This is a genomic window from Acinetobacter sp. YH12241 (genome assembly GCF_013417535.1).
Classification (GTDB): domain Bacteria; phylum Pseudomonadota; class Gammaproteobacteria; order Pseudomonadales; family Moraxellaceae; genus Acinetobacter.
In genome coordinates, this window is record NZ_VPDQ01000010.1 from 57,672 (window position 1) to 115,342 (window position 57,671).

Here is a 57,671-nt window from a genome sequence, read left to right on the forward strand (position 1 = left end):
TAATTCACGCGCATGCTGAATAAAACTTAAAGTCTTGATGTCATCGTCACTATAGATACGATAACCCGAATCGCTACGTTTAGGATTGGGTAATAAACCGATATCTTCATAATAACGGATCATTTTGGCCGAGATCCCGGAGCGTTTCGCGGCCTGTCCAATATTCATTACACTGCCTCCTTCAACTGGATCGGCTGATAAGTCTTTAAACGAAGCGCATTGCTGACCACAAAAACTGAGGATAATGCCATCGCGCCTGCTGCAAACATCGGTGATAACAAAATACCGAAGAATGGATACAACAGACCGGCAGCAATCGGAATCAAGGCAATATTATAGACAAAGGCCCAGAACAGGTTCTGTTTGATATTGCGCATGGTCGCCTGACTCAGGCCAATACCGGTTGCCACATGCTGTAAATTTCCAGACATCAGCACCACGTCTGCTGCTTCGATTGCGACATCCGTACCAGTTCCTATTGCCATTCCAACATCGGCCTGAGCCAAGGCAGGTGCATCATTAATCCCGTCACCGACAAAAGTTACGATGCCATGTTGCTGTTGGAGTTGGCGTACCGCATCGACTTTTTCATTAGGCAGAACTTCAGCAATGACATGATCAATCTTCAACTGTCTGGCAATGGCCTGTGCAGTATGCTGGTTATCACCGGTGATCATGGCAATCTTTAAGCCTTGATCATGTAAGGCCTGAATCGCACTATAGGTTGTGGCTTTAATCGGATCAGCCACAGCAATAATGGCAGCCAACTGCTGATCTATCGCGACATATAAAGGCGTGCGTCCCTGCTCGCCTAACTGTTGTGCTTTCTCTTTAAAAATATCGGCACTTAAGCCCAATTGCTGCATCAGGCGTTCTGCGCCAATATGAATTTGCTGACCTGAAACTTGAGCTTTCACGCCTGCACCGGTGATTGAATCAAAATCACTGACTTCAGGTAGTTGCAACTGTTGTGCTTTCGCAGCTTCCACAATCGCATGAGCAATGGGATGTTCAGATTTGGCTTCCACTGCTGCGACCATTTGCAATACTATTTGCTGCTCAAAACCAGATGTCACTGCAAAATCGGTTAGGGCTGGTTTCCCTTCAGTTAAGGTTCCGGTTTTATCCACCGCCACAACTCTGGTTTGCTGCAAGAGTTGCAATGCTTCGCCTTTACGGAACAAGACACCCAGCTCTGCTGCCCGGCCGGTGCCGACCATAATAGATGTTGGCGTAGCCAGGCCCATTGCACAAGGACAGGCAATAATCAGTACTGCAACAGCATTGACCAGTGCATAAGTCAGATTCGGTTCAGGACCCAACAGGAACCAGACAATAAAAGTCAAAGTCGCGAGCAGCATCACAGCCGGTACAAACCATAAGGTCACTTTATCGACTGCCGCCTGAATGGGAAGCTTTGCGCCTTGTGCCTGTTCCACCATATGAATAATCTGAGCTAGAACTGAATCTTGTCCGACTGCTGTCGCCTTGATCTGCAAGGTGCCATTCTGATTTACCGTTCCGCCAATCACCCGATCTCCAGCCTGTTTAGCCACCGCTAAAGGTTCACCGCTGATCATGGCTTCATCGATATAACTTTGACCAGAAACGACTTCACCATCAACTGCGACTTTCTCACCCGGACGAATCTCGATCAGCATGCCCTGCTGTACATCAGCAATTTTCAGATCAACCCAGGTTCCATTTTGCTGTACTCGAGCAGTTTTTGGCTGCAAGCCAACCAGATATTGAATCGCTTCAGAGGTTTTACCTTTGGCTCGAGCTTCCAGATAACGTCCCAGTAAGATCAAGGCAACAATCACAGCCGCCGCTTCGAAATACACATGTACAGTGCTTTGCGGCAATAATTGCGGAAAGAAAGTGGAAATACAGGAAAATCCATAAGCGGCTATTGTTCCCACGGCAACCAGAGAATTCATATCGGGTGCCAGTCGCAACAATGCCGGAATCCCATGCTGATAAAACCGCCGTCCTGGTATCAGCAAAACCAGAGTCGTCAGTACAAACTGGATATACCAGCTGTTTTGGGTACCTAGCGTATGTGCAATCCAGTGATGAAAAGCCGGAATCAGATGTGAACCCATTTCCAGAATAAACACCGGAACAGCCAGAATTAGTGCTAACCATAAGTCACGTTTTAGCTGTTCAGTTTCAGCGGTTTTCTTTTCCTGAAAAATCGTTTGAGCATCAATAGTCTGCGCATCTAATTTTTCATGGGCGTTATACCCCGCTTTTTTGACGGCAGCAATTAAAGCTGGAAGCTGACTACGCGGCGCCTTGACCCAAGCTGTTTCAGTGGCGAGATTGACTTGTGCTTCACTTACCTGATCGACTTTTAATAAGGCCTTTTCTACACGTGCCACGCAGGAGGCGCAGGTCATTCCTTCAATAGCCAGTTCAATTCGGTCGCTTTGAATATCAAAGCCCGCTTTTTGTACAGCCTTGATCAATTGAGAAACAGCGAGAGGACGAATTGCAGTGACATGAGCTTTTTCGGTTGCCAGATTAACCTGCGCATCCAGTACCTGATCGACTTTTTTCAAGGCTTTTTCAACACGAGCTACACAAGACGCACAGGTCATGCCTTCAATATTTAAATCAAACTGCTGGATCACGGCTTCAAAACCGGTTTTATTGATAGCATTAACGAGTTGCGTTGCAGGAATGGGTTGTTCACTTTTTAAAAAAGCCTGTTCAGTGGAGAGATTGACGTTCGCTTCCACCACACCTTCAATTTTCTTTAAGGCTTTTTCCATACGTGCAACACAAGAGGCACAGGTCATTCCTGAAATCTGTACCTGCTGTTCGTACAACTGTGTGGTTGCTGGTGTATTCATTCTGCGCTCTCCATTCACCCATTCACTGCCTATGCTATAGCTTAAACATTACCATAATGGGAAGGTCAAGCTTCTGGTTTAAATTCTTGATCTTTCATTATATGAAGGCATAACGCCTAATAAAAAAGCCCGAAGATGACTTCAGGCTTTTTGAGATTTAAAGAAATTGCTTGGTTAATAGTTTAGTCAGCAGAAATATCTTCAAAAAGAATTGAAGATAAATAGCGCTCACCACCATCTGGCAGAATTACTACAATATTTTTTCCTGCATTTTCAGGACGTGCAGCCAGTTGCGCAGCTGCAGCCATTGCAGCACCACTTGAAATACCCACCAAGATGCCTTCTTGAGTCGCAGTTTTACGTGCCCATTCCACTGCATCGCTACTAGTAATGGCAATCACTTCATCTACCAGATCCAGATCCAGGTTCTTTGGAATAAAGTTCGCGCCAATACCCTGAATTTTATGTGGTCCTGGAGTGAGTGTCTCACCACGTTTTGCCTGACCAATAATGGCAGATTCAGCAGGCTCTACAGCAACTGAATAAATCGGCTTGTTTTTCACTTTTTCAAAAAAGCGTGAAATACCGGTAATCGTGCCGCCTGTCCCTACACCCGCTACCAGAATATCGACATTACCTGCAGTCGCTTCCCAGATTTCAGGACCGGTCGTCTCTTCATGGATTTTTGGGTTAGCTGGATTTTCAAACTGTTGTGGCAGGTAATACAGTTCAGGATTTTCATTCACCAGACGTTGTGCTTCTTCCACCGCGCCTTTCATTCCTTTGGCTGGATCTGTCAGTACCAGATTGGCACCTAGTGCTTTCACTACTTTACGGCGTTCAATACTCATGCTTGATGGCATGGTTAAGGTAATGTCATAGCCTTTAGCCGCTGCTACAAATGCCAGCGCAATACCGGTATTACCACTGGTTGGCTCAACAATGTGCATGCCCGGCTTCAATTTACCTGACTTTTCTGCATCAGCAATCAAGGCTGCGCCAATACGGCATTTCACCGAAAATGCCGGGTTACGGCTTTCAATTTTCGCAAGTACAGTCGCTCCGCCAGAAATGGCACGATTGATACGAACCAGAGGTGTATTACCAATTGCCTCAGCATTATTGCTATAAACCGCGATACCTAAATTGGCAGGTGTTGGAAAAGCTGAATCTGTAGTCATTAGAATATCCTTGATGTTATTCGCCAAGATGTATTTACATGATACAAGCATTTTCCGGCTTTGTAGATGCCTGAAACAAGATGGGATCACGATAGCAGTTTGAAATGAAACATCTTCTTCCTAAAAAACCGGAACACGATAAAATTATCTTATATTTTAATTAGTAAATTATAACTATTCTTGATAACACAATTCATTAAAAACCATAGTAATTCACGCTTTCTATCCATCAATTCACGCTGTTCGAGTCGTATAATTCGCGGGCTGTAATTGTATAAATGGACATAGTAAATGAAAACCGATCTTGAAATTGCCGCGATGCGGGATTCAGCTCAACAGGTTGTCGGTATTTTAAAGTTAATGGCCAATACGGACCGATTGCTCATTTTATGTCATCTCTCCCAAAATGAACTGAATGTCTCTCAAATTGAAGAGATTACCGAGATCAGACAGCCAACCCTGTCTCAGCAGCTCATGATTTTGCGTAAAAGCGATGCGGTAAATACCCGTCGAGACGGTAAACAGATCTATTATTCGATCAAAGACCAGAACCTGATAGAAATGTTAAACAAGCTTTATCAAATCTACTGTGTAAATCAAGCAGTCACTTAAAGCTGCTATTTGCCTCATTCGTCCTGTTTTATTTTAAAGCGATCTGCCTGATTTAAATTTTCTCTACTGAGAGTTTTAAGTCTTTTGCCTTGATCCTTTGTCCCCTCATTCATTTTTTAAAATGTGAATGATCACCTATTTATATCCTAAGACTTCTTAGCAGAATTTGTGCATAATATATCTATATTTGTGATTTAGACCTGTATATGCCAAATTTTAAGTCTAGACTGCTCCATAGACTCCCTGCCTGGTCATGGTTAAGTCAGTACAGTCCGGTGAAATTGAAATCGGATGTACTGGCTGCTCTGATTGTCGTTGCGATGCTGGTACCCCAAGGGATGGCCTATGCCATGCTGGCAGGTTTGCCACCGATTATGGGACTCTATGCCAGTATTCTACCAATGATCATTTATGCCTTATTGGGCGGCAGTAAGACTTTATCGATTGGACCGGTAGCCATCATTTCCATGATGACCTTTGCCACACTGAATCCATTATTTGAAGTGGGTTCTCCGGTCTATATTGAAGCGGCAACTTTATTGGCATTGATGGTCGGCATTATTTCCCTGCTTTTGGGTGTGTTTCGTTTCGGCTTTTTGATTCAACTGATCAGCCATCCAGTCATTCAGAGTTTTATTATTGCTTCGGCTCTATTGATTGCTTTTGGTCAATTCAAGTTTCTGGTAGATTTGCCTTTAAAAGCCAATAATATTCCCGAGCTGGTGAAAAGCCTGATTGAATATTTACCACTTTTGCATCTCCCGAGTCTGATCTTTGGCCTGCTTTCTATCGGTTTACTGGTTTATCTGCCGAAACTATTAAAATCTCAAGCAGTACAAAGCCGGATCGGTTCGACTGATTTTCTGGTTCGAGCAGTTCCACTGATTCTGGTTTTTCTCGGTATTGCAGCCGTTCTGTTTTTAGACTTAAAAGTTCAAGGCATTAAAACGGTCGGTGAAATTCCTTCAGGCTTTCCGCCCTTGTCTTTCCCACACTGGAACTGGGAGTTGGTGATGACCTTATTACCGGGTGCCAGCATGATTGCCATGATCAGTTTTGTGGAATCTCTCTCTATTGCTCAGGCAACGGCGCTACAGCAGCGTAGCAATTTGAACAGTAATCAGGAACTGATTGCGCTCGGTGTAGCCAATATCAGTGCCGGAATCAGTTCCGCCTTTCCTGTAACCGGTAGTCTGTCACGTACTGTGGTGAATGCTGACGCTGGCGCCAAAACACCTTTGGCTGGCGTATTGTCTTCTTTATTGATTGTCGTGGTTAGTCTGTTTTTTACCAGCTTCTTTGAGGATCTGCCGCTGACCATTCTGGCTGCAACCATTATTGTGTCTATCTGGAAACTGGTCAATTTCCAGCCTTTCGTCGATGCCTGGCGTTATTCCAAAGCTGACGGCATTGCCATGTGGATTACCTTTTTTGGTGTGGTATTACTGGATATCACCACTGGCTTGATTGTCGGGATTATTTCGACCTTTATTCTTATGCTATGGCGCATCAGCCGTCCTCATATTGCAGTCGTGGGTCTGGTCGAAGGCACCCAGCATTTCCGAAATATCCAGCGTCATCAGGTGATGACCTCTGATCGGGTTTTGTCTCTGCGTATAGATGAAAACCTAAGTTTTTTAAATGCACATACCTTAAAAGGTTATCTGATTAATCAGTTAAGTTTAAATGACAAGTTAGAGCATGTGATTTTGAACTGCTCCAGTATCAGTGCGATTGACTTGAGTGCCTTGGAAACACTGGAAGAGCTCAATGCGGAATTGTCCAAACTAAATATTCGCCTGCATTTTGCAGAAGTGAAAGGCCCGGTATTTGACCGCTTGCAGGCCTCCAAACTAATGACACATTTGAGTGGCCGGATTTATCTAACCCATTTTCAGGCAATTCAGGATCTGGCACCGGAAATCTTCGAAAAGCCTCAACATTATATGATTTAAGATTTTTCAATTGCTTGCATGGTAGACATGCTGTCATGCAAGCAGATTGAACTGAAATATAACTGGAAATGATTGATTTAAATTCCATATTCATCTAAGAAATAAAGATAAAAAACCAATCAGTAAATCTGGCTATTCCTAAGAATTTTGTATGGAAATAATACGATCAAGATAAAAAACCATCTTAATTATTTATTAATTTTCAGATACTTAAATATTATCTAAAAATATATTTTAAGCGATCCTTAATTTAAGTATAAAATAACGCAAATTTTTTTCGCATTTAGCCCTCGTAATTTTCACAAGGCAACCTTATGTTTTCTGCCCTATCGCGTCTGAGTTTAGTCTCCCGAATCATCATCGCCATTATTCTAGGCGTTGGTGTGGCTCTGTTATTTCCTGAAGCTGCACCTTCCTTAAGCCTGTTGGGTGATCTGTTTATTAAGGCACTAAAATCCGTCGCGCCAGTTCTGGTTTTTATTCTGGTTCTTGCATCAATTGCAAATTTCCAGGTTGGCCAGACCAATTCAACGATAAGACCTATTATGCTGATGTATGCTGTCGGCATGTTCCTGGCAGCATTAAGCGCTGTGATCGCCAGTATTTTATTTCCAAGCACATTGTTCCTGGATATTGCAGCGCAAGGTGATTTACAGCCGCCAGGCAGCCTAGGTGAAATTCTCAAAAATCTGGTGCTGAGCTTTGTAGCGAACCCGGTGGTTGCCATTGCTGAAGCGAATTTTATTGGAATTCTGGCATGGTCAATTGCGTTAGGAATTGCCTTCCGTCATGCATCACACACAACTAAAACCTGTTTAAATGACGCTGCCAATGCAATCAATTATGTAATTCGTCTGGTGATCAGCTTTGCGCCAGTGGGTATTTTTGGTCTGGTTGCCGTGACTTTTGCTGAAGCGGGCCTAGATACCTTGACCAGCTATGCGCATTTATTAGCTGTTCTGCTGGGTACCATGGTATTTGTAGCCTTGGTGATTAACCCGTTAATGGTCGGTTTCATTACCCGTCGTAATCCGTATCCACTGGTCTTTACCTGCTTACGTGAAAGTGGCATTACCGCGTTCTTTACCCGCAGTTCTGCTGCCAATATTCCGGTAAACCTGGACTTGGCAAAACGCTTAGGTGTGAAAGAGACTACTTCAAGCGTAGCGATTCCTTTAGGTGCAGCAATTAACATGGCTGGTGCATCAGTGACGATTACCGTGTTGTCTTTAGCTGCAGTAAATACTTTAGGTGTTAATGTTGACTTCACCACTATGCTAATTCTTTCTATCGTAGCAACTGTGTCTGCGTGTGGTGCTTCAGGCGTGGCTGGTGGTTCACTATTGCTGATTCCCGTGGCTTGTGGCCTGTTCGGGATTTCTTCAGATATCGCAATGCAAGTGGTGGCGATTGGTATGGTGATCAGTGTGTTGCAGGACTCTACCGAGACTGCACTCAACTCATCTACCGATGTTTTATTTACTACAGCAGTAGACCGCGCTACAGATTGATTTTATATTGAAGAATCAAGATGTTTTGCTAATGATATTGCCATGCCATTACAGCGTTTACCATCGTGGGTTCAATTGGGTGCATTCTTCCTTGCGGTAAATGCCGGAATGATTAATGTATTAGGACTGGTGACCGTGTTGCATCAGTCCGTTTCACATATGACCGGTAACGTCAGTATGCTGGCGATGGCGCTGCTGGACTGGCAACCACGCCAGATTTTGTATCTGATTCTGGTTACGCTCTGTTATGTGATTGGCTCGATGTATAGCGGGCTGATTTTAGGAAATAGTCACTTTCGCTTGGGACGCCTGTATGGTTATCCTTTAAGCCTAGTGGCTTTTTTTATATTCATTTGCTGGCTATTATTGCCCTATTTCCCGCGTTATGCCTTGTTATGGGCCTGTGTCGCGATGGGTGTACAAAATGCCATGGTCAGCCACTATAAAGGTGCGATTATCCGGACCACGCATCTGTCAGGTGTACTGACCGATTTAGGTCTGGCTATGGGCTATCGTCTGCGTGGTCTGGTCGTAGAATCCCGTAAAGTGATCCTGCATATGCTGATCCTGGTCGGCTTTTTGGTGGGTGGCATACTTGCCAGCTGGATTTATCCTTATTTAAAATTAAATGCATTCCTGGTCCCTACAGTGTTAAGCCTGCTGCTTAGCCTGATCTATTGGGTGATCTATTTACGTTATCGACATCAACACGACTAATTTCTGGAAACTCTCATGGTTAAAAATGCATTACAGGCACAATTGTTAAAGGCAGGCCTGGTCGATAATAAAAAAGCCAAAAAACTGTCTAAACAGGCTGTACATGAAAAGCGCACAGGCGACAGTAAAGAAGCCGAAATCAAGGCCAAGATTGAACAGGACAAACAGGAAAAGCTGGCTAAAGACCAAGCCATTGAACAGGCGAAAAAAGCCCAGTTGCAGGAAAAAGAACTCAAAGCTGCCATCATGCAGATGATTAATCAGCATAAAATCCGCGATACGGATGGCGAGATCAGTTATCAGTTTATTGATGACAGCAAGATCAAGAAAGTTTATATCAACCAGCAGATTTATAATGCACTGGTCGCTGGCAGTCTGGTGATTGCGCGTGAAAATGAGAGTTACGCTTTCCTGCCTAAAGCTCTGGCGGATCGCATCAACTCAAAAATGGAAGGCTTTATCATCGTGAATAATTCAGAGAAAAATGAAGAAACCACTGATGAAGAAGACCCATATGCAGCTTATGTGATTCCTGATGATTTAATGTGGTAAGCACATTTTCCTTAAAAGGAAAGCATAAATAAAAAACCGGCATATTTGCCGGTTTTTTTAATCTGTTTCATTAAGTCTATGTCAGCTTGTCTTTTGCATATTCTTGTTTTAATAGATAGCAAATTTCACTCAATTCAAATCCTATTTGGAAACTTAAGATTTCATATAACAGGCTTTAAATGAAAGCGCTAATAACTAAAATTTAGTCTGTAAATATTCAATAAATCCCTCAATTTTCTTAATCACGTATAAGCAGATATGCAAAGGACTCACGTTATTTTGCTGAGCTTTTTCTAACCTATACTTTGCTCTTTCTAAGAGTGCTATTACATAATGTATAGAGCTTTTAAGAATTTTTTTCGTATCTTTTTTTTGAATACAAGTAACAATCAATTTTTTCAAAAGATTCATCATTAACCACTATCTCTAATATAGTAGATCTCTTTCATAAATCAAAAAACGATCTTCTTTTTGGTTAATATTTGCACTCCAGATTTCTTGGCATTCATGCATAATCTGCGGATGAAATACATCGATTCAAACAAGCTTTCTGATCCTCAGTTCAAGCGATACACGGGCATCTCATGGTCAACCTTTGATTTAATGGTTGAGCAATTGAAGAAACATGTCCCTGCCAAAGGCAGACCGCCCAAGTTAAGCCTGGAAGACCAGATTCTGCTCTGTCTGAGCTATTGGCGGGAATACCGAACCTTATTTCACGTTGCGACGAGTTACGGGGTTTCAGAGCCCACAGGCTCAAGAATTGTCCGTCATGTTGAAGACTGCCTGATTCGGTCCAATCTGTTTAATTTACCCAAAGATTTACCCGAGGGCGGAGGCATCGACTGGAATGTTGTGATCGTAGATGCCACGGAAATTCCAATCCAAAGGCCTAAAAAAACAGAAGAAAAGCTATAGCGGCAAGAAAAAGACCCATACCTTTAAAGTACAGTCCATGATTCACTACAAAACTCAGCAAATTCTGAGTTTATGTACGAGTCGTGGTGCCGTACATGATTTCGAACTCTTCAAACGTAACTTGAATCAGATTCCTGCAGGTGCATTTATCCTTGCGGATAAGGGTTATCAGGGAATTTATACAGTGTATCCAAATAGCTTGTTGCCATTAAAAGCAAAGAAGCGCTGTAAACTGGATTCCGAACTAAAAATCTATAATCAGGAAATCAATAAAAGAAGAATTGGAATTGAGCATGTATTTGGCAGTTTGAAAACCTTCAAAATTCTTGCTGAGCGATATCGCAATCGAGGCAAAAGACTAGCATTAAGATTCAATCTAATTGCTGGAATTTATAACTTGGAGCTGAGTGAAAAATGACTTATGAAAGAAATCTAGTGTTATTAATTTCATGGCTTATTGATTGCTCAATATGTTCCAGTTCATAGGAATGTAGAGCTGGTGCTATAACTATTTGAAGATTTTTCATTTTTAATGATTAAGATTATATGATTTTAATCCTAGCACTATCGTAAGTATATAAAATGTAAAATAAACATTAAGTTATGTTGAACTAACATAATAAACGCTATACCAAATTCTTTAATTCACTCTGACCTTTTTTAATTTTTTAAAGTTTAAAAAGAAGCATAGGAATACCAAGTTAGGCTGTTCTATCGATTTTTCACATTTCCTAGCCATTAACCAATCAATTTTCATTGATCTATTTAATCTGAATTAACCTGAAGGAAAAAATAAATGCCTGAATAGTGATTAAGTTCGCCTCCTCTAAGAAAGATATGTTTTAAAAGGTTATCCAAGATTAAAAAATTGCGTTTAAACCTATAAACTCTAACAAATTTTTTGAGTTAAAGAGAAAGATCAGTTGGAACAGTTTAATTTTATTCAGAATATTCGAGATTGGGCCGATCAGTACCCATGGCTGGAAATGTTATCTTCACTGAGTATTGTGATTTTACTGGCCATCCTTGCCAATGTGTTTGCCAAACAGATTGTCGTACGCGGTATTCGTCAACTGATTTCCAAAATGCCCTTTGCCAATAATCAGATTTTTGCTGAACATAGTGTGATTCGCCGGATTTCCAATATTGTTCCGGCAATCGTGATCATGAACGGGATTACCACTGTCCCGCATTTATCCGATAAGGTGCAAACCTTTGTGCAAATGGGTGCTCAGGCGTTTATTTTCCTGACCATTGCTCTGGCACTCGGTGAGTTACTGAATATCTTTAACCTGATTTATCAGCGTAATCCCAAGTCACGCAACAAGCCGATTAAAGGTTATTTACAGCTGGTCAAGCTGATCATCTTCATTGTTTGTGGCTTGATGATTTTAGGCACTTTCTTGAAAAAAGATGTATTCACCTTGCTCGCTGGCTTTGGTGCGATGGCCGCTGTCCTGATGCTGGTCTTTCAAAATACGATTCTGTCACTGGTCGCTTCGGTTCAGATTTCATCTTATGACATGGTACGTATTGGTGACTGGATTGAAATGCCGACCCTAAATGCCGATGGTGATGTCATTGATATGTCATTACATACAGTGACTGTGCAGAACTTTGACAAGACTGTGACCACGATTCCGACCAATAAACTGGTGACTGATACCTTTAAAAACTGGCGCGGCATGCAGGAAGCGGGTGCCCGCCGGATCAAACGTTCAATTCATATTGATCAAACCAGCGTACATTTCATGACGGCTGAAGAACAGAACAAGCTGAAAAATTTTATCCTGCTGGATCAATATCTGAATACCAAATCAGAAGAACTAGAGAAGTTTAACCAGCAGCTCCAGCATCATTCACAATACAACCAGCGCCGTCTGACCAATTTAGGCACGTTCCGCGCTTATCTGGAATTTTATCTACAACAGCATCCCGGTATTGCCAAAAATTTCTCGTTAATGGTGCGTCAGTTACAACCGACCAGCGAAGGCTTACCACTGGAAATTTATGCTTTCACCAATACGACGGTTTGGGCAGAGTATGAAAATATCCAGTCAGATATCATGGACCATATTCTGGCGATTATTCCGGAATTTGGCTTGAAGGTGTATCAGGCGCCTTCTGGAAGTGATTTTAAGGAATCTTTTAACGCGAGTTCTTCATCTCCGATTATCACTTAAACTAACCTCTCAACTTAAGCCCGAAATAATCTCTTATTTCGGGCTTTTTATTCAGTATTTAAAATGAATTCAATCTCTTATTTTTGGTCTTCATATTATTTGGCATAAATCTGGCATGAGTTTTTGCTCTGCAACCTAAAGTTTGATTTAGTTAAACATTTGTGGCAATTTCACTCAAATTCAGACTTCAAAAAGCAGAATCCTTTATAATCCTCGCAAAGAAAATACATGATAAGAGTACGTTAATGTTTCGATGGCTTGAACGGCTGGTAGACCCCTATCCCACCAAAAACCTGAATCAACCTTTACCCACCAGGTTTTTCCCCTTTGTCTGGCAAGCAGCTTATGGGGTACGCCGTTATTTGCTGATTCTAGTATTGTGTACCGCAGGTGCAGCCAGTTTTGAGGCCTTACTGTATTCAAAAATTGGTGATCTGGTGAACTGGTTGAGTCAAAGTCAGCCAGAGACTTTTTTAGATCAACATGCCAGCAACCTGACCTTATTGAGTATTATCTTGCTGGCCAATATCCTGTTTGCCAGTGCCCAGTCCCTGATCAAGCATCAGATTTTATACAGTAATTTCCCGATGCGTCTGCGTTGGCGCTTCCATAATTTATTGCTCAAACAGAGTTTGGACTTCTTCCATAATGATTTTGCCGGACGTTTATCGGCCAAAGTCATGCAAACGGCGCTGGCGATCCGGGAATTCTGGGTCATTTTGGGCGATATGTTGGCTTATGTGCTGATTTATTTCGTCACAATTAATATTGTTTTGGGTGCCATTTCACCCTTACTTATCTTGCCGCTTATGGTCTGGCTATTCTTGTTTATTTGTGCCGCCTGCTATTTCATTCCAAGATTAAGCAAGATTTCATCCTTACAAGCGGATGCGCGTGCAGTCATGACCGGACGTGTGACTGATGCCTATACCAATATTCAGACCGTAAAATTGTTTGCGCATGCGGGTCGTGAAAGCCAGTATGCCAAATCCTCTATGCAGGAATTTATGGTTACGGTGTATAAGCAAATGCGTCTGGGCGCTCAATACGAAATCAGCATTCTGATGCTGAGTGTTGTGCTATATGCAGGTGTGCTGGGTACTGCAATCTGGCTCTGGATGCAAGGTCAAGCGCAGCTCGGGATTATTGCAGCCACTACAGCGATGGTATTAAAGCTGAATAGTATTGCTGAGTTTATGATGTGGCAGACCTCTGCCCTGTTTGAAAATGTCGGTACCATTCAGGACGGGATGAAAACTCTAGGTCGTCGGATCAATATTCAAGACAAAGAAGATGCGAAAGAACTGGAGCTAAAACACGGTGAGATTAAATTCGATAATGTCACTTTTGCCTATAATGAAAAACCGGTCATTGACCAGTTTAATCTGACCATTCGCCCAGGTGAAAAAATCGGGATCGTGGGGCGTTCTGGAGCTGGTAAATCGACCCTGATTCAATTGCTATTGCATTTCTATCATCTGAATCAGGGCCGTATTCTGATTGATGATCAGGATATTGCCGATGTCACTCAGGACAGTTTGCGTAAAAATATTGCGCTGGTCACTCAGGATACGTCTTTGCTGCATCGTACCGTAGCTGAAAATATCAAATACGGTCGTCCGGATGCAACTGATGAAGAGATGTTTGAAGCTGTACGCAAGGCCAAAGCAGAAGAATTTATTCCGAATCTGACTGATTTGCGTGGCCGTAGAGGCTATGACGCCTATGTAGGTGAACGTGGCGTGAAGCTTTCTGGTGGACAGCGCCAACGTATTGCCATTTCCCGGGTATTCTTGAAAGATGCGCCGATTCTGATTCTGGATGAAGCCACCAGTGCTCTGGATTCTGAGGTTGAAGCGGCTATTCAGAATAGTCTGGATGATTTGATGCAAGGTAAAACGGTTATTGCCATTGCGCATCGTCTTTCTACCATTGCGCAGATGGATCGTCTGATTGTGATGGATCAAGGTAAAATTGCCGAGCAAGGTACGCATGATGAACTGGTGGCCTTAAACGGAATCTATGCGCAGCTATGGCAGCGTCAAACCGGCGGGTTCTTGGTACAGCAACATACCAAAACTGATAACTTACACGAAGCATAATCGCTCTATTCAGTAGTAGCTAAGCTCTACAACAGAAACCGAAGCATTCTATTTGAGTCACTTGAATAGCCATGCTTCGGTTTGCTTTTATGGGAATATCAACTATTCCACAAGCATTTTTAAATTCCAGATTATTCAAAAAACAGCCCTATTCTGAATTAATAGAAATCTGTAGGCTTAAAATTAAATCCCTAAAATATCTCTGGTTTACATTGATTTCCAACTTTAAGTTGAGCTACTCTGCTTTAAGTTGATTAAAATCTTATTGTGGAAATTGCCACAGCTTTGTCCAACAATTTTTATCAAGAAAATGGCTTTTTCATGCCAATATGAAGTGAAAATAAAAAAATTTGAATGAGTGCAACGGATCGCGCATGAAAACAATAGCTCCACGCCAAGACCAAGGTATTCCAGGTGTATACGGTCTCTTGCTTCTCGATGTCATTTCCCGCTGGGGGTATAATAATGAGTCGCTTTTTAAGCCTTTTGGCCTGACCAGTGAACAGTTGGCAGATCCTGATTACCGTATTCCGACCCCTGTGGCCAATGAACTGGTCAAGCATGCCCTGAAGCTCACTGGTGAACCGACACTGGGTTATCACTTAGGTACCCAGATGCGGATTTCGATTCATGGCTTTATCGGTTATGCCATCATGACGGCGAATAATATTACCGAAGCCCTGGTGCTGGCGAACCGATTCATTCAGTTACGTTTACCCTTCTTGCAGTTATTTTTCTCGACCTTTGGCGCTAAGGCAACCGTACAGCTGCAAACTGATATCCAGCTTGAACCGCTTCGTACCGAAATTTCGATTGCCCTGATGATTGGCCTGATCAGTATGGCAAAAGCCATTACCGGGGTTAACGATGCAACCGGTGAAATCGACTTCGATTTCAAAAAGCCGGAAGGTTTTGAACGCTTCATGGCGAAATTTCCTACGCATCAATTCCGTTTTGAACAGCCGCATTTAATTTTAAGTTTTGATAAAAGCTACCTGATGAACAAGTTGGTACATGCTGATCCAATTGCCAGCCAGATTGCGATTAACCAGTGTGAAGCCGAATTATCTGCTTTAGGTGAACGGCACCGGATTGCCATGCGGGTACGGGATATCCTGACTCATTCCGAACAGCATTATCTGAGTATTGAAAGCGTAGCTGAACGCCTGCATATGTCAGATCGAACCTTAAAGCGTCAGTTGGCCGCTGAAGGTACTTCTTTCTCTACGCTGGTGGATGAAGTGCGCTACCGGCATGCTACTTCCTTATTATCCCGTACAGACTTTACTCTGGAGCAGATCGCTGATGAACTTGGCTATAGTGATGTGGCGAATTTTAGTCGGGCGTTTAAGCGCTGGAGTGGTCGTAGCCCGAGCAACTGGCGTAAAGATCCTTATTTATAAGCACGGATAAACCTTTTGTTTTGACCAAAAAGAATGTATAAAACATATCAAAAATGATCTTAAGATTTTTAGGGAGTTATCAATGAATCATCCTTCAGAACTAAAGTACGCAAGTACACATGAATGGGTACGCATTGAGGGTGATCTTGTTGTGACCGGTATTTCCGACCATGCACAGGATGCATTAGGTGATCTGGTTTATGTAGAAGCACCAGATCTTGACTCACATATTACTGCTGGCGAACAGGCTGGCGTGGTTGAATCAGTGAAAACCGCTTCTGATATTCATGCACCTGTCTCTGGTACAGTCGTTGAAATCAATGCTGCGCTTGAAGATGATCCCGACTTCATTAATGATGACCCGTATGTCAAAGGCTGGATCTATAAAATCAAACCGGACAATATGGCAGATGTAGAAAAGCTATTGTCTAATACAGAATATGAAGCTGGCCTATAAGCTACTTTGATTTAGTATGGAAAAATAAGAATCAGCCTGCGGGCTGATTTTTTTACGCATTGAAAACTTCATATTTAAAGCTCACCATCAAATACAATGTATTTATATCGGAATTTTATTGTATTTTTCACACATTTTTCTTAAAGTCTTTGCTGTACCTGCTATCACTCGCATCAGATAGCTCAGGCTGCTTTATAAAAATAATATTCATGCTCATCGCAGCATTTCCCTATAGATCAATTTAGGAAAATTATGAAATCCAATCTATTGCCTTTATGGACCAAGCCTTTTGTGCTGTGTCTGGCCAATAACCTGTTTTTATTTATTTTCTATTTTGCACAAACCACGATTTTACCGATTTATATCCTGAAAGAATTAGGTGGAAACTTAGCCCAAGCTGGTCTGGCCATGACCTTGTTCATGATTTCAGCGATTGCTGTACGACCATTTAGCGGCCTGATTATTGAGAAATTGGGTATCCGTAAAACCCTGATTGTTTCTGGAATCTTTTTCAGTCTATTTTCCCTAGCCTACCTGCTTGCCGATCAGTTGACGACCTTATTTATCATCCGTTTTTTGCATGGGATCTGGTTTAGTATTTTGACTACAGTCTGTGTCCCTGTAGTAAATCAGTTTATTCCAGAACAGCGTAAAGGCGAAGGCATGGGCTATTACGTCATGTCAGTCAATCTGGGTATTGTTCTAGGACCATTGATTGGCTTAAGTCTGATTGAATACTGGTCTTATTTTCAGATCACAACGCTGCTTATTGCATTAGTTTTTATCGGATTTGCTTTCTGCTTAATGATTCCGGTCAAAGAGCCTGAGCACATCATTCAAACTATTCCTGAGAAAAAAGGACTGGTGTTGTCTGATGTTGTAGAAAAGAAAGCATTGCCTGTTGCTGTTCTGGCAGCTCTGATTTCTTTCTCTTATGCCAGCATCATGTCTTTTATTGCACCTTTTGCTGCCAGTAAAAACCTGATGGCTTATGCCAGTTTATTCTTTGTCGTATTCGCCATTTCCATGATGAGTTTACGTCCGATTACCGGAAAAATTTACGATCGCAAAGGTCCACAATATGTGATTTATCCTGCGCTACTCATCTTTAGCTTAGGACTCTTTTTACTCAGTCAGATTCAGACGTTGGGGGGATTCCTGCTGGCTGCGGTATTGATTGGTATCGGTTTTGGCAGCGCACAACCTTGCATTCAAACACTGGCCATTCAACGTGCACCGAAACACCGGATTGGTTATGCTACTTCGACCTTTTATACCTTCTATGATGTAGGAATTGCGGTCGGTTCGCTACTGATTGGGGCGCTTATTGCGACTTATAGTTATCAGTTCGCCTTTATTCTCTGTAGTTTACTCACCTTATGCAGTATTGTTTACTTTAAACTGGTCGTTCAAGTTAAGACTGCCTAATACAAGTTAATATCTAAATATAATAAAAAAACAGGCAGATGAACTGCCTGTTTTAATTCTGACACGAAGATGTATTTATTCAGATGCTGAAGTATTTTCCTGTTCTTTTTCTTCAGCTTTCGGTTCTTGCATCATCGTGAATTGTGTTGCTTCTCCAGCAGCAGGATTATCCTGGCGGTTGCTTTTCAGCTTGATCTGTAAACGTAATTCATTAGTCGAATCAGCATTACGCAATGCTTCCTCATAAGAAATCGCACCCTCGTTATACAGGTCAAATAAGGCCTGATCGAAAGTCTGCATGCCCAGTTCACGAGATTTGCCCATAATGGCTTTCAGCTCATGAAACTCACCTTTTAGAATCAGATCAGAAATCAAAGGTGTATTTAACATGATTTCAATTGCAGCCCGACGCCCTTTTCCATCCTGAGTACGAATCAAACGCTGGGAAATAATCGCCTTCATATTCGAAGATAAATCCATTAATAACTGATTACGGCGTTCTTCCGGGAAGAAGTTAATAATCCGGTCCAAAGTCTGGTTAGCATTATTGGAATGCAGTGTACCCAGACATAAATGTCCGGTTTCAGCAAAGGCAATTGCGTGTTCCATGGTTTCGGTATCCCGAATCTCACCGATCAGAATTACATCGGGGGCCTGACGCAAGGTATTTTTCAGCGCATTGTGCCAGGAATGGCAATCGACTCCAACTTCACGGTGAGTAATCATGGATTTCTTGTGTTTATGTACATATTCCACCGGATCTTCCACGGTAATGATATGCCCCGCCGAATTTTCATTGCGGTAGTCAATCATCGCTGCCAGAGAGGTCGATTTACCTGAACCCGTTCCTCCTACAACCAGTACCAGACCGCGTTTTTCCATAATCACGTGTTTCAATGATTCTGGTAATTTCAGTTTCTGGAAATTTGGAATTTCTGCCGTAATGGTCCGGATTACCATCCCGACCTGAAGCTGTTGTACAAAAACATTTACCCGGAAGCGCGATACACCCGGTACAGTAATCGCGAAGTTACATTCTAGTTCAGCTTCAAACTCTTGACGCTGTTTATCATTCATCAAGCTATAAGCAAACAGTTTGGTTTTTTCAGCAGTAAGAATTTGTTGTCCAAAGGGCTTCATTAAGCCCTGATGTTTAATACTCGGTGGAAAATCTGCGGTAATAAATAAGTCTGAGCCCCCATATTCCACTACTTTGGTCAGCATGTGATGCATGAATTTTTTTGCTTCGTTCAACAGTTCTGCCGTGAACATTCTCTTCCCCTGGAAATACACAATTACATGAATTTAAATGCTTGATTCATGCCAATATCATTTGATTTTTATTGTGCAGCGTTTTTTTTAAAGCCTCAAATAGATTTAATTTATAAAGAAAATATTTTTTAAAATTTATGTGATGTAGTTCAATTAAATATCAATTAAGTAGACATATATTACCTTTTAAAACCTATTTCATTTTAAAAGAATATTACAATGAAAAAGATCATATTCAGGATAAATGCAAGACGGTGAAACTGAATTCACCAGGCAAGTAAGGATAAAATTAAAAAATTAGATAGGTGGCCTAAAACTGCCTTGCTTAAAAGCCACCATTAAAGAAGATTTATGACTCAGTTCTATTGAACTGAATAGTAGTCTGTTTATTAAAAAGCCAAGATTAATCAGGAGAAAGTGCACGCGATCTGGACTGTTCCAGAAGTGAAATCTGTGCATTTTCTGCCTGTAAAACAGGATTAATACGACTGCTCTTCAGCTTGATTTGCAAACGTAATTCATTGCTGGAGTCTGCATTACGCAAGGCTTCTTCATAAGAAATAATGCCTTGGTTATATAAATCAAATAATGCCTGATCAAAGGTTTGCATGCCCAGTTCCCGCGAACGAGCCATAATCGTTTTAAGTTCATGGAATTCACCTTTACGAATCAGGTCAGAAACTAAAGGAGTATTTTGCAGAATTTCTACCGCAGCCCGACGACCTTTACCATCTTCAGTGCGAATTAGCCGCTGAGAAATCACGGCTTTGATATTAGCTGATAAATCTAGCAGTAACTGATTACGGCGTTCTTCTGGAAAGAAGTTAATAATCCGGTCCAGTGCCTGATAGGCATTATTAGAATGGAGTGTTGCAAGACATAAATGGCCAGATTCAGCAAAGGCAATTGCATGCTCCATACTGTCTGTATCCCTGATTTCGCCAATCACGATAACGTCAGGTGCCTGCCGCATGGTATTAATCAGTGCATTGTGCCAGGAAACGCAATCTACACCAATTTCACGTTGGGTGATCATCGAGTTTTTATGCTGATAGACATATTCCACCGGGTCTTCGATCGTAATAATATGCCCTTCAGTATGCGTATTACGATAATCAATCATGGCTGCCAATGTAGTCGATTTCCCGACACCCGTTGCACCAACTACCAGCACCAAACCACGTTTCTGCATGATGACCTGTTGCAATGAAGCTGGTAAGCCTAACTGCTCAAAGCTTGGAATATCTGTCGTAATGATTCGAATCACCATGCCTACATTGTGCTGTTGCTGAAAGACATTAACCCGGAAGCGCGACACGCCCGGGATGCTAATACTAAAATTGCATTCCATCACCGATTCAAATTCCTGAATCTGTCGCTCATTCATCAAGGCATAAGCAAACAAACGGGTCTTATCGGCTGTGAGTTTCTGCTGACCAAATGGTTTCATCAACCCCTGCTGTTTGATACTGGGCGGGAAATCAGCTGTAATAAAAAGGTCGGAACTATCATATTCCACGACTTTGGTCAGCATATGGTGCATAAATTTACGTGCTTCATCGAGTAATTCAGTTGTATACATAGCAAGCTTCCCGGGATCATTACTCATCCGCTGTTTAAAAACAGTATCAGGCTGACCTATAATAAATTATTGTTATTGTTTATTTTTTTAAATTAATTATTTTTTATGAATTTTTTAAAATCGTTTTAATACTCATTGTTTTAATTTTCAAAATATCGAATTGTTGCTTTCAGCATTTAGAAAAATACTTCTGAACAACCATATCCGATCATAATATCTTTCCTCAACGAATTGAGGAAAGATAAGATCGTGAGTTTAAGCGCTACGCTTTAAACTTTCGCATCGCAGTGAATCAGCCATATTTAACAATAATTGCTCGGTTTTTGTCCAGCCCAGACATCCATCAGTCACTGACTGGCCGTAAACCATATCTTCAGAGATTTTCTGATTGCCATCGACCAGATGACTTTCGAGCATTACACCCCGCACATTGCTGTGCAAACGTTCAGCGACGATCTGCTCCAGCACTTCAGGTTGTAGCATTGGGTTTTTTGAACTATTGCCATGACTGCAATCAATAACCAGGGCCGGCAAATCGGTTGAGTGTTTCGCTTTAATTTTTTCAATTTCAGACAACTGGTAGTTCGGACCACTATTTGAACCACGCAGGATCAAATGTGCTTTTGGATTCCCTTTTGAGCTCAGGATACACGGCAGACCCGATTGGCTCATGCCCATGAACTGATGTGGATTGGAAGCTGACTGAATAGCATCAAGAGCAATTTGAATCGAACCATCTGTCCCATTTTTGAAACCGATGCTGTACGGCATATGGCTGGAAATTTCACGGTGAATTTGTGATTCACTGGTACGCGCGCCAATCGCACCCCATGCCAATAGATCATCGAAATACGCCGTTGCCATTGGACTTAAGATCTCTGAGGCAATCGGCAGGCCCATGCCAATCAGTTTTAGGTACAGTGCACGAGATTTTTCCAGACCCAATTGAATATTGGATGAGCCATCGAGTTCTGGGTCATACAGGAAGCCTTTCCAGCCTACAGTAGTACGTGGTTTTTCAATATAGGCCCGCATAACCAGGAAAATTTGATCAGAAACCTGTTCCTGAAGCTGTTTTAATTTTTCTGCATATTCCAGTGCGGAAGCTTCATCATGAATGGAACATGGTCCGGTAATCACCATTAAACGGTGATCTTTACCCTCTAAAATATTTTGAATAATTTGACGCTGTTCAGCGACTTGTACAGCCAATTGCGGAGACAGTGGCAATTGCTGCTTAAGTTGCTGTGGCAAAGCTAAAATGGTTTCTGTTTGATGTTGTTGTGATGTATTTGCAATATTCATGACTTTAAATCCTGGGACTGGCAATCAGTCCAAACTTTTATTTGAGCGTTATGGGTCTAATCGAAGATGTCGAAAGCGTCATTAGCTGGCTAAAGTAAGACCAATAAAAGTTGCTAAAGTATGAATAGTTAAAGTTTGTCATGGCTGTCTCCAAAAAATTGTTAAATCACATGCATAAAAAAACCTGATCAGGGTTGCCGATCAGGTATTAACTGGTGGGCAACCTTTTCATTGCCCAAACGCATTCAGGCAATTATCTAAACTGCCAGAAATAAAAATAAGCGTTTGAAATGATAGGTTGCTTTAACATGTTTATGTCTTTCATAAAAATGTGAATCTGAAATTAAAATACGCGCTCTATCCAGTTTTGACAAGTAGTAAATATAAAAAAATATTTATCAGTATTTATACTTTTACTTATCGCCCTAGAATTCTAACCTTTCAGATATTAATAATGGACAAAGTCGTGACGGTCAGCAGACTTTGCCCATTTCCTTAAAACCAAGAGCATATTAGATCTTGGTTTTGGCATTTGCAATTAACGGGTTACGCGATTCCATGCATCACGTACTGCAAATTTTGCCTGTTCCCAGTTCAGACGTGACTGGCCTTTTGCCTGTTCCCATTTTACTTTCAGATCGCTTTCTACATCTTCAAAACGGGTATTGGCATCATATGCTCCACGGTTTTCATAACCGACACGATAGGCCGCATCATAGTCACGATCGTAATCTAAATCGCTATACGTGGTACGGGCATCTGAATAATAAGGGGTTTCAACGGCATTATCTCGCCAGAATGCTGCTTCTTCAGTCGGGTTCACAGCTTCGCCTACGCCTTTACCTGCGAGACCACCGACCACTGCCCCCACAACACCGCCTACTGCTGCACCAACAGGACCGCCTGCTGCACCGACCGCTGCACCTGCAGCTGCGCCACCGGCAGCACCTACGCCTGTGCCAATAGGATGTGCACCTGGCTCGCCGCTAATTGGATCGGCATTTAAATCATCACGGACATCTTTAGGAGAATTTTTAATACGATCAAATCTATCATTCGACATAGAGCTTATCCTTATTCTTTAAAATGATTCTTAAACATGGTTTTAATCGCGTCTCTCAATACGCTTCTATTCACTATAAGCATCTGGCATGTAATGACCTTAGAAGCCTTGTGTTTTTTAGGTAAAGCTCTGTGGTGCTTTGATAGGCAAATGTATCTGATATATTTTAATTATTAAAATAAAAGGCCGGTGTTTACCGGCCTTTATGAAGTTTAAATCGCTAAATCATTTTAATCAAAATGAATCACGCTACGGATCGATTTGCCTTCATGCATCAGATCAAAGGCTTCATTGATCTGTTCTAATGGCATCTTATGTGTCACAAATGGTTCTAACTGAATTTCACCTTTCATGGCCTGTTCAACCATGCCCGGTAATTGAGAACGACCTTTAACACCACCAAATGCCGTACCCATCCATTTACGGCCTGTGACTAGCTGGAATGGACGAGTTGAGATTTCTTTACCTGCACCTGCTACGCCAATAATCACAGACTGACCCCAGCCACGGTGTGCACATTCTAGTGCTGAACGCATTACGTCGACATTACCAATACATTCAAAAGAGTGGTCTACGCCCCAACCGGTCATTTCCACAATCACTTGCTGAATTGGCTTGTCATAGTCTTTTGGATTCACAAAATCAGTAGCGCCAAACTGTTTAGCCAGTTCGAATTTATCTGGATTGGTATCCACGGCAATAATACGGCCGGCTTTGGCCTGGCGAGCACCTTGTACAACTGCAAGACCGATACCGCCTAAGCCAAATACAGCGACGCTATCGCCTTCCTGTACTTTAGCAGTGTTATGTACTGCACCAATACCTGTAGTCACGCCACAGCCTAATAAACACACTTGCTCATGGTTAGCTTCAGGGTTAATTTTCGCCAGAGAAACTTCTGCAACGACTGTATATTCAGAGAACGTTGAACAGCCCATATAATGATAAATCGGCAGGCCATTATAAGAAAAACGGGTAGTTCCATCTGGCATTACACCTTTACCCTGAGTTGCACGAACCGCTACACACAGGTTAGTTTTACCTGATTTACAGAACAAACATTCACCACATTCTGCTGTGTAAAGTGGAATCACATGATCACCCGGTTTCAGACTCGTCACGCCTTCACCAACCTCAACGACCACACCCGCACCTTCATGGCCTAAAATGGCTGGAAATACGCCTTCCGGATCATCACCAGACAAGGTAAATGCATCGGTATGACATACGCCAGTATGGCTAATTTTTACCAGTACCTCACCTGCTTTTGGTGGAGCAACATCTACTTCCACAATTTCTAATGGCTGACCTGGGCCAAATGCAACCGCTGCACGTGATTTCATGTAAAACGATCCTTTTATTACTGATTTACAGATGGTTAACAGTAACCTCTTTCTATTCGGAGATTCAACCATTAACATCACTAGTTGAGGAATAAAACCCCTATAACTAATGGAACATCAATGACTAAGCCCTCGTCAATTATATGTTTAAGTATTTTTGTTTTTAGCCTGACTATTTCTGGCTGTGAATTAGCTCCCAATACAGCAAAAGAAGAAGCTATTACTCCAGTACAATCGACCCACTGGATCAGAGAGGAACAACTGCCACAGATTCAGGAAGGGAAAACGGCTTATCTGCCTTTATATGACGGTTTTATGAGTATGGCGGCAAGGTTATATCTGATTAATCAAGCCAAATACCATCTCGACCTGCAATATTACATCTGGAAAGATGACTATATTGGCAACATGATCCTCTCCCAATTATTAAAAGCCGCAGACCGTGGCGTGAAGGTTCGGGTTCAGATTGATGACCAGAACGGGACTCAACTGGATGATAAGTTGCTGGCCTTAGCCCAGCATCCTAATTTCGAAGTCCGACTATTTAATCCTTATAAATTCCGTCAATTGCGTGCCCTGGATTACGGATTCCGTATGAAATATATTAATCCGCGTATGCATAACAAACTGATTATTGCGGATGGTACGGCAGCGGTCACAGGTGGTCGGAATATCAGTAGTGAATATTTTGATGCCAGTAAGGATTTTCAGTTTAGCGATGTTGATATTTTCTTTGCCGGAAAGCCAGCACACGATGCGAATCAAACCTTTATCAAATTCTGGAACGATGATCTAAGCTATGATATCCGACAAGTTCTAAATGATTCGGGTAATCCACAACTTTTAAAACGACTAAGAACTGAATTTAAAGAAGATGAAGTCGATAAAAATGAATTGAAACGCCGAGTCGGTATTGCGGAGCAGCAGATTGATGAACAACTGAGAAAGCGCCCGATCAAATGGGGAAATGCCTATTTTGTTGCCGATGCCCCTTCCAAGGTTCGTCGTAGCGCCCAGAATGGCGATTATATTTATACCCATATGCTGGAACTCATGGGTGAACCCAAAGACCACCTAGAATTCGTTTCTTCTTATTTCATTCCTACTCAGGAAGGTGCGGATTATTTAAGTAAACGTTCCCAACAGGGTGTCAAAATCAGAATTTTAACCAATTCTTTCCAAGCAAATGATGTTGCTTTGGTTCATGCCTATTATCAGCAATACCGTAAACAGCTGCTCAAGAATGGAATCAAGCTCTGGGAATTCAAACCTTATATTGAACGGCCAAAACGGACCTGGTATGAAATTATGACCGGTAATATTATTCCGGCCAAAAATAAGAACAGTTCCAGTTTACATGCCAAATTCTTTGATCTGGATGGCATGGTATTTATTGGTTCCTTTAACTTTGATCCACGCTCTGCCTATTTAAACACTGAAGTCGGTCTGGTGATTGAATCCGATCAACTTCAAGATGAAATTACTAAGTCCTTAAACCAGTATTTACCCAGAATGGCTTATCAACTGAAGTTAGATAAAGAGGGTGAGATCATTTGGCTGGAACACCAAAAAAATGGTTCAGTCATTCAGCATAATCATGACCCTGAAACGACACAGTTCCAGCGTTATATGATGAATCTGGCAACAAAATTCCCGGGAGAATGGTTAATGTAATGACAGATACATTGCAATCAAATTACATTTAATGTGATTTTTCCTTAATTGATAGTTGGCTTTGGATATTTTAAATCTTTATTGCTGATAAGCTGAACAATATAAAATTGACTAAATCTCTAAATCGGGTTTTTATACTTATATTTTTCAGCTTATTTCTTATATATTAATCAGATCAATACCTACAAAGGTTTTACCTATTCCGTTGATTGCTCTAAAATTACACTTTTCCAGTATTTTGCGAATTTTCGCTTTCCACTCCCATGCAATTTTTTGATTTAAGTCGTCAGTTTAAACTCGGTGATATTCTCACCCCTGTTAAGACCTTGCAGGATCTGTCTCAACAAGAATGGTTTTTAGCCAAAATACGGGTTGAACATGACTGCCTGTCTGATTCGGACTTGGTCGAAGGTCAGGTCGTACTTAAATCTAATCAGAATATCCAGGTCGAACTGGAATGGCTGATTCAGGATACCGGTTATGAATTACAGGTGCTATTCAAAGGTGTTGAAACCGAAGCTTCTGAAGAAACACTGGTGATGGTTAAAGGCGCGCAACTGGTCGATGAACAACAGCAACTGATTTCTGCACAAGCTTTAAGTTTATGGATTGACGGGACATTACTCCCGATGTTGCCGAATATCCGCAAAGAAATTAAAGCGCGCTTAAACCTGTGGGATTATGTGGAATATGATGGTTAATTCATTTTTCCATTTCTAAAATTTGAAAGAGCCATATCGGCTCTTTTTCGTTTACAGGGAATTTACCTAATATATTTAATTGGTTAAATTGCCCTTGCCTGAATATTTTTATGGCAATGCCTATTTTAGACATACAGATTAAGCTTGATTAAAATAATAAAGAGAAAACATCATGATTTCCCCTTCTGAATGGCAAAATATCCGTCAAGTTGTTGCAGATGCGCAGCGTGCAGCAATGCATTGTTCGATCGCAACCGTCAATCCCCGAGGCTTTCCTAGTATTACTCCGATCGGAACTGTCTTTCTGGATCAGCAGTCTAGTACAGGTTTGTTTTTTGATACTTACTCCACCACCTTCTCTGAAAATTTACAGCATCAGCCACTTGCCTGCATTCAGGCTGTGAATAGCAGCAAACTGTTCTGGTTAAGTTCCATGTTCAAGGGAAAATTTAAGCATTATCCCGGTGTACGTTTATATGCAGAGATTGGCTCTTTACGTCCTGCAACAGCGGAAGAGATTGAGAAAGTTGAATCTCGTATCTCTACATTAAAATGGAGTAAAGGTAGCAAACTGATCTGGTCCAGCTTTCATCATGTTCGGGATATTAAAGTTAAGGATTATCGCTGGGTCGAATATCCCAATATGCAGGTAGAAAATACTTAAAAACTTTCTAAAAGTAAGCTTATTTCATAAATATACTTAATATTTATATTTATTCATAACTCAAATTAGACCGACATGCTCGAACATCATCCGGTAACTATCTGCTTTCTTATCCAGAGCCAAAGGATAAGCCCGGGATGAAGATGGCATCCGGTATAGATACAGGTCACGGCCAAGAAAATGTGCCTGTGTTGGCTCACCTATACCGGGTTTCAACGTACCTTCAGGCATAGAGAGCATCAAAGTATCTGTGGCCTTGTCGCCTGTAGTCATGATGTGGTTGCAGTCCGGCATTTTCCCTAATAGATCCTGCAAATTGGTTGGCACTACAATTTCTAGAAATTTATCGGAAGCATTTCCCTTCAGGCGTCGGATCTGATAAGCACTGTCAAAAATCGCAATCCCCGTTTCAGTTAGAAACTCACGGATTAGATGTTCCTGAAATTTTTTATTAGGTAAGTCCAAAAAGTAATCTTTATTTTTAAAGAAAATTAACCCAAATATCCGCCACATATCATTTTGGTAATTCGGATAATAAAAATTCATTTTCCAGCGCGTTGCGGGTGGCGGAAAACTGCCCAACATCAATAATTTGGCATTGGGCGGTAAAAATGGCGGTAATGGATGGGTTTCAATATCCGACATAAACTGTTCCAGATTCAGGTATTTCAGTTATTTTAGAATGCCTGACGGATCTTGCTAGCGACTTCTTGTCCCCAAAGTGTATAAACTTCCTTACTTGGATGAAAACCATCTTTGGCCATTTGTAAATTCATGGCACGATATTTTTCAATATCGTATTCAATCCATTGCATGTTGATCTGCTTGTTCACAAATTTTTCCAGTTGTTGGTTCATGTGTTTGGCATATTGACCAAATAACCAGGCCAAAGGATTCGGTAAAGCTGGGAACATGTTCATTGGAGGGACACCGGCTGCAATGACCAGTTTTGGATTAAACTTTTGCTGGATTTTGCCATAAAACTGTTCCTGCTTCTTGATCCAGACATCGGCAGGCATGAGCTTAGTCACATCATTCACGCCGACTGAAGTCACGACCACATCATAGGATTTAGCTTCAATCTGGTCTAAAGTACGAATGACCTTTGAGGTGGTATCGCCCGTTTTTGCCTGTAACTTCCATTCAATTTCAAAGTCATTTTTTAGCTCATTCAGAATCGCGCCAAGTAAGGCATCATTCTGATGATCTACCCCGACCCCTGCTGCTGCTGAATCACCCACAATCAGTAATGAAAGTTTTTTGCCTGTTCCTGTTTGGCCTTCACGTGCACCCTCTGGTTCTGGAAGTTTTATCGTATTTTTTTTGACACGGTTACCCTGAATTACGAGCGCGGGAATTAAGGCGATAGTGGCAGCTTTGAGCAACATAATGGACTAATTTATATAAAGATATGATTAATTTTACTGCAATTTATGGATTACGAGTAATACCTCAGCAGTCATTTTTAATGAATATTCACGTAACTTTAACTAGCAAAATAAAAAAATCCCGGCGTTTAACGGGATTTTTTAATGTGGCTGATATATCAAACTTTATGATCATTCCAGCGGTTCATACGCTTGAAAGTCCCGATATCATTAAAGCGTACACCCACTTCCTTCATGACTTTATGCGCTGTTTTAGAGGTCAACTGGCGAATATAGAAAGGTTCTTTGACGACAAAATGATGGATCGCATGAGTTGAACCGAAATTACAGCAAAATAACTGGAATGGCACCATCCACCATGGATTCAGTACCTGAGTCTGCTTGATGACATCGCGTGGATCAATATCACCATAATAATGCATATTGGAGCTAACGAATTGCAGGCTAAAAGAACGGATAAAATTCGGAATGATCCAAATTACTGCCAAGAAATTCACGAGCGGCATAGCTTCGATGATACTTTCCGACCAAAGCATTTCATAACCAAAGATTGGTGCAACGGCATTGCCTACATGAAAGACTACAAATAAATAGCACAGACCATAATAAATCAAGCTTAATGGCAAGAAGCCTAATAGCTGAGAAATCATGGCAACTTTACGTTCTTTTTCAGGCTGTTTTTCCATAAAAAGATGAATCATTTTAAACATCTGAAAAGGACGCAAATACACTGACATCAACTGGTCACTGATCACTAGAATGCGGCGAATCCCCCATGGCATACCATTACTGATGCCACGTTCTTCAAGATCATATTCAGTGCCTGAATATTTATGATGATGCAAATGCATGCGTCGGCGAGCCCATGGACTAATCGTATTTGGACGAGCCAGCCACACTAAAGCCAACATTAAATGATGTGCCCAAGGTGTTTTTTTGAAATACATATAATGAATCAGGTCATGTTCTAATTCATGTGTCAGTGAAGCAAAAATTGCAATTAGGGGAATGGTGAACCACGCAGAAAGATAACCATATCCATATGCCAATGCGCATGCGATCATCCCCGTCCAGGCAAAACCTAAAATACTCGCACCAATGAAATTCTGATGTTTAAGTATAGGATAACGGGTACGTATTTCTTCCCCGGCCTGTGTAACGATATTTCTGACCTTAGAGATTCGCTGTTGGTGAGTCATATCCGAAGATGTAGACATATGGACAACCTTTGATTTCTGAACAGTTGTACATTAAAGGAATTTATAAAAAAGAGAAGTTATCTTTCCACTTTCGCAGCGAGTATGTCCAAGTTTTAGGCAGTTTTAGTAATTTTTTCAAGATCAAGAATAAAGCAGAAAAATAAGGAGTATTTTCTATAAAACTTGTCGTCTAAAAATTCTCTTCTTAAAAATTTAATTATTTCTATTCTGATAGAATTTTAATTTTATATAGAAATAAAATTTATTCATCATCAAAGTGTTAATGACTTTTAGTGAATTAACTAATTATTTTAATAATTTATAATACCTTTAGATACGATGCCAGAATTATCCAACCTACTTTTATCCAAATTTTTAAATACTAAAAATTAAAAAAGCCCCGAATGGAGCTTTTTTAAATTGAAGTTTTAACCTAATTTATTGACTAATTTTAGCGGCAATATTTTCATTGCTAAACCGAGTGGCAACCAAGGCCATTTCGGTACATAGGCTTTAACTGGTGCTTTTTCAATTTCTTCTGCCAATAAGCGTGAACCCGTTTTCTCATCCACTTCAAATGGTAATTTTTTCGCGCCTTCATTGATTTCAGTACGAATATAGCCTGGGAAAATGGTCGTGACTTTAATTGGTGTATCAATTAGCTCAGCACGAATGCCTTCAGCCAGATGTGCAACCCCAGCCTTACTTGCGCCATAAGCGGTCAAGTGTTTTGGCATACCACGCATTGCACTCATCGATGAAATCATCACCAGATGACCGGAGTTTTGTGCGCGGAAAATTTCCACTGCAGCTTCACATTGTGCCAATGCAGAAATAAAGTTGGTTTCAACAGTAGCTTTATTGATCGCAAAATTACCTTTACCAATCCGGTGGCCTTCACCTACACCGGCATTGACAATAATCCGGTCAATGGTGCCAAAGTCTTCTTTAAAGGCACGGAAAACTTCAAAAACCTGATCATAATTGGTCACATCCAGTGTTTTGGCAATGACTTTAATATCATATTGGCTCTCGAGTTCCTGCTTCAAAGTTTCCAGACGTTCCAGACGACGTGCACAAATCGCCAGGTTATACCCTTTTTTTGCAAATTCACGTGCCATACCGGCACCAATCCCTGAACTTGCACCAGTAATTAAAATCGTTTTAGCCATATTTTTACCCTATCCCTTTATTTTATAAGGTGTTTTATCTTCAATAATTTTTAAATCCAGGTTAGCAGGTCTGGACGCTGTGCTTTAATAAAATGATGTTCATTCAAACTGAGTAGCTGGGGTTCATTTCCGACCAGACGCAATGTAGTAATGCTGGTATTGGTAATTGCCCAGTTTAAAGCGAAAGTTTTCTCCGGACTCAGACCCAGGATTTTGCCTACCGCCACAGAGATGACGCCACCTGAGGTATACACGATTGCATAGCGCGGTTTAGTTTGCGCAAGCTGATCACATAAGTTCTGCAAACCGGTTTCTACACGGCTTTTAAAATTGGGCCAGGATTCATCATATTCGTGGTGATAATCATCACAGGTCCATCGAGCAATCGCTCCACTAAAGATTTTGCTCAAATAGTCTCGCGGATTGGCATGTTCTGAGACATCCTGCTTCAGCAGTTCTGGCTGATTAAAACGCGGTTCATAACGGGCAAAGACCTGCTGATGATTAAACTCATTCCAGGCACTATCGGTCAAGATCTCGCTTTCAGGAAAACATTCATCTAAAGATAACTGTGCCGTCTGTTGATGACGTTGCATAGAACCAGCCACTACATACGGTGCTTCTTTCAGAATTTCATCAAAATAACGACCGAGCAATTTTGCCTGTAGTTCCCCATTTGGCGAAAGCTGATCATAACTGGCTGCCCCGAAAGATGCCTGTCCATGCCGGATCAAGTAAATGGTGGTCATTTTGGCATTAACTCTTTAAATTTCAGGATATATTTTTGTGCAATGTCATTGGCTTCAAGCTTTTGTAGACCAATCAGTTTTAAGGCACGAATATGCAAGGCATGAATGACTACCCAAAAATCCTTAAAGGCTGGATTGTTGGTTTGTTTGTGGTAATAACGATAATAGATCTGCTGAGCAATTACCGAGAGACGGAAAATCCCAAACACTTCATAGAATGTCCAGTTTTCCGGTTGCAGACCGGTTTTCTCCAGATAGTAATCCACCACTTCTTTACGGGTAAACATACCTTTTAAATTGGTGGGCTGACGACGTGTTGCTTTAAAAATGGCATTGTCCGTATCTTCTACCCAATAAGCCAAGGCAGAACCCAAGTCCATCAGCGGATCACCCAGGGTGGCCATTTCCCAGTCCAGCACCCCAATAACTTCAGTTGGATTTTCTGGATCCAAAATGACATTATCAAAACGCCAGTCATTGTGAATGACACAGGTTTTAGAATCAGATGGAATATTATCTTTCAGCCAGTTACGCACGTATTTAAAAGATGGAACATTTAATGTTTTGGCTTTTTCGTAACGTGCATCCCAGCCTTCTACCTGACGACGGCAATAGCCTTCACCTTTGCCTAACTTTTCCAGTTCTGTACCAGTGTAAGGAACTTGGTGTAGTTCGATCAGCTTATCAATCACATTAATACATAGAGTCTGGATATCTGGTTCAGTCAGTTGTAATTCAGGCGGCAGCTTGGCACGCGGAATAATACCTTCAATGCGTTTCATTACATAGAAGTCACAGCCAATGACTGATTCGTCCTGACAAAGTGCCACCATTTCAGGTACGACCGGATAATGGTCAGCCAAGGCTTTTTGTACATGATATTCACGTGCCATGTCATGCGCAGATTTGGCTTTAGTCCCTTGAGGCGGACGACGTAAAATTAAATCGGCATTGGCATATTGCAAACGATAAGTCCAGTTAGAAGCTCCACCTGAATATTGAGTAAGCTCTAAAGGACCTTCTACATTTGCTCCTTGTTGATTTAACCACTCTGTGATGGCCTGTACATCCAGTTCCTCACCTTCACGAACTGATCCACCTACATCAATGACCGCCATAATTTTTCCTTAAAATCTTCTAATACGTTTCAATGTTCTGTATATAAAGCCAGCTTATTTTTTACGACGTGTGCTATAACCGCGTTTTGCCAGTTCCAGTTTGGCAATCATGCCTTTATGCACTTCATCCGGGCCATCAGCCAGACGTAAGGCACGGGCTTGGGCAAAGAATCCGGTCAGCGGTGTGTCACGAGAAACACCCGCACCGCCGTGGATCTGAATTGCCATATCCACGACTTTTTCCAGCACACTTGGCGCAACGACTTTAATTGCAGAAATTTCAGTCAGTGCTGCCATATTCCCTAAAGTATCCATTTTATAGGCAGCATACAAGGTTAATAATCGAGCCTGATCAATGGCAACGCGAGCTTCTGCGACACGTTCCAGGTTACCACCCAGTTTTAAAATCTCTTTACCAAATGCGGTACGGCTCATACCTCGGTCAATCATCAACTCTAATGATTTTTCAGCAGCACCGATGCAACGCATACAATGGTGAATACGGCCTGGCCCTAAACGACCTTGGGCAATTTCAAAGCCTTGACCTGCACCGCCAATAAAATTCGAAACTGGAACACGAACATTATCAAAGCTGACTTCGCCGTGGCCATGTGGTGCATCATAGTCACCAAAGACTGGAAGCATCCGTTCGATTTTTACGCCTGCAGTATCGACTGGAACTAAAACCATGGAATGCTGATGATGACGGTCTTTGGATTCATCCGGTGTATGTGCCATAAAGATGATGATTTTGGCATTTGGATCACCCAAACCTGAAGACCACCATTTACGACCATTCAAAACAATTTCATCACCTTCAACTACCGCCGTCGCCTGCATATTGGTAGCATCACTTGAAGCCACTGCAGGCTCAGTCATACAGAACACTGAACGGATTTTCCCTTCCAGAAGTGGCATTAACCATTGCTGTTTTTGTTCTTCAGAACCATAGCGCCACAATACTTCCATATTGCCGCTATCTGGCGCATTACAGTTAAAAACGGTAGGTGCAATTAGACTTCGCCCAGAAAGTTCAGCGATATGCGCATATTCCTGAACGGATAATCCCTGACCTAATTCTGGACAAGGCAAAAACATATTCCAGAGACCTGCCGCTTTGGCTTTATCTTTCAATGTTTCAAGTTCTGCCGGCCATTGCCATTTGGTCCAGTCACCGCCTTGATTCAGTTCATGCACCTGATGCCAGAAATCAGCCTCGACAGGTTCAATTTCATCAGTAATAAACTTTTTTGTTCTATTTAAATAATCCTGTGCACGTGCTGACAGCTCAAACATTGCTTTATCCCTCTGAATATTCTAATTCATACGCTTTACAACACCTTAACCCAAAACTTATTATGAATAAAATGATTTAATTCCATATAGTAGTATGCATAGTATTCATTCAAAAACCGTGATGGATCTACGAAATTTTCATCGTATTGATATTAATCTTTATCCACTTTTTATTGCCATTTACGAACAAAACAGTATTTCTAAAGCTGCGCAAATTCTATCAATAAGCCAGTCAGCGGCCAGTCATGCTTTACAACGTTTAAGACAGCATTTACAGGATGATTTATTTGTGCGAACTGGTAGCAAGATGCAACCTACGCCGTTTGCGGATCAGATCTATCCTGAAATTAAAAATGCACTTTTTACGATTCAGAATATTTCGATGCAGCATCAGCAATTCAGACCGGAATCGATTCATAGCTTAAAAATTGCTGTACATGACGAAATTGAACCCATGATCTTTCCTAAACTGGTTCAACATTTCCAAAAAATTAACCTGGATCTTCAACTGAGTAGCATGAAACTCGACCGTAAAAATATTGCTGCAGATCTTGCCTCTCAACAGGTCGATTTTGTTATTGATCTGGAGCAAAGTATTAGTGAAAAAATTCAGTTTGAACGACTGGTACAGGATGAATTCGTGGTCTGTACACAACGAACAGAAATGAATGAACAGATTTATCTGGCCTCACCTCATATTGGCGTTTCCTCACGCCGTACGGGAGTTTTAGTTGAAGATATATATTTAAGTCGAAAACATTATTCCCGACAGATTTTTTTACGTTGTCAGCACTATTCCACAGCCCTGCAAATTCTGGAACAGCAAAAGACTGCCATGCTGACAATTCCTAAAAATGTTTTGACTCATCTACAGTTAGCAAACTGTCTGAATATTTTTGACGTTCCTGTACAACTTCCGAAAATTAATATGGGGATGTATTGGCATAGAGATTTGCAGGAGAATAAAAGGCATCAATTTTTGAGAAATGAAATTTATAAAATTTTTGCTTAGGCTATTTATGAGATAATTTAAACTTGCTTAGGCTATTTTTATTATCAGGTTTTAGGATTGAGATTGGCCTAATTTGATAGTGCTTAGGCTATTTTATCGGTACAAAACTAAACACTGATTGATGGCTTTTTAAGCCCTATGCGGAGTGGCTTTGATCTAAAATGGCTCAACTTTTAGCTGTGTTTATGCGGCTGTTTTTGCTGATTTGGATCTTGCCCTTGTTACATCTCTCCACCACCTGGCAAATTGTGCTGGGCTTCGCACTTCTGTGTTTTTCTTATTATTTGCTGCATAAAATTACGGTGTATTTAAAGGACCTATTTCGCCCCTTTAAGAAAGGTAAGAAATACTGGTGCCGGGTTATTGCTGTCAGTGATGGCGATACCCTCACCTGCTACCGTTTTAATATCCGTCGCTCTGAGACCAAACTGCGCTTTGCTTATGTCGATGCACCTGAATCTTCACAGGCTTATGGTAAGGAATCGCTACGCCTGGTTCAAAGTATGGTTAAAAATAAAATGATTCGTGTACAAATTACTGATATTGACCGATATGGTCGCTGTGTCGGTGTGGTCTATCGTTATCGCAAGAATATCAATGAAGAAATTGTGAAACGTGGTGCGGCATGGGTTTATGAGGAATATATCCGGGATAAAAACCATTTATGCTATATGATGGAACTACAGAATAAAGCCAAAAAGCAGAAAAAAGGGTTATGGAAAAATAGCCGCCCTGTCCGTCCAAGTGTGTATCGTAAACAGATCAAAGCCTCATCTTGATTTTAAAGATCTAAAATTTAGCTTATAAAAAAGGGATCTGTACTAACAAATCCCTTTTGCTTGTTCAGTTCATAGGATGACCTAATAGGCCAAATGCACCAGAAAGCGGAATGCCCCTGCAATAAGTGCCAGTGTCAAAAAACCTGCAAGCCATAAGCCTACAAACCATACTATCTGTTTGCGTGTCATACCTGCTCCTTAATGGTAACCATCATCACCAACACGCACCTTGTGTCGGAATACCCAATAGGACATGCAGGTATAAATCACGATAATCGGAATCAGGACTAAGGCTCCAATCAAAGCAAATAACTGACTATTTTCATGTGCCGCTGCCTGCCAGATCGTGACTGATGGCGGAATAATATATGGCCACAGACTAATCAGAAAACCGGTATATGCCAGGAATACCAGCACCAGCATATAGGAAAATGGACCTAGTTCACTGCGTCTTTTACAGGCGCGTAAGGCCAGCCAGGTAAACAATATGACCAAGATCGGTACGGGCATAAAGTAGGTAAATTGTGGCTGGCTGAACCAACGCTCCGCAATTTGCGGATGGGTCAACGGCGTATAAACACTAACAGCGCCTAAAATAATCAGTAAGGCAATAATCAGTTTCGGCATCAGTTTAAACATGCGATCCTGTAAATCATCACCGGTTTTATAAATGAGCCATCCACAGCCTAATGCTGCATATAGCACCACGACACTGACTCCGGTAAAGATACTGAATGGGCTAAGCCAGTCCAGACCACCGCCTACATAGACACCATTTCGTGTTTCAATCCCCTGAATATATGCACCCAGGATCATCCCTTGCAAGAAACTGGTAACGATCGATCCTCCAATAAAGGCTTTATCCCACCAGTGTTTGCTTTTATTCGCCTTAAAACGAAACTCAAAAGCGACACCACGAAAAATCAAGGCGATCACCATCAGGATAATGGGCATATATAGCGCTGAGAGTACCGTCGAATAAGCCAATGGAAAGGCAGCAAATAATCCGGCGCCCCCTAGAACCATCCAGGTTTCATTACCATCCCAGACCGGAGCGACCGTATTCATCATGACATCGCGTTCATCCTGATGCGGGAAGAATGGAAATAGAATGCCAATGCCCAGATCGAAACCATCCAGAATGGTATAGACCAGTACACCCAAGCCAATAATCGCAATCCAAATTAATGATAAATCAATCATTTTTTATCCTCCTGATCCGGATGTTCAGGAACCTCTTCAATACGTTCGCGAATACTGCTCAATGGTCGACGGGAAGCCTGAACCACATCGCTATCCGATTCATGGTGTGGTCTGGAATGAATAAATTCTGGACCTCTATGCATTAGGCGCATCATGTAGAAAATTCCCACGCCAAAAACAACGCAGTACACCACAACAAAGATAATCAGGGTCAAACCAACCTGTTCAGCAGACACTGGCGATAATGCATCCTTGGTCCGCATAATGCCGTAAACGACCCAAGGCTGACGGCCGACTTCTGTGGTAAACCATCCTGCCAGCATGGCAAGAAATCCGGATGGCCCCATGATGAGTGCAAAACGATGCAGACCACGTGACTCATAAAAACGTCCTCGGGTACGTGACCATAACCCCCATAATGCAAGCAGGAGCATCAACATACCCATCCCGACCATAATCCGGAAACTCCAGAACACGACCAGTGAATTGGGTCGATCTTCAGGCGCAAAATCTTTAAGCCCCGTGACTTTTCCATCCATAGAGTGCGTCAGAATCAGGCTACCCAATTTAGGAATACCAATGGCATATTTGGTTTCTTCAGCTTGCATGTCTGGAATCCCAAACAGGTATAAAGGCATTCCTTCATCATGATTGGTTTCCCAATGGCCTTCCATCGCGGCCAGTTTGGCTGGCTGATGTTCAAGCGTATTCAGACCATGCATATCCCCCACAAAAATCTGTAAAGGTGCAAGTGCCAGAATCAGCCACATGGCCATGGAAAATGAAGTTTTGACTAAAGGATCTCGACGGCCCTTGATCAGATGCCATGCCGCTGTTGAGGCTACAAGTAAGGCGGAGACCAGAAAGGCGGCCATTGCCATATGAGCCAAACGATAAGGAAAAGACGGGTTAAATACGATCGCTACCCAGTCTTGCGGGACGATCAGGCCATTTTCAATCGCAAAACCTTGAGGGGTCTGCATCCAGCTATTGGAAGATAAAATCCAGAACATGGAAATACAGGTGCCGATTGCCACCATTAAAGTGGAGAAAAAGTGCGCTCGTGGGCCAACCCGATCCCAGCCAAAGAGCATGATGCCCAGGAATCCGGCTTCTAAAAAGAACGCAGTTAAAACTTCATAAGCCAGCAAGGGTCCGGTCACACTTCCAGCGACCCGGGAAAACTCACTCCAGTTGGTTCCGAACTGATAGCTCATTACCACACCGGATACGACGCCCATACCAAATGCGACGGCGAAAATTTTGACCCAAAACTTGAACAGATCCTGAAAAATCGGATTTTTAGTCTTTAACCAGCGCCATTCCAGAATAGCCAAAAAACTTGCTAATCCGATTGAAATTGCAGGAAAGATAATATGAAAAGATACAGTAAAGGCGAACTGTATTCGTGCTAACTCTAATGCAGTTAAACCCAGAGTCATAAACTTCACCTATGCAGTGTTATTTGGCATATCTGCCCTTCAGTTATTAAGTGATGGATTTTTCTAGTGCTTAGGTAGCTTAGGCTGAATCATTCTTAAAAGTATGTAGTCTTTTGTTGATTGTTTTTTAATCAGGTTAAAGACTTGTAATAACTTAGTCAAAAAGACGTTAACCATGCAAAAATTTTCAAAATTTCCCTCTTGTCTAATTGAATAAAGAGGCGTAAATTAGGCACAATTTAGTTAGCCAGGTTAACTATATGTTTCAACCCTCTTCCAGATTTCGTTCACTGTTGCTGCGTTGCGCACGACTCATGAGTGATGAAATCAATACTATTTTGTTATCCTCCCAACTTAATTATTCCTTATGGCAAGTGCTCTATACCATTCAATCCCAACAGCAATGCACACTGGTTGATATTTCAAGCTATTTAAATGTTTCAAAACCAAGCATAACCAAACGTATCCAGCATTTAAGTGAACTCGACTTAATCTGCCAGATCGAAACCGAAGATAAACGTCAGAAATTATTCAAACTCAGCGAGCAAGGGATTAAAACCTTTAACCTGTGTTCTAAACAGATTGATGCTTTTGAAGATCACTTACTGCAACAGATTGATGCAGATGATCTGCAAAGCAGTAAAAACACTTTGGTACAGCTGATTCAGCAATTACATCCTTCATCTCAGGAAACACCACAATGAGCCAAGATCAAGCCCGCTTATGGACCTCTAATTTCGTCCTGGTCAGTCTGGTTAATTTCCAGCTCGTTCTGGTGTTTTACCTGCTGGTGATTGTGATTGTCGGTTTCTCGGTCGCTGAACTGGGAGCATCGACTGCACAAGCCGGTCTGGTATCCGGTCTGTTTATTGTCGGAACGCTAATTGGACGCTTATTTATTGGGAAATTGCTGAATCGTCTAGGACTAAAAAATACCCTGGTGATTGGCCTGACTGGCTTTTTGCTATTTTCCGGACTTTATATGATTCCGGCCAAACTAGAAGTGTTATTGGGTATTCGTCTGATACACGGCTTTATGATGGGTATGGCATCTACCGTACTCGGCACAGTAATTGCGCAAACCATTCCAGCAACACGACGTGGTGAAGGTATTGGTTATTTCAGTATGAGCAGTACGCTTGGTACAGCGATTGGTCCTTTTGTCGGGATCTGGCTGATGACGAATTTTAATTATCAGGTGATTTTTATCTTTACTACTATTGTTGCGCTCAGCTGCCTGATTTGCGGTCTGTTTATCCAGCCGCCGCGCCTTAAAGCGAGTGGTACATCGACTTCCTCTGTTCCACAATCTGCCAGTAAGCTCGCTCAGTATGTAGAGCCGAATGCCTTGCCGATTGCTATCATTGTCCTGCTGGTGGCTACCTGTTATTCAGGCGTATTGTCCTTTATCCACTTCTATGCCAAAGACATCAATCTGGTCGAAGCAGCCTCTTTCTTCTTCCTGATGTATGCTTTTGCCATTCTGCTGTCGCGTCCATTTACTGGCCCATTAATGGATCGTAAAGGTGAAAACATCATTATCTATCCTGCAATCGTGATTATGGCAGTAGGTATTCTAATGCTGAGTCAGGCACAAAACTCTGTGATGTTACTGGCGAGTGCCGCGTTATTAGGTTTTGGTTTTGGAAATATCCAGTCCGTGTGTCAAACTATTGCCGTGAAAAGTACCACCTTGCAACGGATGGGTCTGGCGACCTCGACTTTCTTTATTGCACTAGATGCCGGTCTTGGTTTCGGACCTTATTTCCTCGGTATGCTGCTGGATCAGGTGGGTTATCGTCAGCTTTATTTGTTTTCCGCAGTGCTTACCTTTAGTTGTCTGATCTGGTATTACCTGCTGCATGGCCGCAAGGTTAAATCGACCTCAGTCAAAGCATAAACCAGCTGATTCAAAAATTTTTAAACGGGCATTTAGCTCGTTTTTTATATCTCAATCTTTTAAATGACACTTATTTTTATCATTATAAAATATATAGTTTACATAATGTTAAATATATATTACATTTTGAATGATGTTGGAGTAAAGACATGTTAAAGAATGACATCATCGTGTTCCGTGCTAAAAAACGTTGGACACAACAACAGCTTGCTGATGCAGTGGCAGTCAGCCGCCAAACGATTGCCGCATTAGAAAAAGAGAAGTACAACCCTTCCTTGATTCTGGCATTCAAGTTAGCAAATGCACTTGAAACGACGATTGAGGAACTGTTTAGTTATGCCGAGGAAGTAACATGACACTATATTGGGTATTGATGGCTAGTATCTTAAGTATTGTGGTGGCTGTGATTTGCTGTGAAATATATAAAATACGCTTTGAATGCTCACAGGAAGCCAAAGACGAAAGAGGAACAATGATTTTATTAAAGCAGAAGTCATTATCCTATAACATTTTATTTTTGGGGATTAGTTCAGCCTTTTTGATCATCATCGGATTTGAAGGCTTCGGACTAAAATGGTTAGAACGTGAAGTTTTTATTTACTGGATTATGTTCACCGGCTTCCTGCAAAGCATCGCTTCAACCATTTATACGCATTATTTACGTAAAGACGTCTTTAGCTAATATGTATGCCAAGAGAGCTTTTCGAATCTCTCTTTTTGTCAAAATCTAGAAACGTCGACTAAAACGACGGCGATATTCTAAAGGTGTTAACCCTGTTTTCTTATAAAATAAACGCCGAAATGAACTTGGATCCTGATAGCCGACATTTTGCATAATCAGATCTATGGCCTGATCGGTTTCCTCAAGCCGTTTGCGTGCCGCTTCAATACGAATGGCTTGCAGATACTGATTCGGTGCAATATTTAGCGCCTGCTTAAAATGCCGGATTAAAGTACGAGTGGTGACATTAAAACGTTCTGCCAGCGCATTTAAAGTAAACTCTTCATGAAAATGCTGCTCTAACCAGTCCTGAACCTTTTGCACCAGTTCATCATGATGTGGTTGACCAATCTTCATTAAGGAATAAGACAATTGGCTATCGCGTCGATAATCAATCACAAAGGATTTGGCAGATTGCATGGCAACTTCAAAACCATAGAAACGTTCGATCAGATGCAAGCCTAGGTCAAACCAGGCCAAGCCTCCACCTGCACAGTAAATATTCTGATCCCGGCTAATCATCAGATCGGCATTGAGTTTGACCTGAGGATAACGTGCACGAAACATGTCCTGAAAACCCCAATGTGTGGTCGCTACACGATCATCTAAAATACCCGCTTCTGCCAGAAAGAAATTCCCGGTGCAATTTCCAGCGATTAAGATGGATTGTGCATGAGCGAAAGTTAAAAACTGAATCAGGCCTGGGTTTTCATCCAGTACCTCTTGAAGAGACGCGGCGATGGTCGGCACTACCAGAATATTTGCTGTTTGAATTTCTTGATATGAACAATGAGCTGGTAATTCCAGGCCGTTAATACAACGAATTGGTTGTCCATCTGGACTGGCGATCCTGACTTTAAACAGGCGTTGCACATTTTGCTGCTGAATCCGATTCCAGCTGACGCCAGCCATGGCGAATAAGTCGACGACACCTGTAATTGCTGAAGCCAAAGCACCATCAAAGCCTAAAATCACTACCTGTTGCATATTGTTCTATTTGTCGCTTTTCACCCGTTTCATGTCATTATTGACAATCCTCCTTGATAAATGCAACTGTTAGTCTTGATGCTATCTCAAGGATTGCACATTCAGGACTATACCGTGACTCAGCTAATTAATGATAAAGACCTCAATTTTCTGCTTTATGATGTTTTCAAACTCGAAGCCTTAACTGAACTGGAACGCTATCAGGATCATGACAAAAATACCTTTGATAGTATTCTGGAAACGGCAAAAGGCATCGCGACCGATTATTTTGCGCCGCATAATGCCAAGGCTGATCACCACGAACCGAGCTTTGATGGCAAACAGGTGAAGACCATTGATGAAGTAAAAATAGCATGGCAACAATTTGCTGATGCTGGTCTACTCTGCGCCCAGCATGATTACGCAGACGGCGGCATGCAATTGCCGACTTTGGTGAATATGGCCTGTAATGCCTATTTCATGTCGGCAAATCCTTCGACTGTTGCCTACTCTTTTCTGACAGCCGCTGCAGCAAATCTGATTCAAGCCTTTGCCTCTCCAGAACAAAAACAAATGTTCTTGCCGCATATGCTAAGTGGCCGCTTTGCTGGAACTATGGCGATGACCGAGCCGAATGTGGGTTCCTCTTTGGGAGATCTGACCACTAAAGCGATTCCTCAGTCAGATGGAAGCTACAAAATTAAAGGCCAGAAAATGTTTATTTCTGGTGGTGATCAGGACATTACTGAAAATATTGTGCATCTGGTTCTGGCTCGTATCCAAGACGCTCCGCAAGGGGTAAAAGGTATTTCCCTATTCATCGTGCCGAAATTCAAAACCAATACAGATGGAACTGTAGGTGAATCCAATGATGTCCATCTGGCTGGCCTGCTACACAAAATGGGCTATCGCGGCACAACTTCAACAGTTCTAAGCTTTGGGGAAAACGATCGTTGCTTAGGCTATTTAATTGGTGAAGTGGGACAAGGTTTAAAATATATGTTCAAGATGATGAATGAAGCGCGCGTCGGTGTCGGTCTAGGGGCAGCCATGATCGGTTATCGTGGTTATCTGGAGTCTCTGGACTATGCCAAGAACCGTCCTCAAGGTCGTCTGGTTCACGAAAAGACACCTGATGCCAAGCCCGTGAATATCATTGAGCATACTGATGTCAAACGCATGTTATTGGCACAAAAATCTTATGTTGAAGGTGCTTTAGCGCTGTGCTTATTTGCAGCTCGTTTAATTGATGAACATCAGGCTGCACAAGATGAAGAGAGTGCCATTTTGCTGGATCTCATTACACCAGTGGTCAAGTCCTTCCCTTCTGCCTATGGTCCTAAAGCCAATGATCTAGCGATTCAGGTCTTGGGTGGTGCGGGCTATACGCGTGAATATCCGGTTGAGCAATGCTATCGGGATAACCGCCTTAATCCGATTCATGAAGGCACTTATGGGATTCAGTCTCTGGATCTACTAGGTCGTAAACTCTGGCAGCACAATGGCAAAGGCCTGACCCTGCTCATGCAACGCATCCAGAAAACCTTGTCTGAAATTCAGGATGGCAAGTTAACAGAACTGGCAGATGTCTATAAACAGCATCTTGTCACTGTGCAAAAAACCACACAGGTTTTAGGTCAGGCTCTGCATCAAGACAAAGTTAGTGAAGCTTTGGCCAATTCTGGGCTATATCTGGATATGATGGGCAAAACTATTATCGCGTGGTTGTGGCTGGAAATGGCCAATCAGGCTCAACTTAAATTTGGCACATCTTCTCAACAGGAAGATCAAGCCTTTCTGGCCGGTAAAATTCAGGCAGCTCAATATTTTATTCATTGGGAACTGCCTGAAATTGAACATCAGGCCAAATTACTGATGAACTTCGATGACACCTGTTTGAAGATGCAGAGTGATTGGTTCTAAATAAAACTCAATAAAAAATGCGCCTCGAATGGCGCATTTTTTATTTGTTTACATCATCAAGCCGCAGTGTCTTTTAGACCAAATTTCTTAAGCAGCTTGGCACGTTTCGAAGGCAGAATATTCGCTTTAGTCAGATCGCCTTGATAATGCTGATACACACGTTGATCCATCATCTTGTACCACAATGGTGGAATCAGTGCCGGAATCAGCATGGTGGCATAACCACTTGGTAATTCTGGTGCTTCATCAAAATGTCGCAATGCCTGAAATGGTCGGCTTGGATAGGCATGATGATCCGAATGGCGTTGTAACTGGTACAGGAACAGGTTGGTCACGATGTTGTTATTGTTCCAGCTATGTTCGGGCAAGGTTCGCTCATAGGTACCATCTGCTTTTTGCCCGCGTTTTAATCCATAGTGTTCGATATAATTCACGATTTCAAACAGGCTGATGCCATAGAGGGCCTGGGTCAGCGTATAAGGAATAATTTTCTTGCCATACGTTTTCAGCATCAAGGCATGATAGCCCGCACTCATCGCCCAGCCATGAAACAGCTCATTTTCCTGACTAAAGAATTTTAAGCCTTTACGTTCCAAACGTCTTTTTTCTATCTCAATTGCTGATTTCAAGCCACCCAATACAGTACGTGGCCAGAAACGGTAGAAGGATTCACCCATTTTCGAAGATGCCGGGTCTTCTGGCGTCGCCACCCGTTTATGATGTCCATAAGGATGCTCAATCCGGAAATGGTTATAAGCCAGTGGCATCAGACTGGCATGTGACCAGTAGTGATCTTTTTTCTGAGGGCGATGGCTCAGCTCATGTGCAGTATTCACGCCGATTCCATTAATCGCCCCCATAGATATGCCAAGTAGAACCTGATCGACCAGAGAAACATTAGGACGGGATACGACATAGCCTGCAAAAGCATTGGCAGCCATTTGCAATGGGATAAACATCTTCACGATCCGATCATAATAAGGATCTTTGACCAATGCCTGAATCTGCTCATCATTTGGATTATTGGCATCATCACCAATTAAAGCATCTAATGTTGGGATAATCACATGTAATAATAAAGGCCCACCCATCGCAAAGACTTTTTTAGTGGCTTTGGGACCAAAATGATAGCCAGCCAGAATTCCCATACCGATCACAGGCAAACCAGGACTGAGTAGCCAGCCAAAACGTTTTTTATCCAGTTGTAAACCTTTCAGTGCTGACGCATCCTGCGTGAACTGAGCTTTGCTAATTTGTGCAGGGGCATTCATTGCGACCCTCCTTTTTTATGTTACTCTGCACATATAGTTGAATATTTCAGCATTAGCGAACAGTATTGAACGTCCAGAAAAACTATGTCAGCGTCTTTGGCGCAATAGGCCAAATCTTGGCCTTAAATCACAAGACTGGGCTATTTAAATTTAATTAAATGAATTAAAACAAAAGAACAGAGTCAGGCATGGATGCTTTAAGTAAAATTTTTGATGATATTCATCTGGAAAAATCAGAATATCTCTACCTCAATGTGTTTCATCCAGGCGGGTTTGATTATCAGTATGAACCGTCCATGCTGGCTTATGTGTTATTACAAGGTCAAGCTCAATTAATATTTAAAGATGGCGATCTGCTTGAGCTGCAACAAGGTGATCTTGTGTTATTGCCTGCTGGTTCTGCCCATCGGATTTCTAGTCCCGGCAATGCGGATTTTTCTGAACATCATTCGATTAATTCTTATTTTCAGACTCATGCACAGCAATGTGTGGATCTCAACATCACCCATTCAGCAGAACGCAGTTTTATCCTGGCGATTCGTTCCAATCTGGATATCCAGATGGCGAAACCGCTACTGAGTGCTTTACCTAAATTTCTGCACATTCAGCATATTCTGGGAGATACAGCACCAGAGTGGTTACAGGTTGGTTTGCAATTTCTGGCGCTGGAAACCCAGCAACTTCGTCCGGGACGGGACAAGATTCTGGATCATCTGGTCAGTATTTTACTGATTGAATGCGTGCGAGATTATATTTTGAATCTGGAAAATGCTTCGAGCTGGCTGAATGCTCTTTCGCATCCTGAACTATCTAATGCCTTGGCAGCAATTCATGGCAAACCAGAACAGCCTTGGACCGTAGAAAGCCTGGCTGAACAATGCCATATGTCGCGTTCCAAATTTGCCCAGCTGTTTACCCAGATTGTTGGTGAGCCACCATTGGCTTATCTGCAACAGCATCGACTTCGCCTGGCAGCACAATATCTCAGAAATAGCGGATTTAGCATTCAGCAGATCGCCTATCTGGTGGGCTATTCTTCGGAAACGGCGTTTAGTCAAAGCTTTAAAAAACAGTTTGAACAAACCCCGACCCAATATCGTATTGCCTGTCAGAAAAGCAAGACGCCTTTATTGGACTAAGTCTAGTACCGCTTTGACAGGATCTTCACTGTTGCCGGAAAGCAGCTGCTTGTGCATAGTGAGATGCTGCATCACTTGAATTTGAGCTGCTTCAATATCCATCAATTTTTCAATTTCAGCAGCCAGATTTTCAGGCGTTGCTTCAGACTGAATCAATTCCTGAATGACTTTTTTGCCAGCAATGATATTTGGCAATGAGAAATAAGGAATTTTGACCAGCAATTTGGCAATCTGATAAGTCAGCCAGTGCAATTTATAAAAGGTCACCATCGGACGATGCAATAACATGGCTTCCAGTGTCGCAGTGCCTGAAGCTAACGCAATGATATTAGATGCATTCATCACCTGACGGCCAATTTTTGACTCACTACTGGTATTTTCCATCAGGCGGATATGTGCTTTTAAACTGTCCGGATATTGTGCCAGCAAGTTTTCAATCTGCTGTTTACGCATCTCATTAATGGCGGGAATCAGAAACGTATAATCCGGATATTTCTGATGCAGAATTTTGGCTGCATCCAGTACCAATGGTCCTAAGCGTTCAATTTCACCACGGCGGCTACCTGGCAGCAGTGCAATATATTTTTGTGCAGGATCTAAGCCCAGTTCTGCCTGCGCTTCAGCCAGATTATTGTTGAGGGGTAACTGACTTGCCAATGGATGACCGACAAAAGCAGCCGGAACATCCCATTTTTTGAAAAATGCTTTTTCAAATGGAAACAGGCACAGTACCAGATTAATGCTGGCCTTGATGCCATGCACACGTCCCTGACGCCATGCCCAGACCGAAGGGCTGACATATTGCACGGTCTTAATCGGTAACTGTTTTTGCTTCAGGGTCTTGGAAAGTCGCAAATTAAAATCAGGCGCATCAATTCCAATGAAAACATCGACGGGATCTTTCATCCAGGTCTCGACCAGACCATCACGAACCGCGAACAGTTTTTTAATATCTTTCAGGACTTCAACAATGCCCATGACTGAGAGAATATCCATTGGATAGTAGCTCTTGAAGCCTTCAGCCAGCATTTGCGGCCCACCAATCCCTTCAAATTCTGCATCAATACCCTGCTCTCGAAAACTACGGATGAGCTTCGCACCAAGCGTATCTCCCGATACCTCTCCCACCACGATTCCGATTTTAAGCTTCCGATTTTGCAAGTGTATTCCCTCAAATGAGACAAATTAATTCCGTTCAGATTCTATCATAAAGCATGATTTGAGCATGCCTAAGTGTTGAACTCACAAATCTTGGCTACCTCAAATAATTAAACTACTGGAATCTGGACAATGCGCGCGCCTTAGCCCAGCTTAAAAATTAAAATAAATTTAAAGCGGCTGATCTTTAAACAAATAAATAAAAAGGCATTTTGCAGAAGCTTTATCAATTTTCATACTTAGCAATAGAAAGGTATGCTAGATGATTCAAATTAAAATATAAATCAGGATGAATTACTTTAAATTTTATAGTCTTTATCTCTTTTTAGAATAAGCAAATCAATAATCAAGACAACGACTTATATTTAAAAGTCATAAGATATGCTCGTTTTTTGATTTTGGCATATATGCATGTTTGGTCCGATTGAATTTATTTTAGCAGGTGTATTGGTTGGTTTCTGTGTTGGGATTACCGGTGTCGGTGGCGGTTCGTTGATGACCCCAATCCTGATTACACTGCTTCGGGTTGAACCGCATATCGCGATTGGTACAGACCTTCTTTATGCCGCAATTTCTAAATTCTGTGGTTCACTGGTTCATGCCAAGAAAATGAATATTGTCTGGCCTATTGTGATCTGGCTGGCGATCGGCAGTATCCCTGCCTCATTTGTGACCCACTGGGTACTAGAGAATTACCTCAGTCAATCGACACATTATAAAGCAACGCTGACCATGGTATTGGGCTTTATGCTGACCCTTACTGGTGCATCTATTGTATTCCGCAATTCTATTGAAAAGTTCTTTAATAAATACCGCAAACAAGAACTACCTGACATGACTCAGGATTTAGACAAAGTTGACTTTAAATCTGGCAATAAACGTGTCTTGATCGTGATCATGGGGATTGTACTGGGCGTGTTTGTGACCCTGTCATCTGTCGGTGCCGGTGCTTTCGGTATTATGGCCTTGATCCTCATGTTCCCGAATCTACCCATGATCCGTATTATCGGTTCGGATGTGGTACATGCCGTACTTCTAACTTTAGTCGCAGGTCTGGGCCATATGAGCGCAGGTAATGTAGACTTTACTTTATTAGGCTGGTTACTTTGCGGTTCTATTCCAGCGATTGTGATTGGTACGTTGATCAGTTCACGTATGCCAGAGAAAATTATCCGTAAAATTCTTGGGATTACCCTGTTCTGTCTTGGCGTGAATTTCATTGTGAATCCAGTCAAGTCAAAACCGGTACAATCCGCCCAACCTGAATTGATAACAACAGCAGAAAAAGCTCCTGCTGTTTAAACTAAATCATGGATTCATCACTTTTTTTTCAAAGAAGTATTCATCTTTTTTATAACAAAGTGACGCATCATTCATGTTATATTCAGGCTATTAAACAACCTTTTGTATGATCAAACCAGTGACGGCAATGAATACACTACAGTCAAAACCTATTTCAGCATCAGATATTGATGACGTGAATATCCAAAGCATGATTCCTTTGGTAACACCTGCTCAGTTGAAAGCAGAGTTACCTTTGACTGAAACTGCTTATCAAACCGTACTGCATGGTCGTGAAACGATTCGTAATATCCTAGATGGCAAGGATAAGCGTATTTTTGTAGTAATTGGTCCATGTTCAATTCATGATCCAGCGGCTGCGCATGAATATGCTGAACGTTTAAAAGCTTTAAGCGAAAAAGTAAAAGATAGCCTGTATATCGTAATGCGTGTTTATTTTGAAAAACCGCGTACAACTGTAGGCTGGAAAGGTCTGATCAATGACCCTGATATGAATGACTCTTTCAATATTGAGAAAGGTCTGCGTATCGGTCGTAAACTGTTACTGGAGCTGAATGAACTTGGCCTGCCATGTGCAACAGAAGCACTGGATCCAAACTCTCCACAGTACTATCAGGATTTAATTTCATGGTCAGCGATCGGTGCACGTACTACCGAGAGCCAAACTCACCGTGAAATGTCTTCTGGCCTGTCTTCACCAGTCGGCTTCAAAAATGGTACAGACGGTGGCTTAACTGTTGCGACCAATGCAATGCAATCTGTTAAACATGGTCACAGCTTCCTGGGTCTAAATGACCAAGGTCAGGTTGCGGTGATTCGTACTTCAGGGAATCCATATGCACACGTGGTTCTACGTGGTGGTAATGGCAAACCTAACTACGATGCAGGTTCAGTTGCAGATGCTGAGGCAGCTCTTGCGAAAGCCAAAGTCAGCGGCAAGATCATGATTGATGCCAGCCACGCAAACTCAAATAAAGACCCGTACTTACAACCGCTTGTCTTAAAAAATATTACTGAACAAATTCTTGATGGAAACAAGTCAATTGTTGGTATTATGGTAGAAAGTCACCTGAAAGGTGGCCGTCAGGATATTCCTGCCAATCTTTGTGATCTGGAATATGGAAAATCAGTGACTGATGGCTGTATCGATTGGGAGACCACAGAAAAAGTGTTGCTTGACATGCATGAGGCATTGAAGGACGTTTTACCTAATCGTTAAACGAACTGACAAACGCCATCGACAAGATGGCGTTTTCATTTCTGAACAAGGAAAATTTTATCTGATGAATGAAATTGAAACTGCATTAAGTCAAATTGAAAATTTTCAGTTCATCCATGACCATCTGTTCAGCTCTGGTCAGCCGACAACTGAACAACTGAGGTTGATTAAAGAATACGGCGTATCCACCGTAATCAATGTGGCATTAACAGATAGCGATCATCATCTGTTACATGAAGATAAAATTTGTCTTGATCTTGGCCTGAACTATATCCAGTTGCCGATCTCCTGGGAAACCCCTTCGGATAGCCAATGCCTGCTGGTACTGGATCTGATTGATCATCTGGTCAAAGAACAAATGGTCTGGGTACATTGTACACAGAATTATCATGTCAGCTGCCTGATGTATTTATATCGTCAATACTATATGAATATGGACATGCCGACCGCACAGGAATATCTGCATCAGCTCTGGGAACCGAATGAAACCTGGACCGGTTTAATTCATGCGGTTGCCCTACAGCTGCAAGGCCGTAAAGCAACACAGGAACTGGAATTATCCCTGATTCATCCCAATAACTTCGGTTGATGTTATTTGTAATGACTGATCAGAACAGTTGCCATAGACAGAATACCTTCCTGACGACCAGTAAATCCTAATTTTTCAGTGGTTGTGGCTTTAATACTGATTTGAGTCACATCCACATCCAGTACATCGGCAATGCTCTGACGCATTTCCAGGTTATGTTTAGCCAGCTTTGGACGTTCACAAGCTACAGTGATGTCAGCATTATTTAGGCGATAACCACGATCCAGTATCAGCTGATAGACATGCTTTAATAAAACCTTGCTGTCTGCACCTTTAAACTGCGGATCGGTATCTGGAAAATGCTGGCCAATATCGCCTAGCGCCAAGGCACCTAGCAAAGCATCACAAAGTGCATGTAAAACCACATCACCATCAGAGTGTGCTTTCAAGCCATGCGTATGTGGAATCTGAATACCTGCCAGAGTGACAAAATCACCTTCTTCAAATGCATGTACATCCAGTCCCTGACCAATACGAATTTGTGCAATCACTTTTATATCCTTTAGAAATAACTGATTGAAATCTTGTACACGACGTTTCTATTTCGCTATAGTTAGACCTAGCGTAACACAGTGAAAGTATAAGCGATCATGCTACTGAAAACTGATATAAATATGATGAAAATAATGGGACTTTTACTCGGGACAGGCCTTTTTGCTAGCAGCATTCATGCTGAATCGCTGGACTGTAACAGTCATCATAACAATAACGCAGCCATGAAAAAGATCTGCTCAGCCTCTCTTGATGAACCGCGTGAAAAACTGACAGATCAATATTTTACCGCTTTTCTGATTACAGATGCGCCTGTTCGCTTATTACAAGATACTCAGCAGCTATGGAGTACACGCTTACAGCAATGTAAGACGCTGGACTGCTTTAAACAGCAATTTGACCAGCGTCTGGATGACCTCAATATTTATATTTCCCTAAATCAGAGCCTGACTCAGCACTATCTGAAGTTTGAACAGGGACAAATGGCCAAGCAGCCGATTCATCTTAAGATTCATCAGCTGACGAAAGATCGCATCAAGATTGAAGGGATCGCCTACCGCAATCCGAATAATCGTGCAGAAACCCAGACCATTCCTTTTTTGGCCTATACCACGACGGAAACTAAAAGCCAGATTACGGATAATGAGCATGACTGCAAATATACCTTTAACTATAGCAAGGCAATCTTGACGGTCAGTACTGAACAAAAAGGCTGTGAGCGCTTTAGTGGTATTTATCGTTTATATGATTAAACAGCCGACTTTTATTTTTATCTATCAATGTCCTAATTAATATTTAAAAATTTAAACTAGAAATTTCCTCTCCTTATAGGAGAGGTTTTTATAAAGATTCCCTTGACCCTAATTTTTTGCTCAGGTAGAAGGAGCTTAATGAATAATTATTTTTTGATCTTTAAAATAACCCGAAAGCGGGCTATTTACTTAGGCTGGATAGTGCTGAGCTATTTCCTGACTGATCATCGCTGCGGTTGCCGCTGATAATGTCCAGCCCAAGTGTCCATGACCGGTGTTGTAAAAGACACGTTCCTGTCTACCACGGCGCACCACTGGCATCATGTTCGGCATCATGGGACGCAGACCTGCCCATGGAACCACATGTTCAGTACACAGATCGAAATTGCGTTGTGTCCAGTCAATTAAAGGCTGAATTCGGTCAACACGAATATCCCGATTATAACCATTAAATTCCGCGGTTCCTGCAACACGTAAGCGGTCTTTACCTAAACGTGACAAGACTATCTTGGCGCTCTCATCTAGCAGACTGACCCAAGGAGCATTTTGCTGACTTTGCTCATCATTCAGCTGTACGGTAATTGAATAGCCTTTTACCGGATAGACATTCACTCGCTCACCCAACAGATCTGCCAACTGATAACTGCTTACGCCTGCACATACCACAATGGCATCCGCCTGAATCTCGAGCACATCTTCAGCATTGGCACGCACATTTTCAGGGCTTGGTCTGCATTTAACCGTAATATGCTGTGCTTGGTGATCGACCGCAAATACATCCTGACCAAATTCGAAGTTCACCCCTTTTTTCATACAGGCATTTGCCAGTCCAGTACTGAATTTATGAATATCTCCAGTCGCATCACTCTGGCAATAAAACCCCGCGTAATAATCCCCAGTTAATGCAGGTTCAATCTGCTTGATTTCCTCATTGGTAATTGCATTACGTTCTAGACCACCACTACATAGGAGATCATTGACCTTAATTGCGACATCATAATCAGCTTTATTATGGTAGAAATGTAGAATTCCGCGCTTTTCCAGATCAAAATCAATCTGCTCAATTTCGGCAATTTCAAACAGACGTTTTCTGGCCAGTAATGCGATTTTTACCGTTTCCCGGGTATTGGTTTCATAGTTTTTAATATGACCTAGAAATTCCATCAGCCAGCTATATTTATGCAGACTAAAAGAAGGATTAAGCAATAGCGGTGCGGTTTTTTGTGACATCCATTTGATGCCTTTCAACACAGTGGCTTTTTGATTCCAGACTTCTGCATTACAGGCAGAAAGTTGCCCGCCATTAGCAAAGGATGTTTCCATCGCGGGATAAAGATGACGGTCAACCACCGTGACCTGATAACCGAGTAAGGCGAGCTCATAAGCTGTTGTTACACCGGTAATGCCTGCCCCCACCACAATAACATGACGCATAGACACCTCTCCTCAATATGTGATGTCTTTCCCATCTGTCATGTGTACCTGAGAGCTTCGGTGACTGCATCATAGCTGTATGCAGCAACCTTCCCCCTTCGGTGAGTGATTCAACACTTCTCTCCAGAGTTTAATATATTATTGCAGTCCTTTTGCCTGAGAGTTTCCTGGGACCTTGCTCCTTCGGCGAATGCAGTAGCATTTCTCTCCTGCAATAATATTTTTATTATCCTGAGCAATTTATATACCATCTTATTGGGATCTACAGTTTTTTATTTATGTTAATTCACGTGATTTAAGCGGTAACGATACTTTTAATAAATTTAGAAGAAATAACACTATCTATTTCAAATGAATTTTAAGATTTTAATTTGGTTTTTTGCCTCATTTTCCTACGTCATGCTGCAATGCAAGGCATTTAAGAAAAGCAATAATGTTAATAATTGCTTAGGCTATTTATAGGATTGATTTACCAGAAAACTCTCAATCTATGACCGTCTTTCGGATCCTAAAATTAAATTAACCAGGAAAGAATCAACATGAGAGATCCAGCCGCGACTACCGTTTGCATACTGATAACACTGGCCATGAACTGGCTATCTCCGCCATAGACACGCGTCAGTACATAGGAAGCTGAAGCAGTAGGTAAAGCAAAAAACAACACCAGTACCTGGGTGGTTAAAGGATCAATATCAAATAATTGGCAGACAAAGAAAGCAGCAAGTGGCATTCCTAATAAACGTCCAAAAGTCGCCAGACCTAATGGGAAGATATCTCGCTGGAAGCCTTGGAACTGTAAGGCAGCCCCCACACACATCAAGCCAAGCGGCAAACTGCATAAGGCAATCTGTTTTAGGAATAATTCAAACCCGGCCCAAAGCGATAAGCCTGAGAGGTTAAATATACCACCCACAAGAGAGCCTAAAATTAAAGGATTCTTTAACAGATCAACCAGAATTTTGAAGATCTGCATATCTGAACTACGAGTAAATGCCAGTACAGATAAGATATTGACCAGTGGAATACATAACACCATCACTACGGCGAAAATGGTCATGCCCTGCTGATGAAATAAAGCATTCACTGCTGCAAGTCCGATATAGGTATTAAAACGCAGGAGTGCCTGCACATAGACCCCAAAACGTGCATAGCCAATCTGATAAATCTTGCGCAGCACATATAGCGCAATACTGACCACCGCCATAAGGCTAAAGACCACCAGAACCACATCTTTAATGACTGCCATTTCAATCTTGGCTACGGCCAGATTTAAAAATAGCATGACTGGAAACAGGACAAAATAATTAAGTTTTTCTGCCCCACGCCAGAAACTATCTTCCAGCCATTTCCTTTGTTTTAATACATAGCCCAAAGTAATCAGGCCAATAAGCGGAAACAGTACAGTGAAGATAGTCTGAAACATTGAACAACTCATGATATGGGTTTTGCGGCAATCGCATCCTATTCAATTGCCTGTCAATGAGCAAGGATACAACAACCGACTCGTTTCAGGATAAAAATAGTGGAAAATTCAATGGATAATAAATAAAAAACACTCTCGCTGGCTTTAATTAAAATACGCTTTAAATCCAACTTTCATCTTTTGCAACATTTAGTGCATCATTTTTTAGTCTTTCAAGCTCCTCATAAACCTTTGCATCAAGCTTCGGACGGAATTTTTCAAACTTAACTTTTAACAAATCCAGGCTTCTTAAGAGCATCCTAAAAATGAGTCTCTCACGGCCTAAATCATCTGTTGCCTTAAAAGTTGTTGGATCAATCCTTAAACGGAAATCCATATTTCTACGTTTAAATGAATAAAAAATACGTTCATCAAAACTATCATTTCCCATTATAATTTCAATGCACTTCCATTTATCTATCGGAATATCATACGACTTATTTTGTAGTTGAGCATTTAAGGCATTTTCTACTGCGTTACGTGCTTTATTTTCGAGATCAAGATGATCTTCTGTTAACACTTCCCTACTTAATTCAGCACTTAACCATACTTCCATTCATATATCCTGTCATTATTCTTATTAAACACACTTAGAATCAAAAATAGATTCAAATAACTTCATCAATCTTTTCGAGACTCTTTTCTAAAATCACCAGATTTAAATCTACTAAAGGCTGTCCAACATCTGCATCCAGTGGGTAACTCTCTGTTTTGCCGGTTTGGTGATAACCACGACGCTCATAATACGCGATTAATTCAATGCGAACATTAAGAACAGACATTCTAAGTTTTTTGAAAGGTATTTTTTCTCTGGAGTATTGCTCAGCGAAATCTAACAATATTCGGCCATAACCTGAATTTTGCCGGACTGGGTCAATAGCAAAACTGCCGATTTCAAAACAATCTGGGAAGTGTGTCAAACCAATACAACCCACCAGTTGATCATTATTTTCCAAGACATAAAGTTCAACATCAGGCCGTGCTAAAAGCTCACTTAACTGAGCCTCATTAATTCGATTACCTGAAACAATGTCATGTTCATGCGTCCAGCCCAAATTAGATCGATAAGCTGTATTGATCAACTTAACAATGCTTTGAATGTCCGTAGCTTGGGCTAAACGAATATTGTTATTTTTCATTTTATAAATATAAAAAAGCCAGACCGAAGCCTGACTTTAATTTCATTTGCTTCTATAAAGCAAATTATTTAGGTTCAATTGGCTCAAACGGCGCAACGACATCGGCATTTTGTGCACGATGGCGCATGAAGTGATCCATCAAAACAATTGCTAGCATCGCTTCAGCAATTGGGGTTGCACGTACACCCACGCAAGGATCATGACGGCCTTTGGTCAGGACATCCGTATCTTCACGATTAATGGTAATGGTTTTACCCGGAGTTGTGATGGAAGCCGTTGGTTTCAACGCAATCGAAACACGAATATCCTGACCGCTAGAAATACCACCCAAGATACCGCCAGCATGGTTCGCCAGGAAGCCATCTGTTGTGAGTTCATCACGGGTTTCATGACCGAACTGCTCAGCGACACTAAACCCATCACCAATTTCCACGCCTTTCACGGCATTGATTGACATCATGGCATGGGCAATATCAGCATCTAAACGATCAAATACTGGTTCACCCCAACCCACTGGCACTTTAGAAGCAATGATCTCAAGGCGTGCGCCACAGCTTGTGCCTTGCTCACGTAATGAAGTTACCAATGCTTCAAAGCGCGGCACCGCATCAACATCACCACAGAAGAACGGGTTATTTGGCACTTCATTCCAGTCCAGTTTTTCTGCTTTTTCAGTACCGATTTGGGTCACATGACCACGGATTTCAATACCAAATTTCTCAAACAGGAATTTCTTGGCAATCGCACCTGCTGCTACACGCATCGCAGTTTCACGCGCACTCGAACGGCCACCACCGCGATAGTCACGGAAACCATACTTCTGGGTATAGGTATAGTCTGCATGACCCGGGCGGAAAGTTTGCGCGATATTGCCATAATCTTTCGATTTCTGGTCCGTATTGCGGATTAAAAGACCAATTGAAGTACCGGTAGTTTTACCCTCAAACACACCTGAAATAATTTCAACTTCATCTGGCTCTTTACGCTGTGTTGCAAATTTCGATGTGCCTGGCTTACGACGGTCCAGATCCTTTTGCAAATCCGCTTCAGACAGTTCAATCCCTGGTGGAACCCCATCAATAATGGCCATTAAGCCAACACCATGAGATTCACCACAAGTCGTTACACGGAAGAGTTGCCCTATACTATTACCTGCCATGTCAACGACTCCTTATGAATTAACAGATTGAATGAATAAATCACGATATTGACGGCATTGGGCTGCAGTCAATGCAAAGATACCTGAACCACCACGTTGGAACTGCAACCAGTGGAAATCAACGGTATTGAAGTTTTGCTTCATCGCCCATTCAGAGTTACCCACTTCAATCACGATCAGACCATCTTCAGTCAGGTAATCAGCCG

Annotated in this window: 55 protein-coding genes, 1 pseudogene and 1 riboswitch (2 of these 57 cut by a window edge); of the genes and pseudogenes, 27 read left to right on the forward strand and 29 right to left on the reverse strand. The window is 41.8% G+C overall.

Annotated features, from left to right (window positions below; all coding sequences use genetic code 11):
* The 3 genes from cueR to cysK all read right to left on the reverse strand — a co-directional run.
* Positions 1–168: the 5' end (the start) of a Cu(I)-responsive transcriptional regulator gene (cueR, locus tag FTV18_RS07850; protein ID WP_180017374.1), read on the reverse strand. It extends 267 nt beyond the left edge of the window; the window shows 168 of its 435 coding nt (coding positions 1–168); it begins with the start codon at positions 166–168; its stop codon lies off the left edge, out of view.
* A complete protein-coding gene (locus tag FTV18_RS07855) occupies positions 168–2,858 on the reverse strand; it encodes a heavy metal translocating P-type ATPase (RefSeq protein ID WP_180017377.1) in 2,691 nt (896 codons plus the stop codon). Before FTV18_RS07855 ends, cueR begins: the two co-directional genes overlap by 1 nt.
* A 182-nt stretch (positions 2,859–3,040) precedes the next feature.
* Positions 3,041–4,039 (reverse strand): cysteine synthase A, encoded by a 999-nt coding sequence (gene cysK / locus FTV18_RS07860; protein WP_180017379.1) that lies wholly within the window; start codon positions 4,037–4,039, stop codon positions 3,041–3,043.
* 291 nt (positions 4,040–4,330) lie between these two features.
* Between cysK and FTV18_RS07865 the strand changes: the two genes are divergently transcribed.
* From FTV18_RS07865 to FTV18_RS07885, 5 genes are all read left to right on the forward strand, one after another.
* Complete coding sequence (locus FTV18_RS07865; RefSeq protein ID WP_180017382.1) at positions 4,331–4,651, forward strand: metalloregulator ArsR/SmtB family transcription factor; 321 nt, start codon at positions 4,331–4,333, stop codon at positions 4,649–4,651.
* Positions 4,652–4,857: 206 nt separating this feature from the next.
* Complete coding sequence (locus FTV18_RS07870) at positions 4,858–6,606, forward strand: SulP family inorganic anion transporter (RefSeq protein ID WP_180017384.1); 1,749 nt, start codon at positions 4,858–4,860, stop codon at positions 6,604–6,606.
* Between the two features lie 314 nt (positions 6,607–6,920).
* Positions 6,921–8,117, forward strand: coding sequence for a serine/threonine transporter SstT (sstT, locus tag FTV18_RS07875; RefSeq protein WP_004785593.1), 1,197 nt, complete (start codon positions 6,921–6,923; stop codon positions 8,115–8,117).
* Between the two features lie 42 nt (positions 8,118–8,159).
* Positions 8,160–8,834: a YoaK family protein gene (locus FTV18_RS07880; RefSeq protein ID WP_180017386.1), complete on the forward strand. Its 675-nt coding sequence runs from the start codon at positions 8,160–8,162 to the stop codon at positions 8,832–8,834.
* A 15-nt stretch (positions 8,835–8,849) separates the two neighbouring features.
* The gene (locus tag FTV18_RS07885) at positions 8,850–9,386 is read left to right on the forward strand and encodes a DUF2058 domain-containing protein (RefSeq protein ID WP_104426088.1); all 537 of its coding nucleotides are present in this window, start codon (positions 8,850–8,852) and stop codon (positions 9,384–9,386) included.
* 195 nt (positions 9,387–9,581) lie between these two features.
* Here the strand turns inward: FTV18_RS07885 and FTV18_RS15705 are convergent.
* Positions 9,582–9,822 (reverse strand): annotated as a pseudogene (locus FTV18_RS15705) (hypothetical protein); the annotation flags it as partial.
* A gap of 86 nt (positions 9,823–9,908) precedes the next feature.
* Between FTV18_RS15705 and FTV18_RS07890 the strand changes: the two are divergent.
* From FTV18_RS07890 to FTV18_RS07920, 7 genes are all read left to right on the forward strand, one after another.
* The gene (locus tag FTV18_RS07890) at positions 9,909–10,304 is read left to right on the forward strand and encodes a transposase family protein (protein ID WP_180017388.1); all 396 of its coding nucleotides are present in this window, start codon (positions 9,909–9,911) and stop codon (positions 10,302–10,304) included.
* Positions 10,252–10,722 (forward strand): transposase family protein, encoded by a 471-nt coding sequence (locus tag FTV18_RS07895; RefSeq protein ID WP_180017390.1) that lies wholly within the window; start codon positions 10,252–10,254, stop codon positions 10,720–10,722. The genes FTV18_RS07890 and FTV18_RS07895 overlap by 53 nt, the downstream gene beginning before the upstream one ends.
* Positions 10,723–11,227: 505 nt before the next feature.
* Positions 11,228–12,487: a mechanosensitive ion channel family protein gene (locus tag FTV18_RS07900; RefSeq protein ID WP_180017393.1), complete on the forward strand. Its 1,260-nt coding sequence runs from the start codon at positions 11,228–11,230 to the stop codon at positions 12,485–12,487.
* 245 nt (positions 12,488–12,732) lie between these two features.
* Entirely contained in the window at positions 12,733–14,589 is a 1,857-nt protein-coding gene (locus FTV18_RS07905) for an ABC transporter ATP-binding protein (protein ID WP_180017395.1), read from the forward strand.
* Between the two features lie 374 nt (positions 14,590–14,963).
* Entirely contained in the window at positions 14,964–15,992 is a 1,029-nt protein-coding gene (locus FTV18_RS07910; protein WP_104426084.1) for an AraC family transcriptional regulator, read from the forward strand.
* Between the two features lie 82 nt (positions 15,993–16,074).
* Complete coding sequence (gene gcvH / locus FTV18_RS07915; protein ID WP_180017397.1) at positions 16,075–16,449, forward strand: glycine cleavage system protein GcvH; 375 nt, start codon at positions 16,075–16,077, stop codon at positions 16,447–16,449.
* A 252-nt stretch (positions 16,450–16,701) separates the two neighbouring features.
* Entirely contained in the window at positions 16,702–17,877 is a 1,176-nt protein-coding gene (locus FTV18_RS07920; protein WP_179992609.1) for an MFS transporter, read from the forward strand.
* Between the two features lie 75 nt (positions 17,878–17,952).
* Here FTV18_RS07920 and FTV18_RS07925 read toward each other — a convergent pair whose 3' ends face one another.
* The 5 genes from FTV18_RS07925 to FTV18_RS07945 form a co-directional block, all read right to left on the reverse strand.
* Positions 17,953–19,149 (reverse strand): PilT/PilU family type 4a pilus ATPase, encoded by a 1,197-nt coding sequence (locus FTV18_RS07925; protein WP_180017399.1) that lies wholly within the window; start codon positions 19,147–19,149, stop codon positions 17,953–17,955.
* 403 nt (positions 19,150–19,552) lie between these two features.
* Positions 19,553–20,731: a PilT/PilU family type 4a pilus ATPase gene (locus FTV18_RS07930; protein ID WP_180017401.1), complete on the reverse strand. Its 1,179-nt coding sequence runs from the start codon at positions 20,729–20,731 to the stop codon at positions 19,553–19,555.
* Between the two features lie 255 nt (positions 20,732–20,986).
* Positions 20,987–22,036 (reverse strand): 3-deoxy-7-phosphoheptulonate synthase, encoded by a 1,050-nt coding sequence (locus tag FTV18_RS07935; RefSeq protein WP_180017403.1) that lies wholly within the window; start codon positions 22,034–22,036, stop codon positions 20,987–20,989.
* 538 nt (positions 22,037–22,574) lie between these two features.
* Complete coding sequence (locus tag FTV18_RS07940; protein WP_159122907.1) at positions 22,575–23,099, reverse strand: hypothetical protein; 525 nt, start codon at positions 23,097–23,099, stop codon at positions 22,575–22,577.
* A 230-nt stretch (positions 23,100–23,329) separates the two neighbouring features.
* On the reverse strand, positions 23,330–24,442 hold the full coding sequence (locus tag FTV18_RS07945) for an S-(hydroxymethyl)glutathione dehydrogenase/class III alcohol dehydrogenase (protein ID WP_180017405.1): 1,113 nt from the start codon (positions 24,440–24,442) through the stop codon (positions 23,330–23,332).
* 120 nt (positions 24,443–24,562) lie between these two features.
* Here FTV18_RS07945 and FTV18_RS07950 point away from each other — a divergent pair, with 120 nt between their 5' ends.
* From FTV18_RS07950 to FTV18_RS07960, 3 genes are all read left to right on the forward strand, one after another.
* Positions 24,563–26,116, forward strand: coding sequence for a phospholipase D family protein (locus FTV18_RS07950; RefSeq protein ID WP_180017408.1), 1,554 nt, complete (start codon positions 24,563–24,565; stop codon positions 26,114–26,116).
* Between the two features lie 263 nt (positions 26,117–26,379).
* Positions 26,380–26,817 carry a hypothetical protein gene (locus FTV18_RS07955; protein ID WP_180017410.1) on the forward strand — a complete coding sequence of 146 codons (438 nt, stop codon included), beginning with the start codon at positions 26,380–26,382 and terminating at the stop codon, positions 26,815–26,817.
* 172 nt (positions 26,818–26,989) lie between these two features.
* The gene (locus FTV18_RS07960; RefSeq protein ID WP_180017412.1) at positions 26,990–27,481 is read left to right on the forward strand and encodes a pyridoxamine 5'-phosphate oxidase family protein; all 492 of its coding nucleotides are present in this window, start codon (positions 26,990–26,992) and stop codon (positions 27,479–27,481) included.
* A 60-nt stretch (positions 27,482–27,541) separates the two neighbouring features.
* On the opposite strand, the gene FTV18_RS07965 is transcribed toward FTV18_RS07960, so the two are convergent.
* From FTV18_RS07965 to FTV18_RS07995, 7 genes are all read right to left on the reverse strand, one after another.
* Positions 27,542–28,126 carry a uracil-DNA glycosylase family protein gene (locus tag FTV18_RS07965; protein WP_034704166.1) on the reverse strand — a complete coding sequence of 195 codons (585 nt, stop codon included), beginning with the start codon at positions 28,124–28,126 and terminating at the stop codon, positions 27,542–27,544.
* A 32-nt stretch (positions 28,127–28,158) separates the two neighbouring features.
* Entirely contained in the window at positions 28,159–28,869 is a 711-nt protein-coding gene (locus FTV18_RS07970) for an SGNH/GDSL hydrolase family protein (protein ID WP_159122902.1), read from the reverse strand.
* A gap of 158 nt (positions 28,870–29,027) precedes the next feature.
* On the reverse strand, positions 29,028–30,086 hold the full coding sequence (locus FTV18_RS07975) for a fatty acid desaturase (RefSeq protein ID WP_180017414.1): 1,059 nt from the start codon (positions 30,084–30,086) through the stop codon (positions 29,028–29,030).
* A gap of 410 nt (positions 30,087–30,496) precedes the next feature.
* Complete coding sequence (locus FTV18_RS07980) at positions 30,497–31,240, reverse strand: SDR family oxidoreductase (RefSeq protein WP_180017416.1); 744 nt, start codon at positions 31,238–31,240, stop codon at positions 30,497–30,499.
* Positions 31,241–31,290: 50 nt separating this feature from the next.
* Complete coding sequence (locus FTV18_RS07985) at positions 31,291–31,989, reverse strand: histidine phosphatase family protein (RefSeq protein ID WP_034702771.1); 699 nt, start codon at positions 31,987–31,989, stop codon at positions 31,291–31,293.
* Positions 31,986–33,107: a phosphotransferase family protein gene (locus tag FTV18_RS07990; RefSeq protein WP_180017418.1), complete on the reverse strand. Its 1,122-nt coding sequence runs from the start codon at positions 33,105–33,107 to the stop codon at positions 31,986–31,988. The genes FTV18_RS07985 and FTV18_RS07990 overlap by 4 nt, the downstream gene beginning before the upstream one ends.
* A gap of 54 nt (positions 33,108–33,161) precedes the next feature.
* The gene (locus tag FTV18_RS07995) at positions 33,162–34,403 is read right to left on the reverse strand and encodes an acyl-CoA dehydrogenase family protein (RefSeq protein WP_159122898.1); all 1,242 of its coding nucleotides are present in this window, start codon (positions 34,401–34,403) and stop codon (positions 33,162–33,164) included.
* A gap of 94 nt (positions 34,404–34,497) precedes the next feature.
* Here FTV18_RS07995 and FTV18_RS08000 point away from each other — a divergent pair, with 94 nt between their 5' ends.
* The gene (locus tag FTV18_RS08000) at positions 34,498–35,415 is read left to right on the forward strand and encodes a LysR family transcriptional regulator (RefSeq protein ID WP_180011020.1); all 918 of its coding nucleotides are present in this window, start codon (positions 34,498–34,500) and stop codon (positions 35,413–35,415) included.
* A gap of 161 nt (positions 35,416–35,576) precedes the next feature.
* Entirely contained in the window at positions 35,577–36,194 is a 618-nt protein-coding gene (locus tag FTV18_RS08005; RefSeq protein WP_180017420.1) for a thermonuclease family protein, read from the forward strand.
* Between the two features lie 81 nt (positions 36,195–36,275).
* Here FTV18_RS08005 and FTV18_RS08010 read toward each other — a convergent pair whose 3' ends face one another.
* The 3 genes from FTV18_RS08010 to FTV18_RS08020 are packed head-to-tail and all read right to left on the reverse strand — an operon-like array spanning position 36,276 to position 38,839.
* Complete coding sequence (locus FTV18_RS08010) at positions 36,276–36,383, reverse strand: DUF2474 domain-containing protein (RefSeq protein WP_104426067.1); 108 nt, start codon at positions 36,381–36,383, stop codon at positions 36,276–36,278.
* 9 nt (positions 36,384–36,392) lie between these two features.
* Positions 36,393–37,397, reverse strand: coding sequence for a cytochrome d ubiquinol oxidase subunit II (gene cydB / locus FTV18_RS08015; protein WP_180017422.1), 1,005 nt, complete (start codon positions 37,395–37,397; stop codon positions 36,393–36,395).
* Positions 37,394–38,839, reverse strand: a complete 1,446-nt coding sequence (locus FTV18_RS08020; protein ID WP_180017424.1) for a cytochrome ubiquinol oxidase subunit I — start codon at positions 38,837–38,839, stop codon at positions 37,394–37,396. Before FTV18_RS08020 ends, cydB begins: the two co-directional genes overlap by 4 nt.
* 260 nt (positions 38,840–39,099) lie before the next feature.
* Here FTV18_RS08020 and FTV18_RS08025 point away from each other — a divergent pair, with 260 nt between their 5' ends.
* The 4 genes from FTV18_RS08025 (at position 39,100) to FTV18_RS08040 (ending at position 41,421) form a co-directional block, all read left to right on the forward strand.
* Positions 39,100–39,543, forward strand: a complete 444-nt coding sequence (locus FTV18_RS08025; protein ID WP_180017426.1) for a MarR family winged helix-turn-helix transcriptional regulator — start codon at positions 39,100–39,102, stop codon at positions 39,541–39,543.
* Positions 39,540–40,739 (forward strand): MFS transporter, encoded by a 1,200-nt coding sequence (locus FTV18_RS08030; protein WP_159122894.1) that lies wholly within the window; start codon positions 39,540–39,542, stop codon positions 40,737–40,739. The genes FTV18_RS08025 and FTV18_RS08030 overlap by 4 nt, the downstream gene beginning before the upstream one ends.
* Positions 40,740–40,888: 149 nt before the next feature.
* Positions 40,889–41,095 carry a helix-turn-helix transcriptional regulator gene (locus FTV18_RS08035; protein ID WP_034702754.1) on the forward strand — a complete coding sequence of 69 codons (207 nt, stop codon included), beginning with the start codon at positions 40,889–40,891 and terminating at the stop codon, positions 41,093–41,095.
* On the forward strand, positions 41,092–41,421 hold the full coding sequence (locus tag FTV18_RS08040) for a hypothetical protein (RefSeq protein ID WP_052026307.1): 330 nt from the start codon (positions 41,092–41,094) through the stop codon (positions 41,419–41,421). Before FTV18_RS08035 ends, FTV18_RS08040 begins: the two co-directional genes overlap by 4 nt.
* A gap of 45 nt (positions 41,422–41,466) precedes the next feature.
* Here the strand turns inward: FTV18_RS08040 and FTV18_RS08045 are convergent, their stop codons facing one another.
* A complete protein-coding gene (locus tag FTV18_RS08045; RefSeq protein WP_180017428.1) occupies positions 41,467–42,447 on the reverse strand; it encodes a GlxA family transcriptional regulator in 981 nt (326 codons plus the stop codon).
* 78 nt (positions 42,448–42,525) lie between these two features.
* Here FTV18_RS08045 and FTV18_RS08050 point away from each other — a divergent pair, with 78 nt between their 5' ends.
* Entirely contained in the window at positions 42,526–44,349 is a 1,824-nt protein-coding gene (locus tag FTV18_RS08050; protein ID WP_180017460.1) for an acyl-CoA dehydrogenase, read from the forward strand.
* 56 nt (positions 44,350–44,405) lie between these two features.
* On the opposite strand, the gene FTV18_RS08055 is transcribed toward FTV18_RS08050, so the two are convergent.
* Complete coding sequence (locus FTV18_RS08055) at positions 44,406–45,620, reverse strand: alkane 1-monooxygenase (protein WP_180017429.1); 1,215 nt, start codon at positions 45,618–45,620, stop codon at positions 44,406–44,408.
* A 188-nt stretch (positions 45,621–45,808) separates the two neighbouring features.
* Here FTV18_RS08055 and FTV18_RS08060 point away from each other — a divergent pair, with 188 nt between their 5' ends.
* Positions 45,809–46,759 (forward strand): AraC family transcriptional regulator, encoded by a 951-nt coding sequence (locus FTV18_RS08060; protein WP_180017431.1) that lies wholly within the window; start codon positions 45,809–45,811, stop codon positions 46,757–46,759.
* Here FTV18_RS08060 and lpxB read toward each other — a convergent pair.
* Positions 46,748–47,920, reverse strand: coding sequence for a lipid-A-disaccharide synthase (lpxB, locus tag FTV18_RS08065; protein ID WP_180017433.1), 1,173 nt, complete (start codon positions 47,918–47,920; stop codon positions 46,748–46,750). The two genes, FTV18_RS08060 and lpxB, sit on opposite strands and share 12 nt — an antisense overlap.
* A gap of 408 nt (positions 47,921–48,328) precedes the next feature.
* On the opposite strand from lpxB, the gene FTV18_RS08070 reads away from it, so the two are divergent.
* The 3 genes from FTV18_RS08070 to FTV18_RS08080 all read left to right on the forward strand — a co-directional run bounded on the left by FTV18_RS08070 (position 48,329) and on the right by FTV18_RS08080 (position 51,027).
* Positions 48,329–49,219 carry a sulfite exporter TauE/SafE family protein gene (locus FTV18_RS08070; RefSeq protein WP_166138184.1) on the forward strand — a complete coding sequence of 297 codons (891 nt, stop codon included), beginning with the start codon at positions 48,329–48,331 and terminating at the stop codon, positions 49,217–49,219.
* 127 nt (positions 49,220–49,346) lie between these two features.
* Positions 49,347–50,438 (forward strand): 3-deoxy-7-phosphoheptulonate synthase, encoded by a 1,092-nt coding sequence (locus tag FTV18_RS08075; protein ID WP_125278643.1) that lies wholly within the window; start codon positions 49,347–49,349, stop codon positions 50,436–50,438.
* Positions 50,439–50,502: 64 nt separating this feature from the next.
* Entirely contained in the window at positions 50,503–51,027 is a 525-nt protein-coding gene (locus FTV18_RS08080; protein WP_180017435.1) for a protein tyrosine phosphatase family protein, read from the forward strand.
* 2 nt (positions 51,028–51,029) lie between these two features.
* Here the strand turns inward: FTV18_RS08080 and ispF are convergent, their stop codons facing one another.
* Positions 51,030–51,518: a 2-C-methyl-D-erythritol 2,4-cyclodiphosphate synthase gene (ispF, locus tag FTV18_RS08085; protein WP_034171374.1), complete on the reverse strand. Its 489-nt coding sequence runs from the start codon at positions 51,516–51,518 to the stop codon at positions 51,030–51,032.
* Positions 51,519–51,617: 99 nt separating this feature from the next.
* Between ispF and FTV18_RS08090 the strand changes: the two genes are divergently transcribed.
* Positions 51,618–52,271, forward strand: coding sequence for a hypothetical protein (locus FTV18_RS08090; RefSeq protein WP_159122884.1), 654 nt, complete (start codon positions 51,618–51,620; stop codon positions 52,269–52,271).
* 189 nt (positions 52,272–52,460) lie between these two features.
* On the opposite strand, the gene FTV18_RS08095 is transcribed toward FTV18_RS08090, so the two are convergent.
* From FTV18_RS08095 to prmB, 6 genes are all read right to left on the reverse strand, one after another.
* A complete protein-coding gene (locus tag FTV18_RS08095) occupies positions 52,461–53,705 on the reverse strand; it encodes a D-amino acid dehydrogenase (protein ID WP_180017437.1) in 1,245 nt (414 codons plus the stop codon).
* 134 nt (positions 53,706–53,839) lie between these two features.
* Positions 53,840–53,927: riboswitch (glycine riboswitch) on the reverse strand.
* A 292-nt stretch (positions 53,928–54,219) separates the two neighbouring features.
* Positions 54,220–55,128, reverse strand: a complete 909-nt coding sequence (locus tag FTV18_RS08100; protein WP_180017439.1) for an AEC family transporter — start codon at positions 55,126–55,128, stop codon at positions 54,220–54,222.
* Positions 55,129–55,288: 160 nt separating this feature from the next.
* Positions 55,289–55,723 (reverse strand): Imm44 family immunity protein, encoded by a 435-nt coding sequence (locus tag FTV18_RS08105; protein WP_180017441.1) that lies wholly within the window; start codon positions 55,721–55,723, stop codon positions 55,289–55,291.
* A gap of 52 nt (positions 55,724–55,775) precedes the next feature.
* On the reverse strand, positions 55,776–56,306 hold the full coding sequence (locus tag FTV18_RS08110; RefSeq protein ID WP_180017443.1) for a GNAT family N-acetyltransferase: 531 nt from the start codon (positions 56,304–56,306) through the stop codon (positions 55,776–55,778).
* A 64-nt stretch (positions 56,307–56,370) separates the two neighbouring features.
* Entirely contained in the window at positions 56,371–57,465 is a 1,095-nt protein-coding gene (aroC, locus tag FTV18_RS08115; RefSeq protein ID WP_180002073.1) for a chorismate synthase, read from the reverse strand.
* A 12-nt stretch (positions 57,466–57,477) separates the two neighbouring features.
* A protein-coding gene (prmB, locus tag FTV18_RS08120) for a 50S ribosomal protein L3 N(5)-glutamine methyltransferase (protein ID WP_104426049.1) crosses the window boundary here: on the reverse strand, positions 57,478–57,671 show its end. Its footprint extends 817 nt past the window's final position; only the last 194 of its 1,011 coding nucleotides appear in the window; the start codon falls outside the window, past its right edge; it ends in the stop codon at positions 57,478–57,480.

Coding starts and splice junctions, on each gene's coding strand:
- FTV18_RS08060 (WP_180017431.1), top strand. CDS start 45,809: ATGGATGCTTTAAGTAAAATTTTTGATGATATTCATCTGGAAAAATCA.
- FTV18_RS08090 (WP_159122884.1), top strand. CDS start 51,618: ATGCTACTGAAAACTGATATAAATATGATGAAAATAATGGGACTTTTA.
- FTV18_RS08050 (WP_180017460.1), top strand. CDS start 42,526: ATGCTATCTCAAGGATTGCACATTCAGGACTATACCGTGACTCAGCTA.
- FTV18_RS08105 (WP_180017441.1), bottom strand. CDS start 55,723: ATGGAAGTATGGTTAAGTGCTGAATTAAGTAGGGAAGTGTTAACAGAA.
- FTV18_RS08055 (WP_180017429.1), bottom strand. CDS start 45,620: ATGAATGCCCCTGCACAAATTAGCAAAGCTCAGTTCACGCAGGATGCG.
- FTV18_RS08100 (WP_180017439.1), bottom strand. CDS start 55,128: ATGTTTCAGACTATCTTCACTGTACTGTTTCCGCTTATTGGCCTGATT.
- FTV18_RS07980 (WP_180017416.1), bottom strand. CDS start 31,240: ATGGCTAAAACGATTTTAATTACTGGTGCAAGTTCAGGGATTGGTGCC.
- sstT (WP_004785593.1), top strand. CDS start 6,921: ATGTTTTCTGCCCTATCGCGTCTGAGTTTAGTCTCCCGAATCATCATC.
- gcvH (WP_180017397.1), top strand. CDS start 16,075: ATGAATCATCCTTCAGAACTAAAGTACGCAAGTACACATGAATGGGTA.
- FTV18_RS07945 (WP_180017405.1), bottom strand. CDS start 24,442: ATGAAATCACGTGCAGCGGTTGCATTTGGCCCAGGTCAGCCATTAGAA.
- FTV18_RS07920 (WP_179992609.1), top strand. CDS start 16,702: ATGAAATCCAATCTATTGCCTTTATGGACCAAGCCTTTTGTGCTGTGT.
- FTV18_RS07985 (WP_034702771.1), bottom strand. CDS start 31,989: ATGACCACCATTTACTTGATCCGGCATGGACAGGCATCTTTCGGGGCA.
- FTV18_RS07995 (WP_159122898.1), bottom strand. CDS start 34,403: ATGTTTGAGCTGTCAGCACGTGCACAGGATTATTTAAATAGAACAAAA.
- FTV18_RS07935 (WP_180017403.1), bottom strand. CDS start 22,036: ATGAATATTGCAAATACATCACAACAACATCAAACAGAAACCATTTTA.
- FTV18_RS08080 (WP_180017435.1), top strand. CDS start 50,503: ATGAATGAAATTGAAACTGCATTAAGTCAAATTGAAAATTTTCAGTTC.
- FTV18_RS07925 (WP_180017399.1), bottom strand. CDS start 19,149: ATGTTCACGGCAGAACTGTTGAACGAAGCAAAAAAATTCATGCATCAC.
- FTV18_RS08005 (WP_180017420.1), top strand. CDS start 35,577: ATGGCTCAACTTTTAGCTGTGTTTATGCGGCTGTTTTTGCTGATTTGG.
- FTV18_RS08095 (WP_180017437.1), bottom strand. CDS start 53,705: ATGCGTCATGTTATTGTGGTGGGGGCAGGCATTACCGGTGTAACAACA.
- FTV18_RS08010 (WP_104426067.1), bottom strand. CDS start 36,383: ATGACACGCAAACAGATAGTATGGTTTGTAGGCTTATGGCTTGCAGGT.
- FTV18_RS07885 (WP_104426088.1), top strand. CDS start 8,850: ATGGTTAAAAATGCATTACAGGCACAATTGTTAAAGGCAGGCCTGGTC.
- FTV18_RS08075 (WP_125278643.1), top strand. CDS start 49,347: ATGAATACACTACAGTCAAAACCTATTTCAGCATCAGATATTGATGAC.
- aroC (WP_180002073.1), bottom strand. CDS start 57,465: ATGGCAGGTAATAGTATAGGGCAACTCTTCCGTGTAACGACTTGTGGT.
- FTV18_RS07870 (WP_180017384.1), top strand. CDS start 4,858: ATGCCAAATTTTAAGTCTAGACTGCTCCATAGACTCCCTGCCTGGTCA.
- FTV18_RS08040 (WP_052026307.1), top strand. CDS start 41,092: ATGACACTATATTGGGTATTGATGGCTAGTATCTTAAGTATTGTGGTG.
- FTV18_RS07940 (WP_159122907.1), bottom strand. CDS start 23,099: ATGTCGAATGATAGATTTGATCGTATTAAAAATTCTCCTAAAGATGTC.
- FTV18_RS08025 (WP_180017426.1), top strand. CDS start 39,100: ATGTTTCAACCCTCTTCCAGATTTCGTTCACTGTTGCTGCGTTGCGCA.
- FTV18_RS08020 (WP_180017424.1), bottom strand. CDS start 38,839: ATGACTCTGGGTTTAACTGCATTAGAGTTAGCACGAATACAGTTCGCC.
- FTV18_RS07890 (WP_180017388.1), top strand. CDS start 9,909: ATGAAATACATCGATTCAAACAAGCTTTCTGATCCTCAGTTCAAGCGA.
- FTV18_RS08110 (WP_180017443.1), bottom strand. CDS start 56,306: ATGAAAAATAACAATATTCGTTTAGCCCAAGCTACGGACATTCAAAGC.
- FTV18_RS08030 (WP_159122894.1), top strand. CDS start 39,540: ATGAGCCAAGATCAAGCCCGCTTATGGACCTCTAATTTCGTCCTGGTC.
- FTV18_RS07990 (WP_180017418.1), bottom strand. CDS start 33,107: ATGGCGGTCATTGATGTAGGTGGATCAGTTCGTGAAGGTGAGGAACTG.
- FTV18_RS07970 (WP_159122902.1), bottom strand. CDS start 28,869: ATGTTGCTCAAAGCTGCCACTATCGCCTTAATTCCCGCGCTCGTAATT.
- FTV18_RS07950 (WP_180017408.1), top strand. CDS start 24,563: ATGACTAAGCCCTCGTCAATTATATGTTTAAGTATTTTTGTTTTTAGC.
- FTV18_RS07910 (WP_104426084.1), top strand. CDS start 14,964: ATGAAAACAATAGCTCCACGCCAAGACCAAGGTATTCCAGGTGTATAC.
- FTV18_RS07960 (WP_180017412.1), top strand. CDS start 26,990: ATGATTTCCCCTTCTGAATGGCAAAATATCCGTCAAGTTGTTGCAGAT.
- FTV18_RS07865 (WP_180017382.1), top strand. CDS start 4,331: ATGAAAACCGATCTTGAAATTGCCGCGATGCGGGATTCAGCTCAACAG.
- FTV18_RS07880 (WP_180017386.1), top strand. CDS start 8,160: ATGCCATTACAGCGTTTACCATCGTGGGTTCAATTGGGTGCATTCTTC.
- FTV18_RS08070 (WP_166138184.1), top strand. CDS start 48,329: ATGTTTGGTCCGATTGAATTTATTTTAGCAGGTGTATTGGTTGGTTTC.
- cysK (WP_180017379.1), bottom strand. CDS start 4,039: ATGACTACAGATTCAGCTTTTCCAACACCTGCCAATTTAGGTATCGCG.
- FTV18_RS07975 (WP_180017414.1), bottom strand. CDS start 30,086: ATGTCTACATCTTCGGATATGACTCACCAACAGCGAATCTCTAAGGTC.
- FTV18_RS07855 (WP_180017377.1), bottom strand. CDS start 2,858: ATGAATACACCAGCAACCACACAGTTGTACGAACAGCAGGTACAGATT.
- FTV18_RS08000 (WP_180011020.1), top strand. CDS start 34,498: ATGCATAGTATTCATTCAAAAACCGTGATGGATCTACGAAATTTTCAT.
- FTV18_RS07965 (WP_034704166.1), bottom strand. CDS start 28,126: ATGTCGGATATTGAAACCCATCCATTACCGCCATTTTTACCGCCCAAT.
- FTV18_RS07930 (WP_180017401.1), bottom strand. CDS start 20,731: ATGTATACAACTGAATTACTCGATGAAGCACGTAAATTTATGCACCAT.
- FTV18_RS07955 (WP_180017410.1), top strand. CDS start 26,380: ATGCAATTTTTTGATTTAAGTCGTCAGTTTAAACTCGGTGATATTCTC.
- cydB (WP_180017422.1), bottom strand. CDS start 37,397: ATGATTGATTTATCATTAATTTGGATTGCGATTATTGGCTTGGGTGTA.
- FTV18_RS07895 (WP_180017390.1), top strand. CDS start 10,252: ATGCCACGGAAATTCCAATCCAAAGGCCTAAAAAAACAGAAGAAAAGC.
- FTV18_RS08045 (WP_180017428.1), bottom strand. CDS start 42,447: ATGCAACAGGTAGTGATTTTAGGCTTTGATGGTGCTTTGGCTTCAGCA.
- FTV18_RS08035 (WP_034702754.1), top strand. CDS start 40,889: ATGTTAAAGAATGACATCATCGTGTTCCGTGCTAAAAAACGTTGGACA.
- FTV18_RS07905 (WP_180017395.1), top strand. CDS start 12,733: ATGTTTCGATGGCTTGAACGGCTGGTAGACCCCTATCCCACCAAAAAC.